The 57,671-nt window shown below is 37.6% G+C and carries 52 protein-coding genes (2 of these 52 cut by a window edge); 33 read left to right on the plus strand and 19 right to left on the minus strand.

Going from position 1 to position 57,671, the window contains the following annotated elements; all coding sequences use genetic code 11:
* Positions 1-820, plus strand: the 3' portion of a protein-coding gene (clpB, locus tag DM558_RS15285) for an ATP-dependent chaperone ClpB (RefSeq protein WP_109703663.1). The gene continues 1,751 nt to the left of window position 1, outside the view; 820 of the gene's 2,571 nt are visible here — the last part of the coding sequence; the start codon falls outside the window, past its left edge; it ends in the stop codon at positions 818-820.
* 93 nt (positions 821-913) lie between these two features.
* Here the strand turns inward: clpB and DM558_RS15290 are convergent, their stop codons facing one another.
* Positions 914-2,002 carry a SecDF P1 head subdomain-containing protein gene (locus DM558_RS15290; protein ID WP_127164722.1) on the minus strand — a complete coding sequence of 363 codons (1,089 nt, stop codon included), beginning with the start codon at positions 2,000-2,002 and terminating at the stop codon, positions 914-916.
* Positions 2,003-2,091: 89 nt separating this feature from the next.
* Positions 2,092-2,436 carry a winged helix-turn-helix transcriptional regulator gene (locus DM558_RS15295; protein ID WP_127164723.1) on the minus strand — a complete coding sequence of 115 codons (345 nt, stop codon included), beginning with the start codon at positions 2,434-2,436 and terminating at the stop codon, positions 2,092-2,094.
* 105 nt (positions 2,437-2,541) lie between these two features.
* Here DM558_RS15295 and DM558_RS15300 point away from each other — a divergent pair, with 105 nt between their 5' ends.
* A complete protein-coding gene (locus DM558_RS15300) occupies positions 2,542-3,096 on the plus strand; it encodes an NAD(P)H-dependent oxidoreductase (protein WP_127164724.1) in 555 nt (184 codons plus the stop codon).
* 309 nt (positions 3,097-3,405) lie between these two features.
* Here DM558_RS15300 and DM558_RS15305 read toward each other — a convergent pair whose 3' ends face one another.
* Entirely contained in the window at positions 3,406-4,284 is an 879-nt protein-coding gene (locus DM558_RS15305; protein WP_127164725.1) for a LysR family transcriptional regulator, read from the minus strand.
* Positions 4,285-4,477: 193 nt separating this feature from the next.
* Between DM558_RS15305 and DM558_RS15310 the strand changes: the two genes are divergently transcribed.
* From DM558_RS15310 to DM558_RS15325, 4 genes are all read left to right on the plus strand, one after another.
* Positions 4,478-5,794, plus strand: coding sequence for a serine hydrolase domain-containing protein (locus tag DM558_RS15310; protein ID WP_127164726.1), 1,317 nt, complete (start codon positions 4,478-4,480; stop codon positions 5,792-5,794).
* Between the two features lie 335 nt (positions 5,795-6,129).
* A complete protein-coding gene (locus DM558_RS15315) occupies positions 6,130-8,052 on the plus strand; it encodes an acyltransferase family protein (RefSeq protein ID WP_127164727.1) in 1,923 nt (640 codons plus the stop codon).
* Positions 8,053-8,220: 168 nt separating this feature from the next.
* The gene (trhP, locus tag DM558_RS15320) at positions 8,221-9,609 is read left to right on the plus strand and encodes a prephenate-dependent tRNA uridine(34) hydroxylase TrhP (protein WP_127164728.1); all 1,389 of its coding nucleotides are present in this window, start codon (positions 8,221-8,223) and stop codon (positions 9,607-9,609) included.
* 41 nt (positions 9,610-9,650) lie between these two features.
* Positions 9,651-11,405 (plus strand): carbamoyltransferase family protein, encoded by a 1,755-nt coding sequence (locus tag DM558_RS15325; protein WP_127164729.1) that lies wholly within the window; start codon positions 9,651-9,653, stop codon positions 11,403-11,405.
* Between the two features lie 37 nt (positions 11,406-11,442).
* Here DM558_RS15325 and DM558_RS15330 read toward each other — a convergent pair whose 3' ends face one another.
* Positions 11,443-12,570 (minus strand): hypothetical protein, encoded by a 1,128-nt coding sequence (locus DM558_RS15330; RefSeq protein WP_127164730.1) that lies wholly within the window; start codon positions 12,568-12,570, stop codon positions 11,443-11,445.
* Between the two features lie 117 nt (positions 12,571-12,687).
* Between DM558_RS15330 and DM558_RS15335 the strand changes: the two genes are divergently transcribed.
* The 3 genes from DM558_RS15335 (at position 12,688) to DM558_RS15345 (ending at position 16,961) form a co-directional block, all read left to right on the plus strand.
* On the plus strand, positions 12,688-13,128 hold the full coding sequence (locus DM558_RS15335) for a DUF488 domain-containing protein (RefSeq protein WP_109703652.1): 441 nt from the start codon (positions 12,688-12,690) through the stop codon (positions 13,126-13,128).
* A 69-nt stretch (positions 13,129-13,197) separates the two neighbouring features.
* On the plus strand, positions 13,198-14,694 hold the full coding sequence (locus tag DM558_RS15340) for a YifB family Mg chelatase-like AAA ATPase (RefSeq protein WP_127164731.1): 1,497 nt from the start codon (positions 13,198-13,200) through the stop codon (positions 14,692-14,694).
* Between the two features lie 281 nt (positions 14,695-14,975).
* On the plus strand, positions 14,976-16,961 hold the full coding sequence (locus tag DM558_RS15345) for a BCCT family transporter (protein ID WP_127164732.1): 1,986 nt from the start codon (positions 14,976-14,978) through the stop codon (positions 16,959-16,961).
* Positions 16,962-17,026: 65 nt separating this feature from the next.
* On the opposite strand, the gene DM558_RS15350 is transcribed toward DM558_RS15345, so the two are convergent.
* Positions 17,027-17,251, minus strand: coding sequence for a DNA-binding protein (locus DM558_RS15350; RefSeq protein ID WP_109703638.1), 225 nt, complete (start codon positions 17,249-17,251; stop codon positions 17,027-17,029).
* A 293-nt stretch (positions 17,252-17,544) separates the two neighbouring features.
* Here DM558_RS15350 and DM558_RS15355 point away from each other — a divergent pair, with 293 nt between their 5' ends.
* From DM558_RS15355 to recG, 11 genes are all read left to right on the plus strand, one after another.
* Positions 17,545-17,955 (plus strand): helix-turn-helix domain-containing protein, encoded by a 411-nt coding sequence (locus DM558_RS15355; protein WP_127164733.1) that lies wholly within the window; start codon positions 17,545-17,547, stop codon positions 17,953-17,955.
* A 178-nt stretch (positions 17,956-18,133) separates the two neighbouring features.
* A complete protein-coding gene (glyQ, locus tag DM558_RS15360) occupies positions 18,134-19,081 on the plus strand; it encodes a glycine--tRNA ligase subunit alpha (RefSeq protein WP_127164734.1) in 948 nt (315 codons plus the stop codon).
* Positions 19,081-21,138, plus strand: coding sequence for a glycine--tRNA ligase subunit beta (gene glyS, locus DM558_RS15365; protein ID WP_127164735.1), 2,058 nt, complete (start codon positions 19,081-19,083; stop codon positions 21,136-21,138). Before glyQ ends, glyS begins: the two co-directional genes overlap by 1 nt.
* Positions 21,138-21,668, plus strand: coding sequence for a D-glycero-beta-D-manno-heptose 1,7-bisphosphate 7-phosphatase (gmhB, locus tag DM558_RS15370; RefSeq protein WP_127164736.1), 531 nt, complete (start codon positions 21,138-21,140; stop codon positions 21,666-21,668). The genes glyS and gmhB overlap by 1 nt, the downstream gene beginning before the upstream one ends.
* Positions 21,669-21,710: 42 nt before the next feature.
* Entirely contained in the window at positions 21,711-22,499 is a 789-nt protein-coding gene (locus DM558_RS15375) for a lysophospholipid acyltransferase family protein (RefSeq protein ID WP_127164737.1), read from the plus strand.
* A 67-nt stretch (positions 22,500-22,566) separates the two neighbouring features.
* The gene (gmk, locus tag DM558_RS15380; RefSeq protein WP_127164738.1) at positions 22,567-23,181 is read left to right on the plus strand and encodes a guanylate kinase; all 615 of its coding nucleotides are present in this window, start codon (positions 22,567-22,569) and stop codon (positions 23,179-23,181) included.
* Between the two features lie 74 nt (positions 23,182-23,255).
* Entirely contained in the window at positions 23,256-23,525 is a 270-nt protein-coding gene (rpoZ, locus tag DM558_RS15385; RefSeq protein WP_109703631.1) for a DNA-directed RNA polymerase subunit omega, read from the plus strand.
* 51 nt (positions 23,526-23,576) lie between these two features.
* Positions 23,577-25,670 (plus strand): RelA/SpoT family protein, encoded by a 2,094-nt coding sequence (locus DM558_RS15390; RefSeq protein WP_127164739.1) that lies wholly within the window; start codon positions 23,577-23,579, stop codon positions 25,668-25,670.
* Positions 25,671-25,699: 29 nt separating this feature from the next.
* Complete coding sequence (locus DM558_RS15395; protein WP_127164740.1) at positions 25,700-26,083, plus strand: RidA family protein; 384 nt, start codon at positions 25,700-25,702, stop codon at positions 26,081-26,083.
* 27 nt (positions 26,084-26,110) lie between these two features.
* Positions 26,111-27,022, plus strand: coding sequence for a hydrogen peroxide-inducible genes activator (locus DM558_RS15400; RefSeq protein ID WP_127164741.1), 912 nt, complete (start codon positions 26,111-26,113; stop codon positions 27,020-27,022).
* A gap of 9 nt (positions 27,023-27,031) precedes the next feature.
* Positions 27,032-29,107, plus strand: coding sequence for an ATP-dependent DNA helicase RecG (gene recG, locus DM558_RS15405; RefSeq protein ID WP_127164742.1), 2,076 nt, complete (start codon positions 27,032-27,034; stop codon positions 29,105-29,107).
* Here recG and DM558_RS15410 read toward each other — a convergent pair whose 3' ends face one another.
* From DM558_RS15410 to DM558_RS15420, 3 genes are all read right to left on the minus strand, one after another.
* Positions 29,108-29,632 (minus strand): gamma carbonic anhydrase family protein, encoded by a 525-nt coding sequence (locus tag DM558_RS15410; protein WP_127164743.1) that lies wholly within the window; start codon positions 29,630-29,632, stop codon positions 29,108-29,110.
* A gap of 87 nt (positions 29,633-29,719) precedes the next feature.
* Complete coding sequence (locus DM558_RS15415) at positions 29,720-30,292, minus strand: YdcF family protein (RefSeq protein ID WP_228411770.1); 573 nt, start codon at positions 30,290-30,292, stop codon at positions 29,720-29,722.
* Between the two features lie 109 nt (positions 30,293-30,401).
* Entirely contained in the window at positions 30,402-31,448 is a 1,047-nt protein-coding gene (locus tag DM558_RS15420) for a TerC/Alx family metal homeostasis membrane protein (RefSeq protein WP_127164744.1), read from the minus strand.
* 235 nt (positions 31,449-31,683) lie between these two features.
* On the opposite strand from DM558_RS15420, the gene cycA reads away from it, so the two are divergent.
* Positions 31,684-33,078, plus strand: coding sequence for a D-serine/D-alanine/glycine transporter (cycA, locus tag DM558_RS15425; RefSeq protein WP_127164745.1), 1,395 nt, complete (start codon positions 31,684-31,686; stop codon positions 33,076-33,078).
* A 120-nt stretch (positions 33,079-33,198) separates the two neighbouring features.
* Here cycA and rpsI read toward each other — a convergent pair whose 3' ends face one another.
* The 3 genes from rpsI to DM558_RS15440 form a co-directional block, all read right to left on the minus strand.
* Positions 33,199-33,588 carry a 30S ribosomal protein S9 gene (gene rpsI / locus DM558_RS15430; RefSeq protein ID WP_109703624.1) on the minus strand — a complete coding sequence of 130 codons (390 nt, stop codon included), beginning with the start codon at positions 33,586-33,588 and terminating at the stop codon, positions 33,199-33,201.
* A 15-nt stretch (positions 33,589-33,603) separates the two neighbouring features.
* Positions 33,604-34,032, minus strand: coding sequence for a 50S ribosomal protein L13 (gene rplM, locus DM558_RS15435; protein ID WP_127164746.1), 429 nt, complete (start codon positions 34,030-34,032; stop codon positions 33,604-33,606).
* A 280-nt stretch (positions 34,033-34,312) separates the two neighbouring features.
* Entirely contained in the window at positions 34,313-34,921 is a 609-nt protein-coding gene (locus tag DM558_RS15440; protein WP_127164747.1) for a YebB family permuted papain-like enzyme, read from the minus strand.
* A gap of 137 nt (positions 34,922-35,058) precedes the next feature.
* On the opposite strand from DM558_RS15440, the gene DM558_RS15695 reads away from it, so the two are divergent.
* The 3 genes from DM558_RS15695 to DM558_RS15450 are packed head-to-tail and all read left to right on the plus strand — an operon-like array spanning position 35,059 to position 39,599.
* A complete protein-coding gene (locus DM558_RS15695) occupies positions 35,059-35,235 on the plus strand; it encodes a hypothetical protein (protein ID WP_164731477.1) in 177 nt (58 codons plus the stop codon).
* A complete protein-coding gene (locus DM558_RS15445) occupies positions 35,219-38,167 on the plus strand; it encodes a sensor histidine kinase (protein WP_127164919.1) in 2,949 nt (982 codons plus the stop codon). Before DM558_RS15695 ends, DM558_RS15445 begins: the two co-directional genes overlap by 17 nt.
* Before the next feature lie 34 nt (positions 38,168-38,201).
* Complete coding sequence (locus DM558_RS15450) at positions 38,202-39,599, plus strand: sigma-54-dependent transcriptional regulator (RefSeq protein ID WP_127164748.1); 1,398 nt, start codon at positions 38,202-38,204, stop codon at positions 39,597-39,599.
* A gap of 44 nt (positions 39,600-39,643) precedes the next feature.
* Here the strand turns inward: DM558_RS15450 and DM558_RS15455 are convergent, their stop codons facing one another.
* On the minus strand, positions 39,644-40,744 hold the full coding sequence (locus DM558_RS15455) for an anhydro-N-acetylmuramic acid kinase (protein WP_127164749.1): 1,101 nt from the start codon (positions 40,742-40,744) through the stop codon (positions 39,644-39,646).
* 8 nt (positions 40,745-40,752) lie between these two features.
* Positions 40,753-42,264, minus strand: a complete 1,512-nt coding sequence (locus DM558_RS15460; protein ID WP_228411771.1) for a peptidoglycan DD-metalloendopeptidase family protein — start codon at positions 42,262-42,264, stop codon at positions 40,753-40,755.
* A gap of 196 nt (positions 42,265-42,460) precedes the next feature.
* On the opposite strand from DM558_RS15460, the gene tyrS reads away from it, so the two are divergent.
* Together tyrS and DM558_RS15470 are read left to right on the plus strand one after the other, a co-directional pair.
* Positions 42,461-43,660 (plus strand): tyrosine--tRNA ligase, encoded by a 1,200-nt coding sequence (gene tyrS, locus DM558_RS15465; protein WP_109703618.1) that lies wholly within the window; start codon positions 42,461-42,463, stop codon positions 43,658-43,660.
* Positions 43,661-43,871: 211 nt separating this feature from the next.
* Positions 43,872-44,459: a DUF4303 domain-containing protein gene (locus DM558_RS15470; RefSeq protein WP_127164750.1), complete on the plus strand. Its 588-nt coding sequence runs from the start codon at positions 43,872-43,874 to the stop codon at positions 44,457-44,459.
* On the opposite strand, the gene tsaA is transcribed toward DM558_RS15470, so the two are convergent.
* A complete protein-coding gene (gene tsaA, locus DM558_RS15475; protein ID WP_127164921.1) occupies positions 44,442-45,131 on the minus strand; it encodes a tRNA (N6-threonylcarbamoyladenosine(37)-N6)-methyltransferase TrmO in 690 nt (229 codons plus the stop codon). The two genes, DM558_RS15470 and tsaA, sit on opposite strands and share 18 nt — an antisense overlap.
* Positions 45,132-45,141: 10 nt before the next feature.
* Positions 45,142-46,467 carry a 30S ribosomal protein S12 methylthiotransferase RimO gene (rimO, locus tag DM558_RS15480; RefSeq protein WP_127164751.1) on the minus strand — a complete coding sequence of 442 codons (1,326 nt, stop codon included), beginning with the start codon at positions 46,465-46,467 and terminating at the stop codon, positions 45,142-45,144.
* Positions 46,468-46,703: 236 nt separating this feature from the next.
* Here rimO and rapA point away from each other — a divergent pair, with 236 nt between their 5' ends.
* The 4 genes from rapA to DM558_RS15500 are packed head-to-tail and all read left to right on the plus strand — an operon-like array spanning position 46,704 to position 52,494.
* On the plus strand, positions 46,704-49,544 hold the full coding sequence (gene rapA / locus DM558_RS15485) for an RNA polymerase-associated protein RapA (protein WP_127164752.1): 2,841 nt from the start codon (positions 46,704-46,706) through the stop codon (positions 49,542-49,544).
* 56 nt (positions 49,545-49,600) lie between these two features.
* Positions 49,601-51,148, plus strand: a complete 1,548-nt coding sequence (locus tag DM558_RS15490; protein ID WP_127164753.1) for a hypothetical protein — start codon at positions 49,601-49,603, stop codon at positions 51,146-51,148.
* A 9-nt stretch (positions 51,149-51,157) separates the two neighbouring features.
* Entirely contained in the window at positions 51,158-51,538 is a 381-nt protein-coding gene (locus DM558_RS15495) for a GtrA family protein (protein ID WP_127164754.1), read from the plus strand.
* Complete coding sequence (locus tag DM558_RS15500; RefSeq protein ID WP_127164755.1) at positions 51,535-52,494, plus strand: glycosyltransferase family 2 protein; 960 nt, start codon at positions 51,535-51,537, stop codon at positions 52,492-52,494. The genes DM558_RS15495 and DM558_RS15500 overlap by 4 nt, the downstream gene beginning before the upstream one ends.
* A gap of 26 nt (positions 52,495-52,520) precedes the next feature.
* On the opposite strand, the gene DM558_RS15505 is transcribed toward DM558_RS15500, so the two are convergent.
* Entirely contained in the window at positions 52,521-53,213 is a 693-nt protein-coding gene (locus tag DM558_RS15505; protein ID WP_164731478.1) for a methyltransferase domain-containing protein, read from the minus strand.
* A gap of 150 nt (positions 53,214-53,363) precedes the next feature.
* A complete protein-coding gene (locus tag DM558_RS15510; protein WP_127164757.1) occupies positions 53,364-53,642 on the minus strand; it encodes a DUF1161 domain-containing protein in 279 nt (92 codons plus the stop codon).
* Between the two features lie 144 nt (positions 53,643-53,786).
* Here DM558_RS15510 and DM558_RS15515 point away from each other — a divergent pair, with 144 nt between their 5' ends.
* From DM558_RS15515 to DM558_RS15525, 3 genes are read left to right on the plus strand one after another with little or no spacing between them, the layout of a single operon-like run.
* The gene (locus DM558_RS15515) at positions 53,787-54,584 is read left to right on the plus strand and encodes a sulfite exporter TauE/SafE family protein (RefSeq protein WP_228411772.1); all 798 of its coding nucleotides are present in this window, start codon (positions 53,787-53,789) and stop codon (positions 54,582-54,584) included.
* 16 nt (positions 54,585-54,600) lie between these two features.
* Entirely contained in the window at positions 54,601-55,416 is an 816-nt protein-coding gene (gene lgt / locus DM558_RS15520) for a prolipoprotein diacylglyceryl transferase (protein WP_127164758.1), read from the plus strand.
* Positions 55,417-55,425: 9 nt separating this feature from the next.
* Positions 55,426-56,220, plus strand: a complete 795-nt coding sequence (locus DM558_RS15525; protein WP_127164759.1) for a thymidylate synthase — start codon at positions 55,426-55,428, stop codon at positions 56,218-56,220.
* A 43-nt stretch (positions 56,221-56,263) separates the two neighbouring features.
* Here DM558_RS15525 and DM558_RS15530 read toward each other — a convergent pair whose 3' ends face one another.
* Positions 56,264-57,364 carry an SIMPL domain-containing protein gene (locus DM558_RS15530; protein ID WP_164731479.1) on the minus strand — a complete coding sequence of 367 codons (1,101 nt, stop codon included), beginning with the start codon at positions 57,362-57,364 and terminating at the stop codon, positions 56,264-56,266.
* Between the two features lie 168 nt (positions 57,365-57,532).
* On the minus strand, positions 57,533-57,671 hold the final stretch of the coding sequence (locus DM558_RS15535) for a DUF4124 domain-containing protein (RefSeq protein WP_127164761.1). The gene runs 623 nt beyond the window's last position; only the last 139 of its 762 coding nucleotides appear in the window; its start codon lies beyond the right edge, outside the window; it ends in the stop codon at positions 57,533-57,535.

Consider the following 57,671-nt stretch of genomic DNA (forward strand, 5'->3'; position numbering starts at 1 on the left):
TGCCGTGCGTCGTGCGAGAGCCGGGCTGTCTGACCCTAATCGCCCCAGTGGTTCGTTCTTGTTTTTAGGCCCTACAGGGGTTGGTAAAACAGAGCTTTGTAAGGCATTAGCTGCTTTCTTATTCGATACCGAAGATGCAATGGTGCGTATTGATATGTCTGAGTTTATGGAGAAACACTCTGTTGCCAGATTAATCGGTGCTCCTCCAGGGTACGTCGGGTATGAAGAGGGTGGTTATTTAACTGAGGCGGTAAGACGTCGTCCTTATTCTGTGGTGTTGTTGGATGAGGTTGAAAAAGCGCATCCTGATGTATTCAATATCTTATTGCAAGTACTTGAAGATGGACGTTTAACGGATAGTCAAGGTAGAACGGTTGATTTCCGTAATACCGTAGTAATTATGACTTCTAACTTAGGCTCTAGTCAGATTCAAGAGTTGGTAGGTGATAAAGAAGCACAATACGCAGCGGTGATGGATGCAGTGAATAATCACTTTAGACCTGAGTTCATTAACCGTATCGATGAAGTGGTGGTTTTTGATCCATTGGCTAAAGAGCAAATTGCGGGTATTGCTGATATTCAACTTAATCGTTTACGCAAGCGTTTAGCTGAGCGTGAGTTAGACTTACAGTTAGACCAAGCGGCTATGGATAAGTTGATTGCCGTTGGTTTTGATCCCGTGTATGGGGCGCGTCCATTAAAACGTGCTATTCAACGCTGGATTGAAAACCCATTAGCACAACAAATTTTGGCAGGTAAATTTATGCCAAAAACAACGATTCATGCAACTGTGAAAGATGATGAAATTGTTTTCCAGTAAGCTTTATTGAATTTATTGTTGATATTAAAAATGCCGCTTTTTTTAGCGGCATTTTTATTGGATGCGTTTATGATAATTATCGGGTGATGGTTGTTATTTTATGATGGCATTAACAATAATAGTCAGTGGTGTTTGAGGCAGTGTAGAGCGGATGGTATCTATAATATGTACTGCACCTTTTAGTTCTGGGGATCCTGATACGATGATTCGGCCATCTTTTATAGGCATGACCATATTTATGGTTAATAAAACTTCGGGCTCTGAGGCGGTATCTTTTTTGACAACAAAAGCGATATGTTTGAACAAATTCTCTTTGGTGAAGTTATACAATTTTTTTGTTCCTTTTGAGTTAAAGGTCATTCCAAGATAAATAGCACCCTTTTCGGAATAATTGGGATAAACATTCATTAAATCTCCTTCGGTAATAGAGACTTGTTTAGAAACGAGGATCGGTTGGCCATCTTGCATGTACATAACCTCCATATCTTGAGGTATTTCGCCTTTGGCTAATAGAGCATTAGTATCTGTATCGTGATAAGCCAAACGAATTTCAAAAGAGCTAACTGCACCTAGCTGTTGGATAATTTCTTGTTGGCTATTCTCTACTTCATCAGGAATTAGAATAAGAATGTAATTATCGCCATATGGTTTTATGGTTGTGTGCAATAGATTAAGTTGCTTTAAACGGAAGTCGAATATTTTAATAGATTGCTCAGTATCGTCATTATAAAACTTAGCCATTGTTTGTGGTGAAACTGAAAGTTGGTTTTTTGATTGTGTGAGTGGTATACCTGCACGGTTTAAGTACTCAAGAGCCTGTATAGCTATTCTTTGATTTGGAAAGTCGATGATAAGATTTTTTTCCGAGAGACTAATTGCTTCGAAATCAATTTTATGGTTTTTTAGGACGCTTTGCGCTTGTTGCGACATTTCATTTAACCATCGCGCTGTGGCTACCTGTCTATCTAACGCTAATAAAATTACACGTGTTGGCCTATTTATACTGAGAAGTTCTTCGAAGCAGGCATTAAACTCATCTGTTGAGCTTTTTAGGCTTAAACAGTGATTAATTTTATTGGTTATTTCATTATTTTCATCATCTGGTTTATCGAGCTTTGCTTGATTGCACCCTGTTATAAACAATGTAAAAAGAAGCGCGATAGATAACCATTTTTTGTACATAACGAATGTTTCCTAGTAACACCTATAAAGATAAAAATCATCTAATAACGAAAGATCATCATACGATATAAACTCATATGGCGTTTGATTTAACGCATTTTGTTGTTATTTCCCCAAGTACACATACTATCTAACAAAGGGATCAGTGATTTCCCTTTTATGGATAAACGGTATTCAACTTTTGGCGGAATTTGAGGGTATTCTTTTCGAATAATGAGTTTGTCTTTTTCTAATTCTTTGAGTGTGCTACTAAGGGTTTTAAATGAAATAGTTCCGATACAACGTTTTAGCTCATTAAAGCGCATAGTGGGTTGGTTTTCATTAAGCCAATATAAAATAATCATTTTATATTTACCGCCGATTACTGAAAGTGTATAACCAAAACCAGTGTCTTCTATTTTTATACCGCTTGGACTACAGGTATTATCCTTCATTTATGCTTTCCTTAAAGATAGTATATTACATGATTGTGCGTACTTCATAATAGTCATACTTTAACATACACTTATTAGACATTTACAGACATGAGAGAATTTCTGATGAAAACTTTGATTATAGTGGCTCATCCTGATATAGAAAATTCAAAGATAAATAAGCGGTGGATTGAAGAGTTGAGGAAGTATCCAGAGCGATTCACCGTTCACGAACTTTATAATGTTTATCCTAATGATCATATTGATATTGAGGCAGAACAGGAGTTAATAGAGGGGCATGATGATTTAGTTTTACAATTTCCTATTTATTGGTTTAATTGTCCGCCATTATTAAAAAAATGGCTGGATGAAGTATTTATTTATGGATGGGCGTATGGCTCAGCAGGAAATGCATTAGTAGGTCGTAGCGTTAGGCTTGCTGTTTGCGCGGGGATAAAAGAAGTGGATTATTCTAAAAAGGGGCGTTATCAATTTAGTCTTGAGGAGATTTTACGACCTTTTGAGGTAACTATGCGTTATGTACATGCAAGCTATCAGCCATTTTTTGCTTTTTATGGTAATGAAAAAGAATCTGGAGTTGAATACTATTCAACTCAGGAAGCAATAGAATACAGCGCTAAAAACTATATTAAGTTTTTAAATCAAGATGAGTTTAGTTAAGCTATATGAAATGGAGCTTTTAAAAGGCGCAAAGTAGATTTAATTAGCATGGAAGCGCATTAAACTACTTTAAGATATATATAAAGCTGCGTACAACTCCTACGGGAAAAAATACAATGTCTAATATTGCCCATAGGACATTATTTTTTTCAAAATCTTTAATACACGCATAAATACATAGTATTACACCAATAAAAGTAAAAATTGAGCTGCCTATAAAAAACATAAAATACTCCTACATTGTTTTTCTCAGTCTAATTGTAATATATCAAAAATCAAATAATTTATTTTAAGTAAATGTATTTCGCACTATAAATCGATATGATTTATTATTTGTTGAATGATTTGTTGCAGTTGTTTGTTTGCTGTTGGTTTCCAAATACAGACAATACTTAGCATCATACCTTTATTACCTAACTCCGTGTGAAAGCGGCTAATATTTTTATAGGATTCAGTGAATAGATGCGTTGGAAGTAGACTCCAGCCTTTTTTGTTATCTAATAGTTCTTTGAGAAGTTCAATATTGGTTATTTGTTGTATATTATCAGATATTTTTATAATTTTGCCGAGCTGATCAGGTAATTGGATAAAAGGAATAAATTGATTGGATGAGGCTAGTTCCAGTATGGATATGTTGGTTTGGAGATTAGAAAAGAAGCATTTATTTGCATAAATACCTAGTTCAATTGTACCAATAGCACTCCATTTAAAATCGGCATTAATCATGCGGTTAGCCGCAGGGTAGATACCAATATCAGCTTCGCCAGTCAGCAGTCTTTTCTCTGCTTGTGGCCGTTCAATATTGAGTAAATTAAGTTTGATGCGTTGTTGTTCACAATAAGCGATAAGTTTTTTTATAAAAGATAGTGGAATAAAGCAGTCATAGCAAAGGGTGATGGTATGCTTTATTTCTTTAGGCATTTGCATGGCGAGCTGATCAAAAATATTAGCTTCATGAAGAAACAAGCGCGCCTGCGTATATAGTTTTTTGCCTTCAGCGGTTAGTTGTAGAGGTCGTTTAGTTCGATCAAATAGTATATAACCAAGATTAATTTCTAATGAGTCAATTAACTCACTAATTGTTGTTCGGCTTTTTTGTAGTTTTGTCGCTGCAAGTGATAAGTTATTGGTTTCGCAAACACATGCAAAAGCTTCTATTTGCGCTAGGGTAAAATGAATAGCTGGCATTTTTATCTCTACTAATTCTAATGACGGTTTTCCCTGCATTAACTGATTTTAAAAAAATAGTAATTTTTTTTAGAATAGTTTCATAAGCCAACAGGTAGAATTTATTATACGTGAATTAGTGTCAATAGTGCCTGTAGTTATATAAAAGTATGCTTGATATGTTCAATAACACTGTCATTAAAAGGAAATTAAAATGAAGATAAATATGAAAAAATGTTTGCTTGCTGCTTGTATTTCAATGACTTTAAATGCAAATGCAGAAATGCTTGATCATGCTAAAGTGGTAGATAGTCCTTGCCATGTGGCTAATTTAACTTGTCCTACCGAAGTTGATAAAAAAATACCCGATGTAAAAGATATGTTGACATGGAACCAGCAAGATCGTGTTATTGGTTTTCGTAACGACTATCGATCTTATATAGGTGATGTATTTAAAGCAGGAAAAGCAAACCCTATCCCTAAATCGTTAAAAGATTTATCTTCTATTACCTATGATTATGGTAATCACCAGTATACCCTTAATGATTATATCAAGCGTAATGATGTAGCAGGTATGCTCGTTATTAAAGACGGTAAGATCGTATGGGAGTATTATGGTAAAGGCAATAACGAAACTACCTTGTGGACTTCACGTTCTGTGGGCAAGTCGGTCGTTTCTACATTAGTCGGTATTGCAGTAAAAGAAGGTAAAATAGCGTCTTTAGATGATTTAGTGATTAAATATAACCCAGATGTTAAAGGCACAGTTTGGGAAAAAGTGACTATCAGACAATTATTGCAACATACATCAGGGGTTGAGTGGGGCGAGGATTATACTAATCCTAAATCTGACTTTGCCCAACTTACCCAGTGTGAAGCCAATAAAAATACGTACGATTGTGTTAATAAGTTAGTTAAATCTCCAACCCGTAAAGCATATGCTAAACCTGGCGAAATTTGGTCTTATTCATCAGGTGGTGCATGGCTGCTAGGCGATACTTTGGAAAAGGCAACGGGAGTCCCTATAGCAACTTACTTGCAAGAAAAAATTTGGCAACCTTATGGTATGGTGAGAGATGGAGTATGGCATAGCTACGAACAAGGAAAGCATGATGTGGGCGCCCATGGTTTTAATGCATCGTTGGAAGACTGGGGTAGATTTGGGTTATTTATAGCAAACAATGGTGTATTGCCTGATGGTACAAAAGTATTGCCAGATAACTGGGTAAAAGATGCTCGTACATGGACACAAGCTAAAAACTCTGTAACGGCCAAAAATCCTGATGGAAGTTATGGTTATGAGTGGTGGAATAATAGTGTTCCTGCTAATTACACAGGTAAGTATGTGAATAAACTAAATGCTAAAGATACTCTATGGGCGCTTGGCATCTTTGGGCAAATTATCATGGTTAATCAAACAGAAAATCTTGTAATTGTGCAGTGGTCAACATGGCCAAAAGCAGAGCCTTCATTTGATGCACAGCCATTAGAAGCTGCATTGATGTTTAATGCGATTGCCAATAAACTTTAAAAGGAAATTTAATTATTTATTAAGTATGATTGTTGTACTTGATTGGTTATTAAAATAACTCCCTTAAACGGGAGTTGTTTTTTATGGTTTTTTGTTATGACTGTTTGAGTTTTTTATGAAGGAGAATCACAGACAGATTATGCAATAGCGAGGATATAATCAAAAAAATAATTTAAGTAATGAGTAGCGGTCTAGCATGCGATTATAAAGTGTGTAAACGATTTTAAGGTAGAATTTAAATAGAAAATTATTACTTTTTCTTTAACGCGACTTGGATGAAACTTTTTATAGAACTTGCTTTCTTATATTGCTTGTTAAATTGAGTTAATAACATTATGACTTTTAGAAAAGATATTAACGGATTACGTGCGATTGCTGTTCTTGCCGTCCTTCTGTACCATTTTAAAATATCAGGCTTTGGTGGTGCTTTTATCGGTGTTGATATCTTTTTTGTCATCTCTGGTTATTTGATGACGAGTATTATTTTTTCCAAATTAGCTACAGATAAACTTTCTTTATTAGATTTTTATATCCATCGTGCTAGACGTATTATTCCAGCATTAGCAGTTTTGTGTGTTGCTGTTTGGCTGTTTGGGTTGCTTTACTTGCCAACGATCGATTATCGCGAATTACTTTATACGATACAAAATGCTATTTTATTTGTTTCTAATATAGGGTTTGCTAACCAAGTTAGTTATTTTGATACTCCTTCACAAGAGAACTGGCTATTGCATACGTGGTCTCTCTCTGTAGAGTGGCAGTTTTATCTTATTTATCCTATTGTCATTATTTTATTAAGAAAGTTTTTATCTCTTCGCAGTATTAAATACATTATTTTATCTTTGGCAATAGTTTCACTGATATTATGTATTGTCCAGACATGGATTTTTCCCGTTAAAGCGTTCTTTTTACTTCCTTTTCGGTCGTGGGAAATGTTAGCAGGTGGAATTGCCTTTTTATTTCCACTAAAGCTAAATAACAATACATACGCTAAACTGATTCAGTATTTAGGCTTTGTTGCTATAGCCCTTAGCATTGTTTTTATTAGTACATCAATGCATTGGCCGGGCTATTTAGCCATAGTACCTGTGGTAGGGACTATGCTTATTATTTGGGTAAATCAACACAGCTTTATTTTAAATAATATGGTCTCACAATGGTTAGGCAAAATATCCTATTCTATTTATTTATGGCATTGGCCATTTGCGGTTGCTTTGACTATCAATGGCTCCATCAACGAATGGCAATATGTTGTTTACAGTTTGTTAATAACACTATTGTTAGCTTTTCTTTCTTATTTTTTCATAGAAATAAGAGTAAAAATTAACAAAACTAAAGTTATACAAATTATTTGTTATCTGTTGATTATTATTTTTGTGGTGGCTCTTTCATCAACGACTAGGCATTTGTTAAGGGCTTATCCTAAATTACGTGCTAGTATCATGTCGAAAGACTTTTATAAGATAGACTCTATCAGTGCCGAGAAGTATCTCTCAATTGCTAGATATTGTTTAGTTAGTCATGATATGAAGCAGTTCCCTGAATGTAAAGCGGGCGAGGGTGAGCCTTCATTGATTATTATGGGCGATAGTCATGCTGCAGCTATTTATCCAGCTATAAAAAAAGTAAATCCAAAAGCGACACTTTTATGGACACATTCTGCTTGCCTCATGGTAGAGGGTGTACACTATGCGAATAATATGCAGCCAGGGTGCATTAATTTATTTAAACAAAAGAAAGCATTATTAGAAACACAATATTCAAATGTCCCAGTTTTATTTGTTAATTTTTTAACTTCATATATTAGTGAAAAGAATGTAGGAAATATATATTTCACAAAACCTACGATTAGCTTAAACGATTTGCAACAACAGTTTAGAAAAGCTTATATTCATTCAGTCTGTGAAATAGCAAAACATCGTCCTGTTTATGTGCTGAAGCCGATTCCTGTTGCGGGCACTAATATTCCTAAACATATGGCGTTATCTTTAGTATTGCATGGTTCTACAGTAGAGGTAACTAACCCCATCAGTGATTATTATAAGAATAATGATTTTATTCTCGGAACCATAGAGCTAGCTAAGAAGCAATGTAATATTCAAACATTAGATACGCTTCCTTATTTTTGTGCAGATAATAAGACCTGTATAACCACAGAAAATGGATACCCACTTTATTTTGATAATAATCACATTTCACAATATGCGAGTGAACGCTTAGCACCAATATTTGAACCTATATTTGAGCATAAACCTTAGCATTTTTTTATCTGAGGTTTATATCGATAGGTGGTGTTATTTTAGTTAATGTGAAGTAACTTAGGTGCTTTTCTTGTGTAATACGATGGTAAAGATAATCGGATTTTTACCTTTGTTGAGAACCTGCTACAATAGGGGGCTTCTACTCTATGAATGAATTATTAAATAATGAATACGTACAAAACAGAGTTACTGTGCCCCGCCGGTACATTAAAAGCGATGCGCTATGCATTCGCCTATGGTGCAGATGCCATTTATGCAGGACAACCACGTTATAGTTTACGTGTGCGTAATAATGAGTTTGATCATAAAAATCTAAAAATAGCGATTGATGAAGCTCATAGCCAAGGTAAAAAGTTATATGTTGTGGTTAATATTGCCCCTCATAATGCCAAACTAAAAACCTTTATTAAAGACTTAGAGCCTGTTGTGGCGATGAATCCAGATGCACTGATTATGTCAGACCCTGGTTTGATTATGATGGTGCGTGAAACCTTTCCGAATATAGCCATTCACCTTTCCGTTCAGGCAAATGCCGTTAACTGGGCTGCTGTAAAATTTTGGAAACAAATGGGCTTAACACGGGTTATTTTATCCCGTGAATTATCGTTAGAAGAAATTGAAGAAATACGTCAACACGTGCCTGATATGGAGTTAGAGGTTTTTGTTCATGGTGCACTTTGCATGGCGTATTCGGGGCGTTGTTTGCTGTCTGGTTATATTAATCACCGCGATCCTAATCAGGGAACCTGTACCAACTCTTGCCGTTGGCAATATGGTGTTGAACAAGCTAAAGAAAATGAGCTAGGTGAAATTGTCAGTGACAAGAAGATTGACGCTGTTAATATCGTTGATCCTACCCTAGGAAAGGGAAAAACGACTGATGAGGTCTTTATCCTACGTGAAAAAACACGACCTAATGAAGAAATGACAGCTTTTGAAGATGAGCATGGTACTTATATCATGAACTCCAAGGATCTACGCGCTGTTCAACATGTAGAGCGTTTAGTGCAAATGGGCGTACATTCATTAAAAATTGAGGGGCGCACTAAGTCACATTATTACTGTGCACGTACTGCGCAAGTGTATCGTAAAGCTATTGATGATGCCGAAGCAGGACGCCCATTTGATAAAACCTTAATGGATACCTTAGAGTCATTGGCTCATCGAGGTTATACCGAAGGTTTTTTACGTCGCCATGTGCATGATGAATACCAAAACTACGAGCACGGTACATCCATTTCAGAAAACCAACAGTTTGTGGGTGAGTTTACAGGTGTTCGCCGTGGCGATTTAGCCGAGGTTGTGGTTAAAAATCGTTTTGCAGTGGGCGATCGTGTTGAAATGATGACACCGCAAGGTAACTTGCATTTTGACATTGAGCGCATGGAAAATACCCAAGGCGAACCTGTTGAAGTAGCACCGGGTGATGGCCATATTATTTTCTTACCGATTCCAGATGCAGTCGAGTTAGACTATGCACTACTCATGCGTTATTTAAATAGCGGTAATACAAAAAGCTTGCCTGTTGGCGCTGAAGCAGCAACAAGCAAATAATTTAATGTGATTAAAGTACATGTTAATAAAGAGGTAATCCAGTGTCATTAACCGTTCTTGGCCTTTCAGGGGCAGTCAATCACGATCCATCAGCAGCACTTTATATTGATGGTAAATTAGTCGCTGCTGTAGAAGAAGAACGCTTCGTTCGCGATAAGCATGCTAAGGGGCGTATGCCTTATGAGTCTGCAAAGTTTTGCTTAGAACAAGCGGGTATTAAGCCAGATGATGTGGATGTAGTAGCGATTCCTTTTGCACCGATCAGTATTTTTGATAAAGCGCGTTGGCATTATGCCAAGCGTTATTGGTATGCACCTGATCGCGCATTGGATGCTATTTTAAACGGTAATCGCCGTTATCGCCGCTATTATAAACATATTCAATGGTGTTTAGTACAATTAGGTTTTAACTTAAAAAAAGTTAAAATTCAACCTGTTGAACACCATCTAGCCCATGCATCCAGTGCTTACCACTGTTCAGGTTTTACCGAAAAGACAGCTATTTTAGGTATTGATGGAAAAGGCGAGTACGCAACTACATTCTTCGGTTATGGTGAAAATGGCAGGATTCATAAAATTAAAGAGTTTTATGATCCTGACTCGTTAGGCGGTTTGTATGGCGCAATCACAGAGTACCTGGGTTTCGATATGCTCGATGGCGAGTTCAAAGTGATGGGAATGGCGCCTTATGGAGATGCCACTAAATACGACTTTTCTCGTTTAGCCAAGTTTGAAAATGGCGAGTTAATTATCAATACCGACTATGCTAATGTGATCGGTTTCCGTCGTTATAAAGAAAAAGGCAAGGGCTACTATTTTTCACCTAAACTTATTGAGTGGTTAGGCCCTAAACGTGAGGGTGATATTGCTGATGACCCTTATGTTCACTATGCAGCGAGCATTCAAGCACTTTTTGAGAAAATATCCCTTGAGATGATGGATTATTACCTTGGTGATATTATCAAAGAAACGGGTAAGGTAGCTTTTGCTGGTGGTTGTGCGCTAAACGTAAAACTTAATCAAAAAATTATTGCCCGTCCTGAAGTGAAGGAATTATTTGTACAACCAGCTTCTAGTGATGCAGGAACAGCTGTGGGGGCTGCTGCCTATGTTTCAACACAACGTGGTGTACCTGTTGAGAAAATGGAGCATGTCTACTTAGGTCCTTCTTACAGTAACGAGGACGCGATTGCTGCTTGTGCCGATCATCCTAATAAACCCACGTGGAAAAAAATTGATAATGTGTGTGAACGCATTGCCAAAATTCTAGCTGATGGCAACCCTGTGTCTTGGATGCAAGGTCGTATGGAATTTGGTCCTCGTGCTTTAGGTGGCCGTTCAATTATAGGTTGCCCAAGTGTTGCAGGTGTAGCAGATCGTATTAATGAGCAAATTAAATTCCGTGAAAGATGGCGCCCTTTCTGCCCATCTATGCTCGATACCACCGCCAAAGAGATGTTCAAAATTGACCATCCTGCTCCCTTTATGACCTTTACCTTTGAAGTCAATGAAGAGTGGAAAACGCGTGTTCCTGAAGTCGTACATGAAGACGGTACTTCACGTGCACAGGCTCTAAAAAGAGAGTTTAACCCTCGTTATTATGACTTAATGAAAGAAATGGAAAAGCTGACAGGTAATGGCGTAGTACTTAATACCTCATTAAACCGCCGGGGCGAACCGATGGTTTGTTCACCTACGGATGCCCTTAATATGTTTTATGGTTCAGACTTACGTTATCTGATTATTGAAGATATTTTAGTGGTGAAGGACGGTATGGATTGGTACGATAATATTTGAAGGACATGATAATTTAAAAACAGCAGTATTGCTGTTTTTAAATTAAAAAATCGTTAACCAAATCTATATTATCGAGCTCTTTATTATCAGAAGAGTAATTACTTTTTTGCTCTATTTTTTTTTGTAATTCTTTTAACATATCTATATATCCAATAAGTTCAAGGTAATTTTCTCTTGGGTCTTTAGTCGCAAAACGGCCTTTTAAAATATATTCCATTTCTATATTGTTTTGATTTGAGTTTTGATTAATTAATTTAGAGTAAGATGTAAAACTATCATCTTTTGCAATAAAGGACTTATAGCTAGTGCTAACAATAGCCGATATCAATGTTTTCTGATCAATACTTTCCATCGTTTCTTGTGGGTTATCGCTTACAATTAAGATTTTAGTAGATGATAAGGGCATAAAAATGATTAAAGGAGTATCGTTTTTAGCTGTTCCAAAATATGAAATTATTTCACAAGATATGAATGATAATTTGTTGTCGTTATTTTTTATACCAAAAAAACAGACAGTATCTCCTAAAGGTATATTATAGTTAAGATCAAAAACACTATATCGCATTTTATTGAGAGTTGTTAGCGCGCTCATGGTTTTGGTGATTAAGATATTATGTATTCCCATAAAGAACTTGTCATTTTTAGTGTATATAGCTAGTTTTTTTTTATATTGTTTTTTTGTTTTTTCTAATATGTTAGTTATTCCTCTTCTATCAGATCGTGCATAACCTAACATTTTTAATTCATTATCTATTTCGTCTTTAGTTAATTGAAGTTTAGCGATTACAAAATTAGTCAGAGTTTCTTCATTATTTAGATCTATTTTTGTATTGCTAAAGATATTTTTTATTTTTTCAAGCGATTGAGTAATAAAGTCTTTCATTATTTTAATAAGGTATGATCTAAATGCTTCAGTTCTAAGCATACAAAATAAAATAACATTAGGAATAAATTCTTCATGTGATGGTTTTTCACCCTTGATAATTGAGATTAAAATCGGATTTATTTTATTTTCAAATTGGGTTATTGTTTCATCAAAACAACCATAAAAATAGTTGCCGCTGAAAAGATCTTTAGTGTTTTGTTTAAAGGGTATAGGTTTATCGATTAAATATTTATAGCAACTGTTATTTTCTCCATTTATGGAAAAGTTTTTTATAAGCATTTGTTGTATTTAATGTTGATTTTTAACTGTTTCAGTAGCATTCATATATTATTTCCTTATTATTATGTAAGGGTTTTTTACTATAAATTACTATCACTCTAAGGAGTAAAAGATGTTATGAAAATCTATACCATAGGCTTTACTAAAAAATCAGCAGAAGAATTTTTTACCTTGATTAAAAAATCAGGTGTAAAAAGAGTCATTGATGTACGTCGTAATAATACTTCGCAGCTATCAGGTTTTGCTAAAGAGAATGATCTTAAATATTTCTTAAAAGCATTATGCCATGTTGACTATATCCATGCGCTAGATTTAGCACCAACAGAAGAAATACTTTTGCCTTATCGCCATAAAGAACATACGTGGCAAGACTTTAAAAAAGACTACTTAAAGCTGCTAGCTGAAAGGAAAGTAGAAACTACACTAGATAAAAAGTTATTGGATAATAGTTGTTTACTTTGTGGTGAGGCCGAACCAGATCATTGTCACCGTGAATTTTTAATTGAATACTTACAAGCACACTGGAATGATAAAATAGAAGTAGAACATCTTATCTAGGGTAAAAATTTTTCTTAAATAAAGTAGGTGCTAAGCTATAATGCCGTTTTAATTCGCAAGGGAATGAGTATGACACTTGCTATTACCTATAGTCGTGCATTATTGGGTGTTGAGGCGCCTTGTGTTACTGTTGAAAGCCATCTTTCTAATGGGTTGCCTTCTCTCACTTTGGTAGGCTTGCCAGAAACAGCAGTTCGAGAATCTAAAGATCGCGTGAGAAGTGCCATTATTAATTCTCAGTTTGAGTTTCCTCCACGCCGTATTACTCTTAATTTGGCCCCTGCTGATTTACCCAAAGAAGGGGGACGATTCGATTTGTCCATTGCTTTAGGTATTTTGGCTTCCAGTGGTCAAATCCCAGTAGAACCTTTGAAAAATATTGAGTGTCTAGGTGAGTTAGCTTTATCGGGGCATATTCGCCCCGTGAAAGGCGTATTGTCCGCCGCTTTAGCAGCGAGAAAAGAGGGGCGTGCGTTGTGGGTTGCCCGTGAGAATGCTGAAGAAGCTAGCTTAGCGACAGGCTTAACGGTATATGCTGTTGGGCATTTATTCGAGGTAGCTGCTCATTTTTCAGGCCAAAAGCCGTTAACGCCTTTTGAGTCAAAGGGATTATTAAGAACGGTTGAGCCATACCCTGATTTGGTTGACGTTCAAGGTCAAATGGCGGCCAAGCGGGCTTTATTAATTGCAGCCTGTGGAGCTCATAACTTATTATTCAGTGGCCCGCCTGGAACAGGTAAAACTTTATTAGCGAGTCGTTTGCCTGGTATTTTACCTGAGTTAACGGAGCAAGAAGCATTGGAAGTGGCAGCTATTTATTCAGTTACGGGGTCAGAGCCTCTGTCTCATTGGCCTCAAAGGCCATTTAGGTCACCACATCACACTTCATCTGCTGCCGCTATGGTAGGAGGGGGAAGTAAACCTCAACCCGGTGAGGTGACCTTGGCGCACCAAGGCGTGTTATTTTTGGACGAATTTACGGAGTTTGATCGACGAGTACTTGAGGTACTTCGAGAACCTTTAGAGAATCATGAAATAGTGGTTGCACGCGCTAAAGAAAAATCATTATTTCCTGCTAAGTTTCAACTTGTAGCCGCAATGAACCCTTGTCCTTGTGGCTATTTAGGTGATTTAACCCGTAGTTGCCGTTGTACACCTGAACAGGTGAAACGTTATCAAAATAAATTGTCAGGGCCATTACTCGATAGAATTGACTTGCATGTTCACGTGGCTAGGGAGACGTTATCGCTATCAATAACACAAAATAAACAGCAGTTAACAACGGCTGAGGCAGCAAAACAAGTCGCTACTGTTAGGGCTTTACAGCATAAGCGGCAAGGGTGTCCTAATGCTTATTTGACAACCAAACAGTTGCAATCTATTTGTTTGTTGTCAAAAGACGATCAGCAATGGTTTGAGCAAGCTGGCGAAAAGCTGGGGTTGTCGTTACGGGCATTACATCGTTGTTTAAAAGTTGCTAGAACTATTGCTGATATGCAAGATGAGGCACACATTAGTCGAGCTCATTTAGCAGAGGTTTTACATTATAGACCATTATCTTTATAGCCTTTAGTAATAAATAGATTTGGGGTTTTTTGTATTGCTTTGATTTATCTGTCTATTTTTCGAAAATAATTTTTCTGTTATAATTATAGAGTCTAACGGCATTAATTTCTATTCTTAGAATAGTTATATTAATGTACTAACGGTGTGCATATTGAACGATTCAAGTATTGGGCATCATCATTGATGGTTTTTAAGCTTGTTTCACTATCAAGCTTATTCTACTTAAATAAAGTCACTTTGTTATCTGAAGAGGCTTGGCTAAAAAAGGAGAGACCCGTATTGTGAGCGAAAATTCTATAAAAAAGTCATCTTATAACCCTTATGTATTCTTTGGTTCACTGATTGTTTTGTTAGTAATGGTACTTTATGTCTCTATTTTTAAAGTACAAGCACAAGAGCAAATGGACGTAGCTAAAGCGTGGATTAATACTAATTTTGGTTGGTTCTATGTGCTTACGGTTGCCATTATTTTGATTACATCCGTTTTTTTGTTTTTTAGCCGTTATGGAGATATAAAGCTAGGCCCTGACCATAGTAAGCCCAATTATAGTACGATGTCCTGGTTATCGATGTTGTTTGCCGCAGGAATGGGGATTGGGTTGATGTTTTGGGGAGTTTCAGAGCCTATTGTGCATTTTTTGAGCCCGCCTGATGCTAAACCTGAAACCATAGAAGCAGCTAGAGAGTCAATGAAGTTGGTATTTTTTCATTGGGGGCTAAGTGCTTGGGCTATCTATGCAGTAGTTGCAGTTATCCTTGCTTATTTCGCTTTTCGCCATGGTTTACCTTTAACACTAAGGTCTGCACTTTATCCATTAATTGGTAATAGAATTTATGGTGTTTGTGGGCATTTAGTGGATATATTTGCAGTGCTAGGAACCATTATTGGTGTATCTACCACGCTGGGAATGGGGGTGCAACAAATCAACTCGGGTCTAAACCATTTATATGATTTGCCGATGGGCGTTGGTATTCAAGCATTACTGATCATTGTGACCATGATGCTCGTATCTTGCTCTGTTTTTAGTGGTTTAGATAAAGGGGTTAAGCGCTTATCTGAATTAAATATGGTGTTTGCTATACTGCTACTATTATTTGTACTGGTTTGTGGGCCAACACTCTTTATTTTACAAACGTTTATGCAAAATATGGGTGGCTACTTATCAGGAATTGTTAGTCGAACTTTTAATTTGTACGCCTATGAGTCAACAGATTGGGTAGGAAATTGGACTATTTTTTATTGGGCTTGGTGGTTGGCCTGGTCTCCTTTCGTGGGATCTTTTATCGCAAGAATTTCAAGAGGACGCACAATTAGAGAGTTTATTGCTGGAGCTATGCTAGTTCCTGCTGCATTTACACTGATCTGGATGACTGTTTTTGGTGACACAGCATTACATTTTGTGTTGTACGATAATTACCAAGCTTTGGCTGACTCAGTTAGTAATAATTATTCAATGGGATTATTTACTTTTTTAGAGCATTTTCCGTTTTCTTCTTTTGCTTGTTTTTTTGCTGTTTTAATGATTTTTTTATTTTTTGTGACATCAGCAGATAGTGCTTCAATGGTAATTGATATGTTTGCTTCAAATGGAAAAACAGATACTCCTGTATGGCAGAGCCTATTTTGGGTTATTGTTATTACTGTTGTTACTATTGCGTTGATGTATAGTAATGGTTTACAAGCATTGCAAACAGCAAGTATTTTGAGTGCCTTACCTTTTGCATTTGCTTTGCTCTTTGCTATGTGGGGATTAGTAAAGGCTTTATTTTTGGATGCAACTAAAAAAGAGTTAAGAAAGCAATCATTAAATATTTCTCGACCTGCACCTCGTTCTTCTGGAGGATGGCAACGCAGACTTCGTAATCTGACTATGTTTACTCGACGTTCTCATGTAATACGCTTTATTGATGAAGTTGTTAAAGTAGCATTAGAAGAGGTTTCTGAAGAGCTGAATAAGCAAGGTTGTACAGCGACTGTTTTATGTGATGATGAGAAAAATAGGGTGCGCCTTGAGTTGGAGCATGAAGGAAAAGTCTATTTTGCTTATGAAGTACGGCCACGACATTATTTATTGCCTGATATTATTTCTCGAACATCTACTGATGAAGAGGATTCACAAGAGAATCGAAGCTATTTTCGAGCTGATGTGCATCTTTTAGAAGGAGGGCAAGACTACGATATTATGGGATGGAGTAAGGAAGATGTCATTGGTGATATATTAGACCAGTATGAAACCTATTTACATTTTATACATATTACCAATTAATCTTAGAGTTTAGGGTAATATCTATAATAGGTTGGTTTAGATAGCCAACCTATTATCTTATTGTATTAGAAGTATAAATTATTAACCTTTAAGCCTAATTCTATGGCAATTTGGTGAGAGGATCCTCTCAATCCTTTCAGTTGACCATTTAATACTTGGTAGACTTTGTTAACAGAGTAACCATTTGATTTTGCCCAATCTGATATTGGAATTCCTGATTGCTTAAAGAACTGCTTAACTTGATCGGGTGTATAAGGATGCTTAAGTGGTATTGGATAAGGTGTATTCATAAATCCTTCCTATGATTCTAATTAAGTGTAATTAATTACGGAATACATATGCATTATTCATTATCTATATAAAGTGATGTATATGTCAAATAAAAAGTGACTAATAAGTCGCTTTTTGTGGTACGTGATAAATAGCAATTAATAAATATATTAATTTATTCAATTAGTTATTTTTGTTTTTTTTGCGTAAGAGGATACGATCTATATTTCCTAGGTAGTTAAATTGTATTTAAATTCGATTTAATTATGATTATTATATGCAAAACGGAATTAATAAATAATGAGAGCCTATCATGACAGAAAATGCTTTAGCCGGACGATTAAAGGAAGAACGTAAACGTTTAGATATGAGTCAAAAAGAAATAGCTCAGAAAGTTTCCGTAAACAGAGAAACGTGGAGTCGTTATGAAACAGCGAAAATGCTCCCTAGCACTATTGTCTTATTAAGTGCTATGAAATTCGGATTAGACGCATCGTATGTTTTAACGGGTAAGAAAAGTGAGTTATCCTATACAGAAAAAGAAGCCAAAGCATTAGCCTTGAAAGCTTCAGAGAAGATGACTATCTATAATAACTCCCCCGATATGAAATTAACTTCCAGAGAACAATCGCTAATTACTTGTTACCGTGAAGTTAACCAAGAAGGCAAAAAAACAATTGATGATATTGCAAAACTATTGGCGATGCAGCAAGTAAAATCATAAAATGTAAACGTTTATTGATGCAGAAATTTAGTTTATTCTTTATTATTGAAATGATGTGTTATTAATAATTAAACTTCTATCGTGTAGGGTCTCCCTGTTATACTGGGCAACTTTTCATTTTAAACATATTTCACTTACTTGTTTTCAAGTAAACTAATACTAGTTATAGGTAACTCAAGTGACGACAAAGGTATCGACTGTTCGTACATTTCAGGATTTAATTTTATCACTACAGCAATATTGGGCAGCGCAGGGTTGTGTGGTTTTACAGCCCTATGATATGGAAGTGGGGGCAGGCACTTTTCATACCGCCACTTTTCTTCGAGCTATAGGCCCTGAAACTTGGAATGCAGCCTATGTTCAACCATCAAGAAGGCCAACAGATGGACGCTATGGTGAGAACCCTAACAGATTACAGCATTATTACCAGTTTCAAGTAGTGCTTAAGCCTAATCCTGATAATCTACAAGAGCTTTATTTAGGTTCTTTAAGACACATTGGCCTTGATCCGCTTATCCATGATATTCGTTTTGTCGAAGACAATTGGGAGTCTCCAACATTGGGTGCTTGGGGGCTTGGTTGGGAGGTTTGGTTAAATGGCATGGAAGTTACACAGTTCACCTACTTTCAACAGGTGGGAGGTATAGAGTGTTATCCGGTAACGGGTGAGATTACCTATGGTTTAGAGCGTTTGGCAATGTATCTACAAGGCGTGGATTCTGTCTATGATCTAGTCTGGGCTGATGGTCAATTTGGTAAAGTGAGCTATGGTGACGTATTCCATCAAAATGAAGTAGAGCAGTCAACTTACAATTTTGAGCATGCAAATGTAGAAAAATTATTTGAATTGTTTGATTTTTATGAAAGTGAAGCAAATCGACTCATTGAATTAAAACTGCCATTACCCACGTATGAAATGGTGCTTAAAGCATCTCATACCTTCAATTTATTAGATGCACGTCGGGCAATTTCAGTAACTGAACGCCAACGCTATATTTTGCGTGTTAGAACCCTAGCACGTGCAGTTGCACAAAGTTATTTTGAAGCACGAGCACGTTTAGGCTTCCCTATGGCGCAAGAGGGATTACGTAATGAAGTATTAGCTAAAATGTCGGAGGTAGAATAATGAGTACTAAAGATTTTTTAGTGGAACTAGGTACTGAAGAGCTACCACCTAAAGCATTAAAAACGCTATCAGAAGCATTCCAAACAGGTATTGAGAAAGGCTTAAAAGAAGCAGGATTAAACTATAAACGTATTCAGTCTTATGCTGCACCTAGACGTTTAGCAGTGCTAGTGACAGATTTAGAAGAACATCAAACTGATCGTACACAAACTATTGATGGCCCACCTCGACAAGCAGCATTTGGTTCTGATGGGCAACCAACACAAGCAGCATTAGGGTTTGCACGTAAATGTGGTGTTGATTTAGCTGACGTTGACCAATCAGGGCCTAAATTGCGTTTTGTGCAAACAATAAAAGGGCAAGCGACAGCCAGTTTATTACCTGACATCGTGAGTAATTCTTTAGACAGTTTACCGATCCCTAAAAGAATGCGTTGGGCTGCTAGACGTGAAGAGTTTGTTAGACCCACACAATGGTTGGTGATGTTGTTTGGTGATGAGGTAGTTGATTGTGAAATCTTGACACAAAAAGCTGGGCGAGAGTCAAGAGGGCATCGTTTCCATAATCCTGCACCTGTTCATATTTCATCCCCTGCAAATTATGTAGAAGATTTACGTAGCGCTCATGTATTGGCTGATTTTGCAGAGCGTAAGCAGTTTATTGCTAATAAAGTAGCTGAGTTGGCCAAACAAAACCAAGGTACGGCTATTGTTCCAGAAGACTTACTTAATGAAGTGACAGCACTTGTCGAGTGGCCTGTACCGCTAGTTTGCCGATTTGAAGAGCGCTTTTTACAAGTGCCACAAGAGGCTCTTATTTCAACGATGCAAGATAATCAAAAATATTTTTGCTTGTTGGATGAGGTTGGCAAACTCCTGCCATTATTTATAACGGTTGCCAATATTGACAGTAAAGACCCAACCCAAATTATTGAAGGTAATGAAAAAGTTGTGCGTCCACGCTTAACGGATGCAGAGTTTTTCTTTAAGCAAGACTTAAAGCAACCTTTAGAAGCGTTTAATGAGCGTTTAAAAAATGTTGTGTTTCAAGCAAAACTAGGTACTGTTTATGACAAAGCAACCCGAGTTAGCCAGTTAGCTGCTATTGTGGCTCAAGAGATAGGTGCTGATACTAAACAGGCTGCGCGTGCGGGTATTTTATCTAAAGCAGATCTTGCAACTGAAATGGTGGGTGAGTTTCCTGAAATGCAAGGCATTGCTGGATATTATTATGCCCTGACTGGGGGAGAGGCAAATGATGTTGCGTTGGCTTTAAATGAGCAATACATGCCACGTAATATGGGGGGAGAGCTTCCCTCAACATTAGTTGGTGCAAGTGTTGCCATTGCTGATAAATTAGATACCCTAGTGGGGATCTTTGGTATCGGTATGCTCCCAACGGGAAGTAAAGACCCTTATGCGCTTCGTCGAGCAGCATTAGGTATTCTTCGTATCCTTATTGAAAAGCGGTTAGAACTTAATTTGTCTGAGTTAGTTGATCAAGCGATAACACTCTATAGTGATCGTATTGAAAATAAAGCATTAAACACACAAGTTTTAGATTTTATTTTTGATAGGCTACGTGCTCGGTATGAAGATGAAGGCATTAATATCACCACATATCAAGCAGTACGTGCCTTAAAACCTGTTTCACCACTTGATTTTGACCAACGTGTGCAAGCTGTTGAAGCTTTCCGCAGTCTGCCAGAAGCGGCACCTTTATCATTTGCCAATAAGCGCGTACAGAGTATTTTAGAAAAGGTTACGCCACAAGATATTGCGGCATCTGTTGAGGCTTCACTATTACAAGAGAAAGAAGAAATCGCATTGGCCGAAGCCGTCAAACAATTAGAAAGTAAGGTTTCTCAATTAAGTGCTGATCGTAATTATACAGAAGCGCTCAATTGCTTATCTTCTTTACAAGTATTGCTTGATGGGTTCTTTGATGATGTATTTGTTAATGCGGAAGATATGAAAGTTCGAGCTAATCGTTATGCGTTACTTGCACAGATTCGCCAATTATTTTTGGGTATAGCTGATATATCGTTACTTGATTAATGAAGTTAATTATTTTAGATCGTGATGGAGTTATTAATCATGACTCCGATGATTATATTAAATCAGTTGATGAGTGGATGCCGATTGAAGGCTCGATTGAAGCGATTGCTAGACTAAATAAAGCTGGTTGGACCATTGCTGTTGCAACTAATCAATCAGGTATTGCACGTGGTTATTATGACCTTAATATGTTAGATGCAATGCATGATAAGCTTAGGCAGTTGGTAGCAAGCGAGGGTGGGCAGATAGGTTTGATTGCTTATTGCCCTCATGGCCCAGATGATGGTTGTGATTGTCGCAAGCCAAATACGGGTCTGCTCAAACAAATAGCGGATTATTATCAGGTTTCACTCACTGGCAAATGGTTTGTTGGTGATAGTGCAACAGATTTGGCTTTAGCTGAGCGTATGGCCTGTCAGCCTGTACTTGTTAAAACGGGTAAAGGGCTACGAACCTTAAGTAAAGGCGTTAACCCTAACGTGCTTATTTTTGAAGACTTAGTTGCTGTTACCGATTATTTACTCTCGTAGTGATGTTTTTGACTCACTTTAACTCATGGGTTGGCTATTAGAATGAAGAAAAAGTTATCATTTCTGCAAGCTTTACGTACCTCGCTATTTTATCTGCTTTTATCATGCAGTGTCTTAATATGGGGTATTGTATGTTTGGCTGTATTTTTATTCATACCCTATGCGTGGTTAATGAAAGGTTTTATACAACCGTGGTGCCGATTTGTTGTAGGCTTAGCTAGTGTTGTGGTTGGAGTTAAATACAACATCACAGGTTTAGAGAATCTACCTAAAAATGCTTGTGTCATTGTTTCAAAACATCAGAGTACTTGGGAAACGATCTTTTATACAGGGCTTATTTACCCAATCAGTAATGTATTAAAAAGAGAGTTACAGTTTATTCCTTTCTTTGGATGGATGTTGGCCTTGAGTCGGCAAGTGGCTATTAATCGAGGGACACCGAAAGAAGCCTTTAAACAACTATTAGATAAAGGCTCGAAACTATTAAAAGCAGGGCACTATATTGTTATTTTTCCTGAAGGAACGCGCACGCTGCCTGGTCAAAATGGTCGTTTTACTCGCGGGGGGATTACCCTTGCCGCCACAGCAGGTGTTGAAGCTGTTCCCGTTGCTCATAATGCCGGTGAGTTTTGGCCTAAAAAAGGTTGGGCAAAGTTTCCGGGGGTAATCAACGTTGTATTTGGTGAACCAATTAAGCCACAAGGTAGCGATGCAGAAAGCATTGCACAAGCAAACAAAGCAGCAGAAGCATGGATTGTGACAACCATGCAAAAGATTACATCTCCTATATTCTTAGAAAAGGGGAACGAAACGACGTTGTCTGGGTCTTAAAGCCCAAGATTAATTGTTTACAAGTCGTTATACTATTATTAAGTTATTTATTTAAGTGGGAATAATTATGCAGCGTGGTACTCTTTATGTCATTTCAGCACCTTCGGGGGCAGGAAAAACAAGTCTGGTAAAGGCGTTATTAGATCGTCAACCAACATTGAGTGTCGCGGTTTCTCATACAACGAGAGCTCCCCGAGAAGGTGAGCAAGAAGGTGTAAACTATTTCTTTGTGAGCAAAGAGAAGTTTGCTGAGATGTTAGAACAGAATGCTTTTCTTGAATATGCGACTGTCTTTAATAATTATTATGGGACTGCTTCCTTTTGGGTAGAGGAGTCACTTAATAAAGGACAAGATCTTATTTTAGAAATTGATTGGCAAGGTGCTCAGCAAGTTAGAAAGCTTATTCCTGATGCTAAACTCATCTTTATTTTACCGCCTTCGCGAGATATTTTAAAACAACGATTAGTCCAAAGAGGACAAGATACTGACGAAGTAATTAATCATAGAATGTCACAGGCTATTAATGAAATTAGCCACTATGTTGAGTTTGACTATTTAATAGTTAATGATGATTTTGAAAAAGCATTAGGTGACTTAGAGAGTATTATTAGCTCTCAGCGCTTAAATTGCTTGAAACAACGTGAAAAACTGCAAGATTTATTAAAAGACCTCTTGTCATAAGAGCAAGATACTTTTAAACTGAGCTGTTCAAACGAATATTTTTTGAGTGAATTTTGATAATTTAGGGGAGTATAATGGCTCGTATTACTGTAGAAGACTGTCTAGAACACGTAGATAATCGCTTTGAACTTGTGATGTTAGCAGGTAAACGTGCGAGACAATTATCAACAGGTGGACGTGAACCACTTGTGGCGTGGGAAAATGATAAACCCACCGTTGTTGCATTACGTGAAATTGCCGATGGTTTATTAACTAAAGAATTTGTTGAGCAAGAATCTATTGTACATGAAGAACCTTTATTCATGGCATTTGAAGAAGGACAAATGGATAGCTTTAAAGGCTAAACATTTTGGTTACTCACTATGTAAGCTTGATTTGGCAATAGGAAAGGGTTGATGCTAACAATTGATAGTTTAGCTGATCGCTTATCTGAATACCTAACACCCGTGCAGGTTAATGGTATTCGACGTGCCTATTATTACGCAGATCAAGCTCATGATGGGCAACGCCGCCGTAGTGGTGAAAAATATATCACCCACCCCTTAGCTGTTGCCAGTATTTTAGCGGATATGCATATGGATCATCAAAGCCTTATGGCTGCGATGTTACATGATGTTATTGAAGATACGGGGATTCCCAAAGAGGCACTGGTTGAGCAATTTAGCGAGGCAGTTGCTGACTTGGTAGATGGTGTTAGCAAATTAACCCAAATATCTTTCGATAGTAAAGAGCAAGCGCAAGCAGAGAACTTTCAAAAAATGGCCATGGCCATGGCTCGAGACATTCGAGTAATTATTGTTAAATTAGCCGATCGCTTGCACAATATGAGAACGTTGGAGGTAATGTCTCCCCCTAAACGTCGTCGTATTGCGAAAGAAACCCTCGAAATTTATGCCCCTATAGCAAATCGATTAGGGATGCGTGATGTGCAAGTTAGCTTAGAAGATCTTAGCTTTAAAGCCATGCATCCAATGCGTTCATCTTTAATTGGTAAGGCCGTTCAAAAAGTCAGTGGTCATCGTCGTGAGGTTGTTGCAAAGTTTCAGTCAGCTATTGAAGCCTGTATTGTAAGGGAAAACTTACAGGGTACAGTAACAGGGCGCGAGAAGCATTTCTATAGTATCTACAAGAAAATGAAAGACAAAAAAAAGTCTTTTAATGAGATTATGGATATTTATGCTTTTCGCATTGTTGTTGACTCCGTCGATATGTGTTATCGCGTATTAGGTGCAATGCATAACCTATTTAAACCTGTTCCAGGACGTTTTAAAGATTATATTGCTATTCCCAAAGCCAATGGTTATCAATCATTACACACTTCCCTTTTTGGGATGAATGGGATTCCGATAGAAGTTCAAATCCGCACCAAAGAAATGGATGAAATGGCCAGCTATGGCATTGCTGCTCACTGGCTGTATAAATCGGGCAGTGATGAAGTCAATCAGTCTCGAGTGAAGCGTTGGGTTAAGAACTTGCTAGAGCTTCAACAACGGGCGGGCAGTTCATTAGAATTTGTTGAGAACGTTAAGACCGACCTCTTTCCAGATGAAGTTTATGTATTTACGCCTAAAGGGCGTATTATGGAGTTAGTGAAGGGGTCAACAGCTGTTGATTTCGCCTATGCTGTTCATACTGACGTGGGTAATACTTGTATTGCTTGCCGTATTGATCGCCACTTAGCGCCTTTATCACAAATATTAGAAAGTGGTTCAACGGTTGAAATTGTTTGTTCTCCAAATGCGAGGCCTAATCCTGCATGGTTAAACTTTATTGTAACAGGGCGCGCTAGAACAAATATTCGCCACGCTTTAAAACAACAGAAGCAAAAAGAATCTATTAAGTTAGGTGAAAGCCTATTAAGTAAAGAGTTATCAGCCAATGGGTTTGGTTTGGATCAAATAGAGCCAGAACGTATTGATGCTGTCTTAAAAGAATATAAGTTGGCATGTCTTGAAGATCTGTTTGAAGAAATAGGGCTGGGTAATCGAGTTTCTTACTTTGTAGCACAACATTTGGTTAAAGGATTTGATAAAACGACAGCTAATAAAAAGCCACTTGAAATTACCGGCACTGAAGGATTAGTTATTAGTTATGCAAAATGTTGCTATCCTATTCCACGTGATCCGATTATTGGTCATCTATCCATAGGCAAAGGAATTGTCGTCCACATAGAAAATTGCAAGTCTATTGCTGATAAGACCGATACTGATAAATATATCCCTTTACAATGGGCCATTAATATCTCGGGAGAGTTTGAAGTTCAATTGCATGTTGAACTTGAACAACAACGTGGATTGATTGCGTTACTTGCTGATGCCGTCAATGTAGCTGACGCTAATATTGAAAAGATCAGTGTGGACGAACGAGATGGTAAAACTTGTGTTGTTACGATGGTTGTAACTGTACATAATCGTGTGCATTTATCTCAAGTAATTAAGAAGTTACGCCTTATTAATGGTATTATAAAAATAGCAAGATCAAGACATTAATAGATAATATTCTTTTGAGGATAGCGTTTATGAGAAAAGAAGTCATCAAAACAGAAAAGGCTCCTGCGGCAATTGGTACTTACTCACAAGCAATAAAGGTTGGTGAAACCGTTTATTTGTCAGGACAAATTCCTTTAAATCCGTTAACCATGCAGTTAATTGATGGTGGGTTTGAAGCGCAGGCTGTACAAGTGTTCGAGAATTTAAAAGCAGTAGCTGAAGCCGCTGGCGGAAGCTTACAAAATATTGTGAAACTAAATATCTATTTAACTGATTTGGATAATTTTACTAAACTAAATGAAATTATGGGTCGTTATTTTGCAGAGCCTTATCCTGCACGTGCGGCAATCGGTATTAGTGCTTTACCCAAGGGCTCATTGGTGGAGATGGATGCTGTTTTAGTCTTGGGATAGCTCAATTAATTTTAAAAGGTTAAATACATGACGCTCACAGAACTTCGTTACATTGTTGTATTGGCACAAGAAAAACACTTTGGTAAAGCGGCTGATCGTTGTACCGTCAGTCAACCAACGTTGTCTGTGGGTGTTAAAAAGATAGAAAAAGAGCTGGGTGTCTATATTTTTGAGCGCAGTAAAAACTCTGTGCGCTTAACGCCTGTGGGTGAGATTATTGTCGAACAGGCAAAGAAAGTACTAGAGCAAACCCAGGTGATACGTGAGTTGGCACTGATTGGTAAAGACCAGTTGTCCGCCCCTTTAAGGGTGGGTGCAATCTATACCATAGGGCCTTATTTGTTTCCCCACCTTATCCCTGAGTTACACACTATTGCTCCAAATATGCCTTTGTACATAGAGGAAAACTTTACTCATGTGCTAAAAGAAAAATTAAAGGCTGGGGATCTGGATGCCATTATTGTTGCACTACCTTTTAGCGATGTCGATATTGTAGCGAAACCTTTGTATGACGAATACTTTGATGTTTTGTTACCCGCGAAGCATCCTTGGGCTAAGCGTAAATCTATCAATCCTGATGAATTGTCAGGTAAGACACTCTTACTATTAGGTGAGGGGCATTGTTTTCGTGATCAAGTGTTAGAAGCCTGCCCAACACATAAGGAACACGGTGGTAATGGTAGTGAGTATACAGAAGTAGAATCTACATCGCTTGAAACTATTCGCCATATGGTTGCCTCTGGATTAGGTGTTTCTGTGCTTCCTCATTCTGCTATTCATAGCCCTTACTATGCTGAAGGAGTAGTTGAAGTCAGACCTTTCTCTGCACCAAAACCTAAAAGAACAGTTGCTATTGCTTGGCGTATGAGTTTTCCAAGGGCTAAGGCAATTGATGTATTAGTTGACGCTATTCAGCGTTGTGCAGACAACATACTTTAATATTAATACATGGCGGATTTAGCCCATACTGCAATTACACACCTAAAAGGTGTTGGTGATGCGTTAGCTGAAAAGTTAGCCAAGCTATCTATTGTTACCTTACAAGATTTACTGTTTCATTTACCACTACGCTATCAGGATAGAACACGAATCACACCCATAGGTGCGCTGTTTGCAGGACAAGATGCCGTGGTCGAGGGAGCAGTGATTTCTGCCAGTGTCTTGATGGGACGCCGTCGCAGCTTGTTGGTAAAGTTGCAAGATGGTAGCGGTACGATTGGTTTAAGATTTTATTTTTTTAATCAATCACAAAAAAACTCTTTTATCAAAGGTGCCCGTGTGAGGTGCTTTGGCGATGTGCGTGCAGGCGCATCAGGATTAGAACTCTATCACCCAGAATATCGTATTATTGCAGACGATAAAATAATGCCTGTCGAGCAGACATTAACACCGATTTACCCGACTACAGAGGGTCTTACTCAGCAACGATTAAGACAGTTAGTTGAGCAAACATTGGGTTTATTAAGTAGCCATAACTTACCCGATTATTTACCAACGAATTTAATTGAGCACTATGACTTAGGTGATTTGAGAGAAGCTATTTGTTATCTTCATCACCCACCACCAGATGCTAATGCACAATTATTAGCAGAGGGTAAACATTGGGCACAAAAAAGATTAATTTTTGAAGAACTACTTAGCCACCAGCTATCATTACAGCGTTTGCGTGAGCAAATTAGAAGCCAGTCAGCGATAGCCATTGTACATTCAACTAAACTAGTGCCTGATTATTTAAAACAGTTACCGTTCAGCCCTACTCAAGCACAGCAACGCGTTGTACAAGAAGTAACTTATGATCTTGGTATGCCGCTTCCCATGTTACGTTTAGTACAGGGGGATGTGGGGGCTGGTAAGACGGTTGTTGCCGCGTTATCTGCGTTGCCCGTAATAGAAGCGGGTTATCAAGTAGCACTGATGGCGCCTACGGAGATTTTAGCTGAACAGCATTTTCTAACGTTTCAGCGTTGGTTTGAACCGCTAGGTATTAAGGTGGCTTGGTTAGCAGGAAAGTTAAAAGGAAAAGCGCGGCAGAATGCGTTAACTGATATTGCTGAAGGTGCGGCAATGGTGATAGGCACGCATGCGCTATTTCAACGTGATGTTTTTTTTAAGCAATTGGCTTTGGTCATTATTGATGAGCAACACCGTTTTGGTGTTGAACAACGTTTGGCATTAAGAGATAAAAGTGTTGATGGTCTATTTCTACCTCATCAGTTGATTATGACCGCTACGCCTATTCCAAGAACGCTCGCAATGAGTGCTTATGCTGATTTAGATACTTCTATTCTCGATGAGTTACCACCGGGGCGAACGCCCGTATCAACTGTTGTTTTACCTGATAGTCGCAGGCCAGAAGTTATTACTCGTGTCCAGCAAGCTTGTAAAGAGGGAAAGCAGGCGTATTGGGTGTGTACATTGATTGAGGAGTCAGAAGAGCTGACTTGCCAAGCGGCTGAAACAACATTTACGGAATTGTCTGAGTTATTGCAGGGCGTTTCTATTGGGCTGATTCATGGACGAATGAAAGCAAATGAGAAAGTAGCATTGATGCAACGTTTCAAAGAGGGTGAGTTACAGCTACTTGTTGCTACCACAGTGATTGAAGTAGGGGTGGATGTGCCTAATGCAAGCTTAATGATTATTGAGAATCCTGAACGATTGGGCTTGGCACAATTACATCAGCTTCGTGGTCGAGTGGGAAGGGGCCAAGCAGAAAGTTTTTGTTTATTGCTATACCATGCGCCTTTATCAAGAATAGCACAAGAGCGTTTGTCTATTATGCGTGAAACCAATGATGGCTTTATTATTGCCGAAAAGGATTTGGAAATTAGAGGACCCGGTGAAGTATTAGGAACTCGACAAACAGGATTATTACAATTTAAAGTGGCAGATCTAATGCGCGATAGCGACTTGTTGCCTGATATTCGAGAAGCTACACAAGAACTCTTAGAAAATCATAAAGAAAGCATCGATTTGTTACTTGATCGTTGGGTAGCTAACCGAGAACGTTACGGACAAGTCTAATTAATAAGTATTTTTAAGTTTTATATATTGCTGAGCACTGTACAATAAAAACTCTTTTTCAGACTCAATCAGCGGGCGTAGTTGCCTAGCAGGGTTCCCAACATATAGATACCCACCATTTAGTTTTTTCCCGGGTGGAACGACCGTTCCCGCACCAATGATAACATCACTACTGATTTCGACATTATCTAGAATAATACTGCCCATACCGATTAATACACGATTACCAATTGTGCAACCATGTAGAACCGCTTTATGCCCAATGGTTACATCCTCACCAATGGTGAGAGGTGATCCTTCTTTCCCAGACTCTTCATTTTTGTGTGTAACATGTAATACACAACCATCTTGGACATTGCTTCGTGCACCAATACGAATGCTATTAACATCACCACGAATCACAGCATAAGGCCAAATTGAACATTGTTCTCCAAGTTCAACATCACCAATAATAATGGCGGATTCATCAATAAAAACATCACTGCCTATAACAGGTGACTTACCATTGTAAGGGCGAATTGACATGATGGTTGCTCCATAATAATCTAATGGTACTAAATGGCTGCGAGTATAGCATAGATAATAGTGGGTAATATGTACTGTCGCGTATGTTTATTTAATATTTAACCAATAAACAGGGTAGCCAAATAATTCGCGAATAACAGAGAAGAAATCTTTGCCAGAAATATAATCAGGTGATGCCTGCCCAATTTTCTTTATTCCTGCTCGTTTGAAGGCCAGTTTTGTTCTTGCTATGTGGTAGTATTGAGAAACAATAATGGCAGATTGTAAGTGATTTTTTTGCATGTACAGGTATGTATTATTTGCTGTAGCACGGGTATTAACACCTTCGGTGTCTCTAATAATGGCAGATGAGGGAATACCCCTTGCTATAAGGTAGTTAGACATTGCAATAGCTTCGTTGAAACCTTCTTTGCCTGTGCCACCACTTACTAGAATTCGAGGTGCATAGCCCTGTTGATAAATTTCTATCGCTTTGTTGAGGCGAACAGCTAATCCCCTACTAGGTATCCCAGAAGGTGAAACTTTGTTGCCTAATACTACGATGAGATCAGCTTTAAACACATTGTCTTTTGCATTTAATAGAATAATTGTAAAGATAAGTGTTATAAAAATAATAGGAATAATCCAAAAGATTTTTTTGTGATGAGCAATCCATTTCATACAGTGTCAGTACAGTTATCGTAAATTTTTATTATAGCCTTGTACTCGTTAAAAGGATATAAGTGCACGCAAAAAGGTGGTTAGATCAAACCACCTTTTAAGAGGGATATTAAGAAGCAGCGTTATCCGTAGATTTGTTTTTATCTGGAAATATAAAGCTAGCTAAAATGCCAAGCGCCAGAACAATAAGAACAACATATAAACTCCATGTTGGTTTTATTTCATAACCAAAGTGCCAAATGTGGTTAGCGGCATTAAGCCCTAGTTTGAAGGCTACAAAGAACAGTAAAAAGATAACGGCTTTTTCTAAATGTACTAAGTATTTTCGTAATGCCTCTAATACAAAGTAGAGTGTTCTTAAGCCTAAAATGGCAAACATCATGGCTGAATAAACAATAAGAGGCTCCCTGCTGACGGCAATAATCGCTGGGACGCTATCAAACGCAAACATTAAGTCAGAGAGTTCGATCACTGCAAGACATAACAGTAATGGCGTAGCATAAATAGCCCCTTTTTTTACCATCACTTTTAGGTTGCTATTTTCTGGTTTTTGGAGTTCTTCAATGACAGTGTTGCTTGATAGAAAAAAGCGATGACCAACGATTTTTGGAAAAACAGGAAAAAACTTACGAACAAGGCGATTAGCGAGGTGGTCTGAGTAGTCTTTTATTTCTTCATCTTCATCTTTGTTTTTAAGCATCATAATTGCAGTAAAAGCAACGATGATAGCAAAAACAATCTCGACCCAAGGGCCAAGCGCCAATAGTTCTGTTCCAATAGCAACAAAAATCCCTCTGAACACAATAGCCCCAATAACGCCTAGGTAGAGAATTCTATGGCGGTATATATCGGGGATTTTAAACCATGCGAAAATAGCCATGATAACAAATAGATTATCGACAGAAAGCACTTTCTCTAGTGCATAACCCGTGATAAACAGCGTTGCTGTTTCAGCATCGTGGTGAACATATAAAAAGGCAGCAAATCCAAGGGAGATAGCGACCCAAAATAAAGACCACAATGTAGCACTTTTTAAGCTAATCGGTTTATCGCTACGGTGTGCAAATAAGTCAATTAATAATGCAGCAACGGAAAGGGCGATAAAGATAGCAAGTGTTTCAATTGGAAATCCAAGAGGAGTTTGGGTTTGTTCCATTATACAACCTAATTAAATTATTGATATTCATGAGTGTGAGTGGTTAAAATGTATTGCTTAAGGCTGTCTATATACATGATTAGATGTAAAAAAAATGTCGTTTTTGACAAAGCGCATAAACTAAAGCCTATTTATTAAAATAAATAGCACTCATTATAATATATAACCACCTTATGAAATAAATCAATATATTAATATTCAATCATTTAATAATAGTTTAAGAGGTTTCTTTACAATGGATAATAGTCCTCAGAATAATGATGATGAGCTAAATCGTCATTTAACCAACCGGCATATCCAACTGATTGCTATCGGTGGCGCAATAGGGACTGGTTTATTTATGGGGGCGGGTAAGACCATTCATTTAGCAGGCCCTTCTATTTTGTTGGTTTACATGATTATTGGTGGAATGTTGTTTTTTGTTATGCGCGCCATGGGGGAGTTGCTTTTATCGAATCTTAATTATAAATCATTTATCGATTTCGCGACTGATCTATTAGGGCCAATGGCGGGATTTTATATAGGCTGGACCTATTGGTTTTGTTGGATCGTGACAGGCATTGCGGATTTAATTGCGATTGCTGGTTATGTTGAGTATTTTGCCCCTAGCGTAGCACCTTGGATACCTGCACTTCTCTGTATTTTTCTCTTTTTATGCTTGAACCTTTTGACTGTAAAGCTCTTTGGCGAAATGGAGTTCTGGTTTGCTATTATTAAGATTGTGGCTATTATTGCGCTAATAGTTGTGGGCTTTTGCTTTATTGTTTATGGTTTTAAAACACCTTCAAATGTTGAGACATCGTTGTCCAATATTTGGAATGATGGAGGTTTCTTTCCTACGGGAGGGTGGGGGTTTATTGCTGGATTCCAAATAGCTGTATTTGCCTTCGTGGGGATAGAGTTAGTCGGGACGACAGCAGCTGAGACCAGTGACCCATTAAAAACATTACCTAAGGCCATTAATGCGATACCTGTTCGAATTATTTTATTCTATGTTTTGTCACTTGCTGTCATTATGTCCGTAATGCCATGGCAAACTATTTCTCCAGAGAAAAGTCCTTTTATCTCTTTGTTTGCTTTTGCTGGTATTCCTGCGGCAGCAGCAGTGGTTTATTTTGTGGTGTTAACTTCTGCAGCTTCTTCTGCAAACAGTGGAATTTTTTCAACAAGTCGTATGTTATTCGGTCTTGCTTCAACAAGAAAAGCTCCGAGTGCTTTTGCTAAACTATCCAGGGCTTCAGTGCCTGCGCGGGGGCTATTGTTTTCATGTGCATGCTTGTTACCTGGCGCAATATTATTATATTTTAATAATAAAGACATTATTCATGCATTTACATTGGTGACTACATTATCAACCATTCTATTTATCTTTGTTTGGACGTTGATTCTTTTATCTTACATTGCTTATCGTAAAAAACGCCCAGAGTTGCATGAGAAGTCTTCTTATAAAATGCCAGGGGGATTATTTATGTGTTACCTCTGCCTAGTGTTTATGGCGTTTTTATTAGTTGCTTTGGCGTTCAGAGAAGATACCCGTCAGGCACTATTATTTAGCCCTCTTTGGTTTGTTATTTTAGGAGTTGGTTACTATTGCATTCCTAATACAGTTAAATCAGAGTGGAAGAATTAATCGTAATAGTTGTTAGATTAGAGACTATTGTTAGGAATGAGAATAGTCTTTTAAAAATATAAATGATTGGATATAAAAAAAGCACCCATAAGGGTGCTTTTTTTTGAACTGCAAAACAAATTAACGTTTTGAGTATTGTGGACGTTTACGCGCTTTGCGTAGACCCACTTTCTTACGTTCAACTTCACGCGCATCACGAGTAACGTAACCTGCTTTACGTAGGATACTACGTAAAGTTTCATCGTATTCGATTAATGCACGAGTAATACCGTGACGAATAGCACCTGCTTGACCGCTTACACCACCACCGATAACAGTGATGAAAAGATCGAAGTTTTCAGTGTTTTCTGTTAACTCTAAAGGTTGACGAACAACCATGCGAGCAGTTTCACGACCAAAGAATGTATCAAGGTCACGATTGTTAATAGAAATTTTACCAGTGCCTTTGCGTAAGAATACACGTGCAACGGCAGTTTTGCGACGACCTGTACCGTAGTTTTGAGCTGACATAATCAATCCTGCCTATTAAATTTTCAATTCTTGTGGTTGTTGAGCTGTGTGTGGGTGTTCTGAACCTTTATACACTTTCAGCTTACGATACATAGCGCGACCTAAAGGATTCTTAGGTAACATACCTTTTACAGCTGTTTCAATAATACGCTCTGGCGCTCTAACAACGAGTTTGTCAAAAGTAATTTCTTTAATCCCACCAGGAAAACCTGAATGAGAGTAATATTTTTTATCTGTTGTTTTTGAACCAGTTACTTTTACTTGCTCAGCATTGATAACAACGATGTAGTCACCTGTATCAACGTGAGGAGTATATTCTGGTTTATGTTTACCACGTAAACGTAATGCGATTTCAGTCGCTAAACGACCCAATGTTTTTCCTGCCGCATCAATAACAAACCAGTCACGTTTAACTGTTTCTGGCTTTGCACTAAAAGTTTTCATTCTTTATAGCCTCAAGACCGCATAAAGTTGGCGGTAGATTTAAAAAATATGTTTAATAAATAAAAGCTACCTATCTAACACTATGTGGGGTCGGGGTTATAGTGCGACGTGGAGCCATTAATCATTCTTCATTAAAGTATTACTAGGCTTAACACTTTAAATTTGTAGGCAATATACCTACGAAAATGGTCGTGTTATTATCCAGATTATTGATAAAATATCAAGTGATTTTTCAAAAAACTGCTTGGAATGGGGCATTATACTATTTTATTTTCTTCTTTTAGCCAACCTTTTTAGTGTCACTATTCGAGATTTCAGGATGGCTGTCAAAAATAGTGTTTAGTTTTGGACAAAACCATAAGCTTGCAGGTGTGACTGTTTTTCTATGCCAAGGGATTCTACCAAAAAACCACAACTTCCAAAAGGTTAAGTTTGCATTGGGATTACTTTTTAATAGATCATTGAATGTTTCAATCTTTCCAACTTCTAGATTGAGCGCTTCTTTATAAATTTCATAAACGAATTTTGAGCAAAATTGCCGTTTTGAATCAAATTTGAAGCCTGTATGGTATAAAATATTAAGTCTTTGTGGAACTTGGCTGCAAACAGCTAGTTTTTGTTGTTCGGTTAAAGTGTTGTTGAGCCGTCTAACGGCATAATGTCGCTTATTTGAGCGTTTAATAAATTTTTTTAGCGTTGTTGTTGTTGAAAAAGGTACACGGCTTTCTGCTACTAAGTAATCTTCCCCGTTATGGCCAATAATGATGCCCACATGATTACTCCAGCACAATGAGGCTTTTGAAATGCTTTTAAATAATTGTGCGGCGATACAAGTAAAAATGATGTCGCCAATTTCTAGAGAAGGGGAGTTGGTATGCGATGAAAACATAACTATTCCTTTATTGATTTGCAATCTATATAGTGGAAGTATGTTATTATTTATATTTTAATACAAGTGTTAGAAATATTCCGTAATGATCTTATGTCAATCTTTTGGAATAGTTTGCTACACCGTCGGATAGACATATGTATATATACAGGCTTGTGTTGTTATTAGTTGTTATCATTTTTTTATTGTCACCCGGTATCCTGGATTGGTGGGCATCAGGTGATAGTGCATGGTATAAACCCTATCTTTTTTGGTTTATTAGTATTGTGGCCATGTTAATATTGCAAGGAAGGCATGATGTTGATGAACTTTAGTACTGGCTTCCTTGCTATTATTAGTATTGTTTATTTGTTAGCTCTTTTGGGCGTGGCTTGGTTTTCTGAACGTAGTCCGCTAATGGGAAAATTAGCGAGCCATCCTTTTATTTATATCCTTTCGTTGGGCATTTATAGCAGCGCTTTAACCTTTTATGGTTTAATTGGGTTAGCTATGCACTATGGCTATGGCTATTTAGCGGTAGGGCTTGGTTTTACTGCAACTTTTTTGTTAGTCCCTGTGTTACTGTTTCCAATTTTGAAGTTGACACAAAATTATCAATTATCTTCGCTGGCTGATTTATTTTCTTTTCGTTTCCGTAGCCGTTGGGCAGGTATTTTGACGTGCCTTTTTATGTTGGTCGGCATGTTGCCATTAATTGCTTTTCAGATAAAGTTATTAGCAGGATCAGTGGTTGTATTGACTCAGCAACCTATGTCTCACAGTTGGTCATTTGTATTTTGTGTTTTTTTGATGTTGTTTAGCATCCTTTTTGGAACAAGGCACCTTTCCGCCCGCGAGAAACGGGTAGGACTTTTGATGGCTGTGGTGTTTGAGTCAGTCGTTAAATTATTGGTTTTTGTGCTTATAGCCGGTTATGTGGTATACAGTATCTTTGGCGGCTTTTCAGGTTTAAACCATTGGTTAGTAGAAAATAAGCATGTCTTAGATACATTGCGTTCATCCATAGAGGCAGGGCCATGGCGAGCGTTGCTGTTATCATTTTTTGCCGCAGCCGTTGTTATGCCCCACATGTTCCATATGACCTTTGCTGAAAATGTTACGCCTCGCTCCTTGATGTTTGCAAGCTGGGGAGCACCTCTTTATTTATTAATAATAGCCTTGTGTGTTCCGTTTATTTTATGGGGTGGAGTGGTTTTAAACCTATCAATGCAACCTGATTATTATGTATTGGGTATTGGTCTACAAAGTAATAGTCTTTGGCTATCTATCATTGCTTATCTTGGAGGCTTAGCAGCAGGGAGCGGTTTAATTATTGTTTCGACTATCGCTCTTTCAGGAATGTTACTCAACCATTTGATTTTACCTATTTATAAACCGCCTGCTGATCATGATATTTATCGTTGGTTAAAGTTAGTTCGCCGTACTCTTACGGTCATTATCATTTTATTGGGGTATATTTTTTACCTATTAACCTATCAAGGTTATAGTAATAATGACACAGGGCTTGCTGCATTTATTGCGATGCTGCAATTTCTTCCAGGGGTCTTGGTTTTGCTTTACTGGACGCAAGGTAATAAAAAAGGATTTATTGCGGGATTATTAACGGGAATGTTTTGTTGGGGACTTCTTGTTTTACTACCTTTAATCTCCCCATCTACTACGATTACTGTTCCTTTTCTCTTTACTATTAAACTACCAGATCAAGATGATTGGCATTTTGCTACAGTTATTTCGTTGACAGCCAATACTTCAGTGCTTTTACTTGTATCATTAATCACTAAGCGATCTGATGATGAGAAGCGTGCAGCAAGTCTATGTGCGGTGAATGCGACGCAATATATACAGCGAAAAGAAGCAACCTTGAGTTCGCCGCGTGAGTTTATTAGAGAGCTAGAAATTCCTTTAGGTTACAAAATGGCACGTAAAGAAGTAAAGCGTGCATTATCTGATTTAGGCTTTTCTATCGATGAGCGACGTGCTTATGCTCTTCGTCGATTGCGGGAACAGATAGAGGTTAACTTATCAGGTCTGTTGGGGCCTCATGTTGCGCATCAAATGGTTTATGAGTTTTTATCTTATCAATCGGCTCCTGTTATTGCGATGAATGAAGATATTTATTTTATGGAGAACCATCTGGAGAGTTATGAGACAAGATTAACAGGTCTTGCTGCTGAGTTAGATTCTTTACGTCGATACCATCGATTAACGTTACAAATTTTACCTATTGGGGTTTGTTCTTTTTCAAAAGGACGCGATGTTCTCCTGTGGAATCGTGCAATGGAGCAGATTACGGGGGTAACAGCAGATAACACGGTAGGCGTTAATTTAGACTTTATTGAGGGAGCATGGCAGGTTCTGTTATTAAGCTGCATAGAGTCTGAAGAAGGACATATTTATAAGCAGTCGATCGATATTGATGGACATACCCGTTGGTACAATTTACACAAAGCCATGATCGGTGACTCTATTTTGATTAATAGAGGAGGAACTGTTATTTTGGTGGAAGATATTACCGAAACCTATTTATTAGAAAGCCAATTAATTCACTCAGAACGTTTGGCCTCAATTGGTCGTTTGGCCGCAGGGGTTGCTCATGAGATAGGCAATCCTGTGACGGGTATTGCATGCTTAGCCCAAATACTTCGAGAAGAATGGTTAGAGCATGATGAAATTGCCGAAATGTCAGAGCAAATTATTGAGCAAACTAAGCGTATTTCAAGAATTGTACATTCGTTAGTTAATTTTTCTCATGCAGGGGAAGATACTCAGTTGAATGCACCTATTTCTTTACGTAGCATTGCGCAAGAAACCATTAATTTGTTAGTACTAAATAAAGATGAAAAATATGTCTCCTTTCAAAATTTTTGTGATGAGCGACATCAGGTATTAGGTAACGCACAGCGTTTGACACAAGTACTTATCAATTTATTAGATAATGCACGAGATGCATCGGAAGAAGGCGGTGTTATCAGTATCATAACCAGAGAACTTTCAGGCTTTATAGAGATTCTTATTGAGGATGAAGGCGAAGGAATCCCTGATGAAATTAAAGAGCAGATTTTTGAACCATTTTTTACAACCAAAGAACCAGGGGTAGGAACGGGGTTAGGTTTATCCTTAGTATACTCCATTATTGAGGATCATCATGGTAAAGTAAGCGTTAAAAGCCCTCTGGACTTATCAACTCAAAGAGGAACCTGCTTTTCAATTATATTACCTAAATATGTAGATTATACTATGGTATAGTAAGAGAGTTAGTAATAAACGTTGTGGAATTTTTATGTCACATATATTGCTTGTAGAAGATGAATCTATCATACGTACTTCATTAAAGCGCTTACTGGAGCGTAACCAATATCAGGTGAGTGAGGCCGCTTCTGTTGCAGAGGTGAAAGCAAATTACGATATCCAAAGTTTTGATTTGGTTATTACTGATTTAAGGCTTCCAGGTGCTCCGGGCACCGATATGATTGATTTGGCGGAAGGTATTCCGGTATTAGTCATGACAAGTTATGCAAGCTTGCGTTCAGCTATAGACTCGATGAAAATGGGTGCTGTTGACTACATAGCAAAGCCTTTTGATCATGCCGATATATTAAAAGCAATAGCAGAGTCGTTAGATAAAAAAGAGACAAAGAAAAATAAAAAAATAACCCAGCAGGAAATAGGTGGAAAGGCAAGTAAAGAGCAGCGCACACACATTATAGGAGCGAGTCCTTTAATGATTAAACTATTTGAGAAAATAGAAAAAGTTGCCCCTACAAATTCTACGGTACTTGTTCTTGGTGAATCAGGTACAGGAAAAGAGCTTGTAGCCAGATCATTACATGAACAATCCCCTCGTTATAAAGCTCCTCTCATCTCTGTAAACTGTGCTGCTATTCCGGAGACGTTGATTGAGTCAGAGTTATTCGGTCATGAAAAAGGAGCTTTTACTGGCGCGGTTACTAATCGAACAGGGCTTATTGAAGCGGCTAACGGTGGTACACTGTTTTTAGATGAAATAGGGGAGTTACCTTTAGAGGCCCAAGCAAGATTATTAAGGGTGTTACAAGAAGGGGAAATTCGCAAGGTGGGTTCTGTTGCCTCCCAAAAGGTAGATGTTCGATTGATTGCAGCGACTCATCGTGACTTAAAGTCTTTAGCTTCGACAGGGCAGTTTCGTAGTGATCTGTTTTATCGGTTAAATGTTATTAGTTTACAACTACCAGCATTACGTGATCGTGGTAATGATGTATTAGAAATTGCAAAGGCTTTTCTTAATCGTCAGATGAACTCAATGGGTAAGAGTAATTTGGTTTTTACTGCTGAAGCGGAGCAGGCTATTCTAGATTACTCATGGCCGGGTAATGTCCGAGAGTTAGAAAATGCTGTAGAGAGAGCGGTAATTTTGTGTGATACCAACAAAATTACGATTGAAAACTTAGGATTAGAGCCAGAGGCTTACGGTTTGGCAAGTTTTGAAGAGGATGAGTTAGCCCACCTTTTCAAGGCAGTCGGAGATGTACCAAACACTAAAGATCTTGAAGATGGTGTTTCACTAGAAGATTACTTCCAACACTTTGTATTACAGAATCAAGATAAAATGACTGAAACGGAGCTTGCTCGTAAACTGGGCGTTAGCCGCAAATGCTTGTGGGAGCGTCGTCAAAAGTTAGGAATACCTAAAAAGAAATAATATTTAAGTTAATGCAGAGAGTATCAATTGTTTATATATTGTTACTATGCAGGGTAAATAGCACCTAAAACCCTAAGGCCTTTTGCACCTGTAACCGCAGGGCGATTAGCAGGTATATTTTCTAAACAACAATAAGCAAGCCATGCAAATGCCATAGCCTCAACCCATTCAGGTGCTATGCCATAGTCTTGTGTTGTTTGTACACGCGTATCGGGGAGATATTGTTGTAAGCGTTTTAATAGTTCATGATTAAAAGCCCCTCCGCCGCAAACAATGAGCTCATCTGTTTGGGTTTGGGCTTTTTTAAGTGAGTCAACTATAGTTCTTACTGTTAGTTCAAGCAATGTCGATTGAACCACATCGTCAGGAGCTATTTGGTTAAACTGGCTTAATTTTTCTGTAAGCCAACTGAAATTAAATAATTCTCGCCCAGTACTCTTTGGCCCTGTTTGATTAAAAAAACTATCTGCTAAAAAAAGTGTTAATAGCTGTTGGTTAGGAGCGGCAGATGCGGCCCACTCACCATTTTGATCATAAGATTTATTTAGCTTGTGGTTAATCCATGTATCCAATAGTACGTTACCTGGGCCACAGTCAAAACCATGTGTTACATTGTCAGGTGATAATAAACTTAAGTTGCTAAAGCCGCCAATATTTAAAATAGCACGTCGTCTAGTATTGTCTTTGAAAAGCGCTTCATGATAGGCAGGTACAAGAGGAGCACCTTGCCCTCCAGCTGCAACATCACGGCGACGAAAATCAGTTACAACAGTAATGCCCGTTATTTCAGCTAGAAGCGCACCATTACTAACTTGTATAGTAAAGTTTCGTTTTGGCTCATGTCTAACCGTTTGTCCGTGGCTACCAATAGCCGTAATGTCTTGGTTGGTTAACTGATGATTTGCTAATAATGTTTGTATTCCTGTGGCTGCCAATGTTGCCCAGTAGTTTTCTGCAAGCGCTGCTCGGGCAAGCTCATCATTGCCTGTACTGCATAAAGAGAGGAGCTCTTGACGTAAGTCACTTGGCATAGGGATATAGTGAGTACCAACCAGTTGACTTAGAGTATTGGATGATTGCTTAATGAGAGCAATATCTAATCCATCTAAGCTTGTTCCTGACATTATCCCTATATAGTAAGCCATGTTATGAGTTACTCGGCTGAGTCCGCTTCTGTATTTTCATCGGTTGTATCAGCTGTGCTATCTTTGTCCGCTTGAATTTTGGCTAAAGAAAGCGCCTTGTTTTCATTGAGTTCAGACAAAAGAGGTTGGCTGATTTCTAAGAAACGTGTTTTTTCTTTCGCTGATAATGGATCGGCCATGGGAAGTTTAACGCTTAGCGGATCAACATGTTTACCGTTTACGCGGAATTCGTAGTGTAAGTGTGGACCTGTCGCAAGCCCTGTCATCCCAACATAACCGATGGTTTGGCTTTGTTTAACATAGCTGCCTGCTTTTAAGCCGGGGGCAAATCTACTCATATGCCCATAAAGTGTACTGTAGGTTTTACCGTGTTGAATGACGATGGCATTACCATAACCACCTTTCCAACCAATCGAGACGATCTTACCATTTCCTGCTGCACGGATAGCTGTTCCGGTGGGTGCCGCATAGTCAACACCTTTATGAGCACGTATGCGGTTAAGAACAGGGTGATAACGACCTAATGAGAATTTAGAACTAATACGCGTAAAGTCGACAGGGGTACGAATGAAAGCACGTTGCATACTGGTACCATCAGCACGGTAGTAAGAGGCTACTTTGTTGCTATTGGTGAATCGCACAACTGTAAATTCCTTTCCTCGATTCGTAAAACGTGCCGCTAACAGATTACCTGTTCCTACTATTTTGCCGTTAACAAGTTTTTGCTCAAAGATAACTTCAAATACGTCACCTTGTCGAAGGTCGAGGGCAAAGTCGATATCATATCCAAAGGCATTGGCAATTTCCATTATCATGGCGTGAGGAATGCCTGCTTTATCAGCAGCAGCAAATAAAGAACTGTTAATCGAGCCGTAAGCATAAACCTTTTTATAGGTTGGTTTGATCGCATTATGGCTAAACATATAGCCATTATCTTGTTTAGCCAATGTATAAGTATTTAATAGATCAGGCTTTGTGGATACTGCAAGTAAGTCACCTGCATCATTAAGTGTAAACTCAAAAAGTTGATCAAGGTTTAAGTGAGTAAATTTATTTTGTTGCTCTTTGGGGGCAGATTCTAGCGCACTGTACATAACGGCATTAGAAAGTCCTGCTTTATTAAATAGCGTCGAGAGGGAATCACCTTTTTCTACATGGAAGGTTAGAGTCGAGCTGTGCTCAGGCATTAAAATTAAAGGACCTTCTGAAATTGTCATGTCAGAGCGTAATGATTGTGTCGTTTGATTGTCCGTTTGAGGAAGTAACAAAGGAATAGATGGAGGCGGTGTTAAACTGCGAGTGAAAATATTAGCGATTTGTTCAGGGGTTATAATTTCAACATCTTTATTCGTTTGTAGCGATGCATTTGCTGGCGTTTCATCTGTCGTGTCATTAATAGCAGTTTGCTTTGTTTTGGAAAAATATAAAAAAATACCTACAATTATTAATATTATAAAGACGATGGATATAATAACAGGTGTAAAAGAGCGTTTTTTTTGAGGTAATGTATTTGGCATCATAGTTTTGGCAAGAACAAGTTATATAACAAGACAATGAGGCGTGTAAAATATAAGCAATTTTGCAATTACGCAACTAGAAATTCAAAAAAAACATTATTTTGTGTAACAGAAAACTTTATTTTACAGTATAGTTATCAGTTATGATTTGAATAATACAATAAACTAATTGGTTAAACATCTATTAGAGAAGGAAAAAATGAAATCTATTGAAGAACAGTTAGCCTTGATTAAACGAGGTGTTGAAGAGATTTTAGTTGAAGATGAGTTAGTTGAAAAGCTTAAAACAGGTAAAGTGTTGCGGATTAAAGCAGGATTTGACCCAACCGCACCTGATCTTCACTTAGGACATACTGTACTTATTAATAAATTACGCCATTTTCAGATGCTAGGTCATAAAGTAATCTTCTTAATTGGTGACTTCACGGGGATGATTGGCGACCCTAGTGGTAAAAATACAACAAGACCACCCTTAACAAGGGAACAGGTTTTAGCCAATGCTGAAACTTATAAGGAACAAGTATTTAAAATTTTAGATCCTAAATTAACTGAAGTTGCTTTTAACTCGACATGGATGGATCAAATGAAGCCGGCTGATTTTATTCGCCTTGCTTCACAATATACCGTAGCTCGCATGTTAGAGCGCGATGATTTTGAAAACAGATACAAAGGCCAGCAGCCCATCGCCATTCATGAGTTTTTATACCCCCTTGTTCAAGGGTATGATTCTGTAGCATTAGAGTCTGATATAGAAATGGGCGGTACAGACCAACGTTTTAATTTACTAATGGGGCGTGAGTTACAACGTTCTTATGGTCAAGCGCCGCAGTGCACGATTACAGTTCCTTTATTAGAAGGTTTAGACGGCGTTAAGAAAATGTCTAAATCACTAGGGAATTATGTCGGTATTGATGAACCACCAGGCGTTATGTATAGCAAGTTATTGTCAATGCCTGATACTTTAATCTGGCGTTATTTTGAGTTATTAAGTTTCCGTGATTTAGCAGAGATAGAAGAGTTCAAGCGCGATGTTGAACAAGGCACTAACCCACGTGATATCAAAATTAAATTAGCAGAAGAGTTAATTGCGCGTTTTCATGGTGAAGAAGCTGCGGCGAATGCACATAAGTCAGCGGGTAATCGTTTAAAAGACGGTGAGTTACCAGAAGACTTGCCAGAGTTAACGCTTAAAGCGGGCAACGATTTACCAATCGCAGCAATATTAAACCAAGCTAACTTGGTGAAAAACTCAGCCATGGCAAGAGATCTTTTACAGGCAGGTAGTGTCAAGGTAGATGGCAAAGTTGTGGATGTAAGTTTCATTTTTAAATTAGGTGAAGAGCACGTTTGCCAAGCAGGTAAGAAAAACTTCGCCCGTATCAAATTAGAACAAGAGTAGTTTCTATATGAATCTAACAAGCATTATTATTGCTTGTTAGATTTTATTAAAAAAATAATCAATAAATTACATATTCCATGATAAAATGAAGTATATGAACGGTTGTTTTTTTAGCTTTTTTCATTGTATTACATCATAATTATTTAGTCCTTGTTATGCTCAAAAAATAATCAATATTCAATTATATAAATAACAGGAATTGTTTATATCCATGGAAGAACAAGTACAAAAAGAATTACATGACTTCTTTGTAGGTGTTATCACAAAAGGTTTTCATTCTATAAAGGATATAGCAAAAAATAAGTACCTTTATAGCTTCGCTTTGCAATTACGTGCCAATGGTAAGTCTTTTAGATGTGTAGGCAATACACTTGATAGTGTGAGCGATAACTTTATGATAAAGTTAAAAAGCATAGAGGATGTAACCGACTATTTGTGGTTTACCACCGAATGGGAATATACTTTTGATCCTTGGCATGCCAAGGATGCTGAATTACAAAAAAAAATAAAAGAAAAACAACCCTTGTTAGATAGCATCAGTTCAAAAGCTTTTTTACACGTCCTATTAGAAGCATTGCAAACTTGCAATAATCAGTGCTTATTTGGTGTGGGTATTCTGCGTGAGAAAATATCTGTGTTTGTTGACTCAGAAGAAGGCGATGAGCTTGATTTACCAGAGAAAACTTCTCAAACGCTTAATCCACCTTATGTTCATGATGCTTTTTTAAAACGGTTTGAACCCAATAATCCACAAGGATTAACTTATCGTTTAATTAATGAATTAGTGGCTGATTATTAATACTTCAATTAGATTCTCATGAGGATAGTGCCACTTAACATCAATATCCCAAAGCTTCATCCCATAATGTTTATCGGGAGTTGCTTTTTGATAAGCAGGTTTTGGGTCTTGCATAAGACATTGTTCAATAAGCTGTTTAATGGGATGCTGTAGTCGAGCACTATGCAATAAGGCTTGTTCTAATGCGAGAGCTGACCAAGTAACATTGATTGTGCGAGGAGCAGTTTCTGCTATTAAGTTATAAGCATCATTAATACTGTCGGCATAAGGAATATAGGGCTTTATGTCGATGATAGGGGTTTCATCTAGTAAATCTATACCTGACACGTAGAGTTTATTCTCGATGATATCATCTAGTCTAACAACGGATTGACCAATATTATTGGGGCGAAAGTTAGAGCGAGTGGCAAAAACTCCTAATGATTTATTACCACCTAAACGCGGGGGGCGAACTTTGAGGCGAACTTTCTCATCCATGGATTGATTGAAAATAAAAAGAAGCCAAAGATGGCTAACTTTTTCGAGCCCTTCTAATGCCTCAGCCTTGTTATAGGGCGGCAGTAACTCAATAACCCCCGTTGCTGCTGGTGCTAATAAAGGTTGGCGCGGAATACCAAATTTTTCTTTAAAGCACGAGCTAATGTAACCAATGGGGTTGATTTGATAGACGATATTATCCAATTTACTCTATTAGCTCAGCCCAAAGGTCATATTCATCGGCATCAGTAATGCGCACCTTCACTTGATCGCCAGGTTGTAAGTGATCAGCATCAATATAAACCAAACCATCTATCTCAGGAGCATCAGCAATGGAGCGGGCAACAGTGCCTTTATCATCAATTTCATCAACCAATACTAGCATTTCTTGGCCTATACGTTGTTGTAAGCGTGCGGCAGAGATAGCTTGTTGGTGGGCCATAAAACGTTCCCAACGTTCTTGCTTAACTTCTTCAGGAACGTGATCGGCTAACTCATTAGCGGGCGCACCATCGACAGCTGAATACTGGAAACAACCTACACGGTCAAGTTGTGCTTCAGTTAACCAGTCCAGTAAATATTGAAAATCTTCCTCTGTTTCACCAGGGAATCCGACAATAAAGGTAGAGCGGATAACCAACTCAGAACATTGTTCACGCCATTTCTTGATACGTGCCAAGGTTTTATCTTCAAAAGCAGGTCGTTTCATTGCTTTTAAAACGTTAGGGCTGGCGTGTTGGAAAGGTATATCTAAGTAGGGGAGTATTTTGCCAGCAGCCATTAAAGGAATGACATCATCCACATTAGGGTAGGGGTATACATAATGTAATCTAACCCATATGCCCAATTGACTCAACGCTTCACATAAATCGACCATTTTAGTTTTGACAGGCTGACCATTCCAGAAGCTTGTTTTATATTTTAAGTCAACACCGTAGGCGCTAGTATCTTGGGAGATGACTAATAGTTCTTTAACTCCTGCTTTAACTAAGCGTTCTGCTTCTTCTAATACTTCATTCACAGGGCGACTAACCAGTTTGCCGCGGAGTGAGGGAATAATACAGAAGCTACAGCTATGATTACAGCCTTCTGATATTTTAAGGTAAGCATAGTGGCGTGGTGTTAATTTCACCCCTTGAGGTGGGACTAAATCAATGTGCGGGTTATGATCTTTTTTCGGAGGAACTACCTCATGCACTGCTTGTACAACTTGCTCATATTGTTGAGGGCCTGTGACAGCAAGAACACTAGGGTGTACATCACGTATTGCCCCTTCTGTAACCCCCATGCAACCTGTGACAATGACTCGACCATTTTCTGCCAAAGCTTCGCCGATGGCATCAAGTGATTCAGCTTTTGCACTGTCAATAAAGCCACACGTATTGACCACAACCACATCTGCTTCATCATAAGAGGGGACAATTTGATAGCCCTCCATACGTAGTTGAGTCAGAATACGTTCTGAATCAACAGTGGCTTTTGGGCATCCTAGGCTGATAAAGCCAACTTTAGGAGCAGGAGAGTGTGACATGGTAACCTCAATAACAGAGTTAAAACTAAATAATGATGGTTGAGTTTCAATAAAGAAGCCCAAATGATATTGAATAATGAATTTGTTAGAACGCCCTATTATATGTTGATTCGTTAAAATCCATAAGTCATTTTTCTAAATAATCGATTTTTTTATAAAATTAGTGACTATTGTTCATAACAATTTTTTTTAAATCATTTAAAATATGCCGCAAATTTTTTAGTAACGAGGTTTTTATGCAATATCTTCCAGGGCAGCGTTGGATTAGTGACAGCGAAGCTGAGCTTGGGTTAGGGACAATCATTTCGCAAGAAGGACGATTACTAACCATTTTATTTCCAGCAACTGGTGAGACAAGGCAATATTCCGCTAATAATGCATCCTTAACCCGCGTGCAGTACTCGATTGGCGATAAAATTACCCATATTGATGGTTGGCAAGTGACTGTGGATGAGGTCATGGAAATTGACGGCTTACTTGTCTATATGGGGCTTGATGAACAAAATAAAAAACGCACTATTTCTGAAACGCAGTTATCTAATTTTATTCAGTTTCGCTCGGCCAGTGATCGTTTATTTGCAGGGCAAGTAGATTCTTTATCATGGTTCTCTCTACGTTATCACACCTTTGAACACATGAGCCAATTACAACAGTCTAAATTATTAGGCTTATCCGGTGCACGTGTACAACCTATTGCTCACCAGATGCATATTGCAAGAGAAGTAGCTGATCGTATAGCCCCGAGAGTGTTATTAGCTGATGAAGTAGGCTTGGGTAAAACGATTGAGGCAGGGCTTATTATTCATCGGCAAGTTTTGTCTGGCCGAGCCTTACGAGTACTCATTATTGTTCCAGAAAATCTACAGCACCAATGGTTAGTTGAAATGCGTCGCCGTTTCAATTTAGAGGTGACATTATTTGATGCAGAACGTTATGCCCAAATTACTGATGCTAATCCTTTTGAGGATAGCCAACTAGTTTTGGTAGCACTTGATTGGTTAGTGAGTGATGAACGTGTCCAAGATGCTTTATTTGCAGCAGGTTGGGACATGCTAGTGGTTGATGAGGCGCATCACTTAGTTTGGGTACCTGATTACGTTAGCCCTGAATATACATTGGTTGAGCAACTTGCTGAGTCAACACCTAGTGTTTTACTATTAACGGCAACCCCAGAGCAGTTAGGTATTGATAGCCATTTTGCAAGGCTAAGATTGCTTGACCCTAATCGTTTTCATAGCTTAGAAGCCTTTAGAGAAGAAAGTAAACATTATCAGCCTGTGGCTGAAGCAGTACAAGAGTTATTAGATAAGCAAAAACTGTCTAAAGAAAGCCGTAAAACCATAGAAAGTTTTTTAGGTAAGCAAGCTGAAAAAGCGTTATTAGATGCTGCTGCAAAAAGTGATGAAGACGCTTGTGCAAGATTGATAAGGGAACTGCTGGATCGCCATGGTACAGGACGTTTATTATTCCGTAATACCCGTGCGGCTGTTCATGGTTTTCCAATTCGTATACTACACCACTATGCATTACCTAACCCAGAACAGTATTTACAAATTCCCCGAGATGAGCGACCTATCCTTACCCCAGAGATCGACTATATAGATCATCAACTTGAAACAGACAGCGAACGTTGGTGGCATTTTGACTCCCGAGTAGACTGGTTAATTAGTACCCTTAAAATGTTAAAGCATACCAAGGTATTGGTTATTTGTGCCCATGCGGAGACAGTTATTGATCTTGAGGAAGCACTAAGAGTAAGAGAAGGTATAGCGGCAGCAGTATTCCATGAAGGGATGACTATTATTGAACGCGACCGTGCTGCTGCTTATTTTAGTGATGAAGAAGGTGCACAGTTATTAGTGTGTTCTGAAATTGGGAGTGAAGGACGTAACTTCCAGTTTGCACACCATCTTGTTTTATTTGATTTACCACCCCACCCAGATTTATTAGAACAGCGTATTGGACGTTTGGACCGTATAGGTCAACAAAATGATATTCAAATTCATGTGCCTTATATTCAGGGTACAGCGCAAGAGCGTTTATTTGAGTGGTATGATCTTGCGTTAAATGCATTTGTTAATACATGCCCCGCTGGCAGTGCATTACAAACACAGTTTAGAAAGCAACTGCGTGAACACTTAGAGGGAACCGATCAAAAAGAGTGGTCTAAACTCGTAGAAACAGCAAAGCAGCTACGTTTAGAGCTTGAAGCTGAAATGCAAAAAGGACGTGATCGCCTACTTGAGTTAAACTCTAGCGGTGGAAGTGAAGGTAATGAGATTGTAGAAGCTATTGCAGAGCAAGATGACCAATACGATTTACCAATGTATGCGGAGCAATTATTTGATGCCTTTGGTATTGATGTAGAAGATCATTCGGATAATGCTTTTGTTCTTCGTCCCGGTGAGAAAATGCTAGACTCAGGGTTTCCATTAGGCGATGAAGAAGGTGTAACCATTACCTATGATCGATCATTGGCTTTGTCCCGTGAAGATATGCAGTTTATTACATGGGAGCATCCCATGTTACAAGGTGGAATGGACTTAGTTATTTCAGGCTCCATGGGTAATACAGCTGTTGCTGTTATTAAAAATAAGGCGCTTAAAACAGGGACAGTCTTAATTGAGTTTGTTTTTATTGCAGAAGTCATTGCACCTAAAGCATTACAACTTGTACGCTATCTACCCAAAGAAGCCTTGCGTTGTTTGTTAGATGCTAAAGGTAACAACCTAGCGGATAAAGTTTCTTTTGAAACACTGAATAAACAACTTGAAAAAGTACCACGTGGCAGTGCTGTTAAATTTGTTAAAGCACAACGTACAATGCTCGAAAAGCAAGTGCTGATAGCTGAACAAAAAATGCAGACGGTTTATCAAGAGAAAGTAGCAGAAGCAAAACAACGCTTTGTCGCTGAAATGGATGAAGAACTTGCTCGTCTTGTTGCATTAAAGGCAGTGAACCCTAATGTACGCGATAATGAATTGGCTATTCTAGAAGAGTATAAGACGCTTGGTTGTGAGTATTTAGATAAAGCAACCTTAAGACTTGATGCTATTAGGATATTAGTCGCAGGCTAATACAAATGCCACGTTAAGTGGCTTTGCTATAGGGGTTGTCTTGGCAAGGAGCGCATATGAGCGTTATAAGTAATTTTTCTGATAAGATGGCGAAAATAGAAAGAGTAGTCTTTTATTTAATCGTTATTTTTATAGCCCTATTACTCAGTACTTCTAATTTTTTACCAATGATTGACCTCCCCCAGCATGCAGGGCAAGTCAGCACACTCAAATCATTTCTGTTAAATGAAACTTCTGCACCATGGTTTGATGATATAGAGCTTAATTATTTGACAACTTATTGGACTGCCTATGGTATGGCTGCGTTGTTGTCATTAGTGTTCCCCATTAATTATGCGGTCAATACCGTTGTAGGCTTAACTTTTTTATCATTTATTATTTCTTTTTCAATATTAAGAAGAATGATGTCATCAAAAAATACCAATATTTTAGATTGGGTTTTATTGCCAAGCTTTTTTGGATTTGCTTATACTTGGGGATTTTTAACATTTTTACTGGCAATTCCAGTAGGCGTTTTATTAGTTATACAGAATTTAAAGTTAATCAAAACTGGGCATAAAAAGTATTTTATATTTGTAATTTTATGTGGCGTACTGTTATATTTTTCCCATATGCTAGTTTTTTTGTTCTTCTGTCTGATTGCATCATCTATGACAATTGTGAATAATAACCAATTCTTTATTAGACAAAAGCTTAAGCAATTAACACCTTTCTATCTGTTGTTTTTATTTATACCGCTTTTCTTTTTTACCTCAGCATTTTATGCTTCAAATGAGTTAGGTAAATACAATGACCTTTACTATGCTGGAGCATCGTATGGTGTTTTTGAAAATAGGCTATATTCAATTTTTCTGTACCCTTGGAGTATAGAGAAAAATAATCTTTTTCCATTAGAAATAGTTAGTATTATGCTAATTATATTACCTTTTGTTTTAGGGTTGAAATTATCAAAAGATTATAAAAAATATGTTCCTTTTGTTATATTTCTGGTTATTTGGTTTGCCCTCCCAGAGCAAGTGGTAAGAACAGCATTTGTTCAACAACGATTTTCGATATTTTTATTTCCCTTTTATATTTTATTATTTGAGAGTAGAAGTGTTAATTTGTTGAGCACGCAGAAAGTTTTATATTTTATTTGGTGTTGTCTATCTCTTTTATTGTTATCTTTACCTATGATTGATTTAGTCAATTTTAATAGAGAAACTAAGGATTTTAGTGATGCTCTTAACAAGATACCAAGCCATAAACGAATGTTAGGTCTGGTTTATGATCCACGTGGTAGTCTGCGCCAAGGCGGCGTATATATTTATTTTCCTTCGTGGTATCAAGCAAAAAAAGAAGGGTGGGTTGATTTTAATTTCGCTTGGTTTTCGCCACAAATTATACGCTATAAGTCAGGACATATACCAGAAGCATTGCTAGGCTTCGCGTGGTATCCAAAGACTTTTATTAAATTCAAATATTGTGATAAGTATGAAGTTTTATTTGTTCAATGTAGTCAGAAAGTATGTGAATCACATGAGCAATTGATGCAAAAATCTACCTGTAGCCATAAAATCATTTATAAAAATGAGACTTGGTCTGTTTATAACCTAGAGAAATAGTCTAACAATATGCTATTCGATCCAAAGTTAAATAGCCAATTTATTAGTTACTGTCTTGTTGGTGCTGTAATTACAGTTGGTGGTTTGCTGACAAGTTTATTGCTTATATGGCTAGGTATGTCTATTTATGTTGCTAATTTGTTAGTCTATTTGATTGGATGTGTTGTGAGCTATGTGCTAAATAGTAAGCTTACCTTTAAAAAAAATTATTCTCGCAAAAGAGCATTAAAATTTTTTATATCTATTGGCGTTGCTTATATTATCAATGTGTTATTAATATATCTAACGCTTTTTTATCAACCGGGTGCTAAATATATAGCTCAAATTATAGGTAATGTTTTTTATACATTACTTGTTTTTTCTATGAATAAATTTTGGGTAATGAAATGAATACTGAACCTCAAACACTAGCAATTGTTGTGCCTTGTTATAATGAGCGAGAAGTATTTCCTATTTCTCTGGAAAAATTGAGTAGTATTCTTAAACATTTAATTGTAAGTAAAAAAATAAGTGAATCAAGTTACATTTTATTTGTTGATGATGGTAGTCAAGATAATACTTGGTCCTTAATTGTGGAGGCTGGAACTTTTAATTTAAATATACGAGGATTAAAGTTAGCTCATAATAAGGGGCATCAAATAGCATTGATTGCAGGTATAACAAACGCAGATGCTGATATGGTTGTAACGATTGATGCTGATTTACAGGACGATCCTTTCGTGATTGAGCAAATGGTTGATAAGTATTTGATAGGATATGATATTGTTTATGGGGTTCGTAACTCTAGAGAAACGGATAACTTTTGGAAAAGAACAATGGCCGAGAGTTTTTATAAATTAATGGCCAAATTGGGAGTTGAACAGATCCATAATCATGCTGATTTTCGTTTATTAAGTAGAAGAGCGAGGGAAAGCTTATTGCAGTATCAAGAAGAAAATGTTTATTTAAGGGGGTTAGTACCTATGCTCGGATTTCGTACTATTGAGGTTTACTACGAAAGGCATGAGCGAGCAGCGGGAGTCACTAAGTATCCATTTAAAAAGTCACTGGCATTGGCCATAGAAGGTATTACATCATTATCAGTTAAGCCATTGAGGCTAATAACAATATTGGGTTTATTTGTTTTCTTGCTCTCGGTTGTTGCTATCATTTACACAATTATCGAAAAGATACTGGGAAATACCATACAAGGATGGTCATCTATTATTGTAATTATTTCATTTTTTGGTGGTATTCAGATTATGGCTTTGGGGGTTATTGGAGAGTATATCGGAAAAATTTATAACGAAGTTAAAAAGCGCCCCAAGTTTTTTATTGATGAAACTTCTAATATTAAAGAAAAATAATGTTATAAATCTGAACAATAATTTAATTATTTAGTACTGCGTTTTCTTTGATATATATGTTTCGTTTTAACTAATAATGCTTTTATACATTCGGGCATATGAAATAAGATTTTATTACGTACGCGCCATGTCAAGGGCGAAAAGTCTGGAATAGGATGTTCTGTTTTTATATGAGTTAACAATACTTCTTGTGGTAATCGATTGATAGAGGTCTCTTTGACATAAAGTAGCATATTGTACCTATACCAAGGCTCTACATCCTTATTTTTCTGTATTTTGCTTCTGAGCGGATCAAAACATTCATAACCAAGCGCAGCGAATTTCTCTCTCCAATATTGTAAAGGTTGTTCATTAACATGAAATTCGCCTCCTTGACCTGGTGGAGCCGCTGAAAATAAAATAACCTCACTACACTGCGTAAGGTTATTGATAAAAATATCTGCTTTAGATTCTGGAATATGTTCTGCTACTTCAAATGATGTGGCAATGCTAAATCTCTTTCCTAAAATGAATGCTTGAGAGAGGTCTTGACGAATAAAAGACGTTGGCTCAATCAATAGACTAGTCGTTTGCACATAACTTCCGTCTACTCCTGTAACATCTGGAACTGATGATTTCCAAATACTACACCAAGCCCCTGCACCACAGCCTATGTCTATGAGTGATTCAGGAGTGAACCATTGTGTAACAATAGGGCATATAATACGTGCAGATGACAATGAACCCGCATTTATATAATCATAATATTTACTTTTATAAACATGATCAATATCAAGCATTACCTATTCCCTTAACTCAAAGAAAATTAACGTGTTACAGTTTAAATGAGAAAAGGAAAATAATAAATCATCATTTATATATAAGTACTGCTATTTATTTGAATAAATACTAATACTTTTATCTTGTGAGTTTTCTTGAGATGCTCCACGTTGGTAGACAATATCTTTTGTACCACCACCACATACACCGACTATTTTTTGATTGTCTTTTAGTGTTGTGCCTTTATCGACATCTTGTAGGGAAAACTCAGCTACTCCATTGGCCTTAATTTTTTCAGCAATTTGGTCTTTTATTTCTGGGCAATTATTAGCATAACCAAACGTTACAAAGAATAGTCCGAAACATAATAGGAAAATAAATTTTGTCATTATACATCTCCTTAGTCTGTTATTTAGAAAACAAGCATATTATTTCATTAATTAGTATATAAGATACCGTTATGATCTTCTATTATACTTCAATATAATATTAAAATATAATACTGGATTGATTATTAATACCAGGAGTACTGTGTGTCTCTAACTATTTTATTAGCCTATCTGCTTCTAGGCGCTGGAGCAGGTGTATTGGCTGGTCTTTTTGGTGTGGGTGGTGGGTTGATTGTTGTACCTGCATTGATGTTTAGTTTTACGTTTTTAAACCTTTCAGAAAATGTCGCTACTCACTTGGCAATAGGAACCTCTTTAGCAACAATTATTTTTACCTCTATGAGTTCGGCGCAAACGCATAATAGTAAGGGGAGTATTGATTGGAATATAGTGCGTTGGCTAGCCTTAGGTATTATATTGGGCAGTGTGTTAGGAGGTTTTACAGCGAGTCTATTACAAGGTGCTACGTTAAAAATTATTATTGGTTGTTTTGTTATTTTGATGTCCATACAGTTAGGGTTTAATTTAAAACCTAAGGCATCTAAAAAACTTCCCGGAAAGTTTGGTCTTTCGACTGTCGGCATGGTGGTAGGGTGGGCTTCTGCTATCTTTGGTATTGGTGGTGGTTCATTAACGGTGCCTTTTTTGGCTTTTTGCAGCGTACCTATGCAGCGTGCAGTAGGCGTTTCCGCTGCTTGTGGTTTACCGATTGCGTTGGCCGGAACCCTCTCTTATATGTGGTTTGGTTGGGGCGTAGACGGCTTGCCTGCTTGGAGTATTGGATACATTTATTTACCAGCTTTGATTGGTATTAGTGTTACAAGTATGGTATTTTCGCGCATAGGTGCAAAACTAGCCTACCGATTATCGCCAGAGTTATTGCGTAGAATGTTTGCTATTTTTTTATTAATTGTTGGTTGTAGTTTCTTTACCCCATTGTAATTATTAAGGGAAATTTATGTTGAAATATCCTGCTATTGACCCAGTCGCTATCAGTATTGGGCCAATTGCTATCCATTGGTATGGACTGATGTATATTTTTGGTATTGCTATCGCTTGGTTTTTAGGGCGTAGCCGATTGCCTCGTGTTCAACCAGCCTTGTCAAAGGATGATCTATCAGATTTGGTTTTTTATTGCGCATTAGGTGTGATTTTAGGTGGGCGTCTTGGCTATGTCTTGTTTTATGATCTTCCTGTGTATGCTGAAAATCCTTTAAGAATATTTCAAATATGGAATGGTGGTATGTCATTTCATGGCGGGATGTTGGGTGTTATAGTAGGTATTTGGGTATTTGCAAAACGCCGCAAGAGAACGTTTTTTTCTTTAGCTGACTTTGTGGCTCCTCTAGCTCCTATAGGGCTAGGCTTGGGAAGATTGGGTAATTTTATTAATGGTGAACTTTTAGGTAAGCCAACAAGCCCGGATCATGAATGGTTAGGTATGATTTTTCCGCAGGATCCAATGCATTTAGTACGTTACCCCTCACAACTCTATCAGTGTTTCTTAGAAGGTTTAGTGCTTTTCTTGATCGTTTGGTTTTTCTCAAGGAAACCACGTCCTGCTATGGCTGTCTCTGGTATGTTCTTATTGTGGTATGGTATTTTCCGCTTTGTCGTGGAGTTTGTTAGATTACCTGACCCACAATTAGGCTATTTAGCTTTTGGTTGGTTAACAATGGGGCAGGTTCTTTGCTTACCAATGATTATCATAGGTTTAGCGCTGCTAATTGTTGCTTATAATAAAAAAACACCCATAGTTAATAGTAATGCATAAAGGTTTATCATGAAACAATATCTCGATTTAATGCGACATGTACGTGAACAAGGCGTTTTTAAAGAAGACCGAACAGGAACAGGTACCTATAGTGTATTTGGCTATCAAATGCGGTTTAATTTGGAAGAGGGCTTTCCCCTTGTGACAACAAAAAAATGCCATTTAAAATCGATTATTCATGAGTTACTTTGGTTTTTGAACGGCGATACTAATATTGCGTACCTAAAGGAAAATGGTGTTAGGATTTGGGATGAGTGGGCTGATGAGCAAGGTAACTTAGGTCCTGTCTATGGTTATCAATGGCGTTCTTGGCCTGCCCCTGATGGTCGACATATTGATCAAATTAGTCAACTCATGGCGATGATTAAGAAAAATCCTGACTCGCGTCGATTGATTGTCTCAGCTTGGAATCCTGCATTGGTTGATGAAATGGCATTACCGCCTTGCCATGCTTTATTTCAGTTTTATGTGGCTAATGGCAAGTTGTCTTGCCAGCTTTATCAGCGTTCGGCTGATATTTTCTTGGGCGTCCCTTTTAATATTGCCAGTTATGCTTTATTAACGATGATGATCGCTCAGGTATGTGACTTAGCACTAGGTGATTTTGTGTGGACGGGAGGGGATTGTCATCTTTATAGCAATCATCTAGAGCAGGCTGATTTACAGTTAACTCGTGAACCTTATTCATTACCAACCATGAAAATTAATCCTGCTGTTAAAAGCATTTTTGACTTTAACTTTGAAGATTTTGAGTTGCAAAACTATCAAGCGCATCCCCATATTAAGGCTGCTGTTGCCGTGTAATTTAAAAAGGCGTTTTGATAAAACGCCTTTTTTTTTATCTTGTTTATTTAGATATTTTTTTCAAAATATCGAAGTTTCCATTCATCGTGACGGTTAAGTCATATTGAGAGGGAGGTTGGATGCTTATTTGTTCTGGAGAGTTTGCTACAGCGCCGAGCATTATGCCATCGTTTTTAGCATACCTATTTATAGGATAAATAGGGGCGTTAATTTCTGTATTGAATACACTTAAGTTTTGTGGTGCACCTAGTTGATAGTCTGCACTGCTAAGTGATCGACGTGCCTTTTCTTGTAGTTTTGCTAAGAGTTTTGTTTCAGCGTCTGCAATGGCTTTATTTTTAGTATTGTCAGATACACTGTACTGAAAATCATTGTTGATTGTCATTTTTAACTCTTCTGCTTTTGCAATAATTTTACCTAGTTGATCAAACTGCTTAGTATTAATTTTAATGGTATTCTCAACATAATAAGTTTTTATATTATTCGTTGATTGACTAACAGGTTGATTATTGTACTTATCAATAATGAGTTGATTAATGCCTTGTGCTTTAAGTTGTTCGGCGATGAGTTGGTATTTCTTTTCTGCCTGTTGTTTTGTTGTATCCGCGTTGTCTGCAACTTGTTTAATAGCAAAACTATAGGTGTTATCGGTATCTTTAACTTTATCTAAGTTGTTAATACCTTGCTGATCAAGCGTTTTAATTACCGCATAAAGTTGGTCGCTAGGAATTTTGGCTTGAATGGTAATGAGCGTTTGGTACTTTTGATTAGCTGGAGAGGTTATAGGTTCTGGAGACAATTGCTCATAGTTTTTATAACCAACGGTAGTTATATCTTGTTCTTTAATATTTAGCTGCTGTAAATAGGTCATCAACGCTTTCATATTTTTTGTATTTGTATCTGACGCTTCGGTAGGCGTTTTTCCTTCTGTTAGGTAGCTAATTGAAAACTCAACCGTATCAGGTTTAAGAGAAATTGTTTCTGATAGACTAACATTGATGTTTCCAACAGCAATCAACTCAGTGCCATATTTTAATTTATTGACTTCAATAAAGTTGCTATCGGTAGCTTGTTGGGCGAATAAGTGTGGTGTTGTGAATAAGCAACAGGTTAAAGCAGCGACTAGTAGTGTCTTTTTCATCATATATCCCCTCAGAAATTTGGTTAAGTCTACCATGATTTTTGAATTTTAAAGCACGGATGCTACGATTGGATTGTAAGACTATAGTTGTTATTTTAACAAGTGGTAAATATACGATAATCCATACTTTAAGATTATCGTATTATTTAGTTTCTTTAGAAGTAACGTTAATTATTCCTCTTTAGGCTTAGTAACTCCTGTCAGGTCTGTAATCTTTAAGAGGAGGTTTCTTGGTTGTGGTTTAGGTTTATCCTTAAGCGGACACTCGGGTCTAATACCATACTCCCTGATTAAACAAGGATTAATACGT

Origin of the sequence: Entomomonas moraniae, assembly GCF_003991975.1 — a bacterium.
Taxonomy (GTDB): Bacteria; Pseudomonadota; Gammaproteobacteria; order Pseudomonadales; family Pseudomonadaceae; genus Entomomonas; species Entomomonas moraniae.

Bases quoted from the DNA above. Each gene is read 5' to 3' on its own strand.
- DM558_RS15295 (WP_127164723.1), bottom strand. From the start codon at position 2,436: ATGAAGGATAATACCTGTAGTCCAAGCGGTATAAAAATAGAAGACACT.
- DM558_RS15310 (WP_127164726.1), top strand. From the start codon at position 4,478: ATGAAGATAAATATGAAAAAATGTTTGCTTGCTGCTTGTATTTCAATG.
- DM558_RS15445 (WP_127164919.1), top strand. From the start codon at position 35,219: ATGTTGATGAACTTTAGTACTGGCTTCCTTGCTATTATTAGTATTGTT.
- DM558_RS15300 (WP_127164724.1), top strand. From the start codon at position 2,542: ATGAAAACTTTGATTATAGTGGCTCATCCTGATATAGAAAATTCAAAG.
- DM558_RS15305 (WP_127164725.1), bottom strand. From the start codon at position 4,284: ATGCCAGCTATTCATTTTACCCTAGCGCAAATAGAAGCTTTTGCATGT.
- tyrS (WP_109703618.1), top strand. From the start codon at position 42,461: ATGAAATCTATTGAAGAACAGTTAGCCTTGATTAAACGAGGTGTTGAA.
- rplM (WP_127164746.1), bottom strand. From the start codon at position 34,032: ATGAAAACTTTTAGTGCAAAGCCAGAAACAGTTAAACGTGACTGGTTT.
- DM558_RS15395 (WP_127164740.1), top strand. From the start codon at position 25,700: ATGAGAAAAGAAGTCATCAAAACAGAAAAGGCTCCTGCGGCAATTGGT.
- DM558_RS15335 (WP_109703652.1), top strand. From the start codon at position 12,688: ATGAAAATCTATACCATAGGCTTTACTAAAAAATCAGCAGAAGAATTT.
- DM558_RS15495 (WP_127164754.1), top strand. From the start codon at position 51,158: ATGCTATTCGATCCAAAGTTAAATAGCCAATTTATTAGTTACTGTCTT.
- glyS (WP_127164735.1), top strand. From the start codon at position 19,081: ATGAGTACTAAAGATTTTTTAGTGGAACTAGGTACTGAAGAGCTACCA.
- rpsI (WP_109703624.1), bottom strand. From the start codon at position 33,588: ATGTCAGCTCAAAACTACGGTACAGGTCGTCGCAAAACTGCCGTTGCA.
- DM558_RS15290 (WP_127164722.1), bottom strand. From the start codon at position 2,002: ATGTACAAAAAATGGTTATCTATCGCGCTTCTTTTTACATTGTTTATA.
- DM558_RS15530 (WP_164731479.1), bottom strand. From the start codon at position 57,364: ATGATGAAAAAGACACTACTAGTCGCTGCTTTAACCTGTTGCTTATTC.
- DM558_RS15525 (WP_127164759.1), top strand. From the start codon at position 55,426: ATGAAACAATATCTCGATTTAATGCGACATGTACGTGAACAAGGCGTT.
- gmk (WP_127164738.1), top strand. From the start codon at position 22,567: ATGCAGCGTGGTACTCTTTATGTCATTTCAGCACCTTCGGGGGCAGGA.
- trhP (WP_127164728.1), top strand. From the start codon at position 8,221: ATGAATACGTACAAAACAGAGTTACTGTGCCCCGCCGGTACATTAAAA.
- lgt (WP_127164758.1), top strand. From the start codon at position 54,601: ATGTTGAAATATCCTGCTATTGACCCAGTCGCTATCAGTATTGGGCCA.
- DM558_RS15355 (WP_127164733.1), top strand. From the start codon at position 17,545: ATGACAGAAAATGCTTTAGCCGGACGATTAAAGGAAGAACGTAAACGT.
- DM558_RS15500 (WP_127164755.1), top strand. From the start codon at position 51,535: ATGAATACTGAACCTCAAACACTAGCAATTGTTGTGCCTTGTTATAAT.
- DM558_RS15410 (WP_127164743.1), bottom strand. From the start codon at position 29,632: ATGTCAATTCGCCCTTACAATGGTAAGTCACCTGTTATAGGCAGTGAT.
- DM558_RS15470 (WP_127164750.1), top strand. From the start codon at position 43,872: ATGGAAGAACAAGTACAAAAAGAATTACATGACTTCTTTGTAGGTGTT.
- DM558_RS15400 (WP_127164741.1), top strand. From the start codon at position 26,111: ATGACGCTCACAGAACTTCGTTACATTGTTGTATTGGCACAAGAAAAA.
- DM558_RS15315 (WP_127164727.1), top strand. From the start codon at position 6,130: ATGACTTTTAGAAAAGATATTAACGGATTACGTGCGATTGCTGTTCTT.
- rpoZ (WP_109703631.1), top strand. From the start codon at position 23,256: ATGGCTCGTATTACTGTAGAAGACTGTCTAGAACACGTAGATAATCGC.
- DM558_RS15390 (WP_127164739.1), top strand. From the start codon at position 23,577: ATGCTAACAATTGATAGTTTAGCTGATCGCTTATCTGAATACCTAACA.
- DM558_RS15350 (WP_109703638.1), bottom strand. From the start codon at position 17,251: ATGAATACACCTTATCCAATACCACTTAAGCATCCTTATACACCCGAT.
- DM558_RS15375 (WP_127164737.1), top strand. From the start codon at position 21,711: ATGAAGAAAAAGTTATCATTTCTGCAAGCTTTACGTACCTCGCTATTT.
- cycA (WP_127164745.1), top strand. From the start codon at position 31,684: ATGGATAATAGTCCTCAGAATAATGATGATGAGCTAAATCGTCATTTA.
- rimO (WP_127164751.1), bottom strand. From the start codon at position 46,467: ATGTCACACTCTCCTGCTCCTAAAGTTGGCTTTATCAGCCTAGGATGC.
- DM558_RS15330 (WP_127164730.1), bottom strand. From the start codon at position 12,570: ATGCTTATAAAAAACTTTTCCATAAATGGAGAAAATAACAGTTGCTAT.
- DM558_RS15440 (WP_127164747.1), bottom strand. From the start codon at position 34,921: ATGTTTTCATCGCATACCAACTCCCCTTCTCTAGAAATTGGCGACATC.
- rapA (WP_127164752.1), top strand. From the start codon at position 46,704: ATGCAATATCTTCCAGGGCAGCGTTGGATTAGTGACAGCGAAGCTGAG.
- DM558_RS15340 (WP_127164731.1), top strand. From the start codon at position 13,198: ATGACACTTGCTATTACCTATAGTCGTGCATTATTGGGTGTTGAGGCG.
- DM558_RS15420 (WP_127164744.1), bottom strand. From the start codon at position 31,448: ATGGAACAAACCCAAACTCCTCTTGGATTTCCAATTGAAACACTTGCT.
- DM558_RS15460 (WP_228411771.1), bottom strand. From the start codon at position 42,264: ATGATGCCAAATACATTACCTCAAAAAAAACGCTCTTTTACACCTGTT.
- DM558_RS15490 (WP_127164753.1), top strand. From the start codon at position 49,601: ATGAGCGTTATAAGTAATTTTTCTGATAAGATGGCGAAAATAGAAAGA.
- DM558_RS15695 (WP_164731477.1), top strand. From the start codon at position 35,059: ATGTATATATACAGGCTTGTGTTGTTATTAGTTGTTATCATTTTTTTA.
- DM558_RS15455 (WP_127164749.1), bottom strand. From the start codon at position 40,744: ATGGCTTACTATATAGGGATAATGTCAGGAACAAGCTTAGATGGATTA.
- recG (WP_127164742.1), top strand. From the start codon at position 27,032: ATGGCGGATTTAGCCCATACTGCAATTACACACCTAAAAGGTGTTGGT.
- DM558_RS15415 (WP_228411770.1), bottom strand. From the start codon at position 30,292: ATGAAATGGATTGCTCATCACAAAAAAATCTTTTGGATTATTCCTATT.
- DM558_RS15510 (WP_127164757.1), bottom strand. From the start codon at position 53,642: ATGACAAAATTTATTTTCCTATTATGTTTCGGACTATTCTTTGTAACG.
- gmhB (WP_127164736.1), top strand. From the start codon at position 21,138: ATGAAGTTAATTATTTTAGATCGTGATGGAGTTATTAATCATGACTCC.
- DM558_RS15450 (WP_127164748.1), top strand. From the start codon at position 38,202: ATGTCACATATATTGCTTGTAGAAGATGAATCTATCATACGTACTTCA.